This is a genomic window from Pedobacter aquatilis (assembly GCF_032678425.1).
Taxonomy (GTDB): Bacteria; Bacteroidota; Bacteroidia; order Sphingobacteriales; family Sphingobacteriaceae; genus Pedobacter; species Pedobacter aquatilis_B.
Window position 1 is genome coordinate 461,373 of the sequence record NZ_JAVTSG010000001.1, and the last position, 57,671, is coordinate 519,043.

Here is a 57,671-nt window from a genome sequence, read left to right on the forward strand (position 1 = left end):
GTAGTAACGAAATATATGTCGGAAATAAACTTTGTTAGCTCAGCCAGATTAGGTGACATTATTGAAATGGGCATCACCGCAACAAATTTTGGTACAACTTCTATCAGCATGTGTTGCGAGGTGAGAAACAAAATTACCCGTAAAAGTATTTTAACAATTGATAAGATTGTTTTTGTAAATATTAACGATTATGGCGAACCTACACCGCATGGAAAAACAAAAATAAAATACATAGAAGAGCAATTTGCTCAGGAGGATGAAGGGAAAAATTAGTTCATCTTTATTGCTTCTTCCAGTTTTTCACCATCCAAATCAAAAGCGTCGACAATAAGTTTAGCTTTTGTATAAAAAGGGTCGCGTTCTTTTAGTTTTTCTTCAATGAAAACCAAAAGTTGCTCATCGTTCAAATCTTTTATCAATGGCCTTTTTTGGCGGTTATGCAATCTTGAAACTAAAGCTGCTGGCGACATTTGGAGATAAATGGTTAAACCGTGATTGTTCATCCATTCCATATTATCAAAGAAACATGGCAAACCGCCACCGGTTGCAACCACACAAGTTTCAGGATATTGATAAGCTTTTAGCGTTTCACTTTCATAATCTCTGAATCCGCTTTCGCCATAAGCCTCGAAATATTCGGCAATGGTTTTACCTGTTTGATTTACGATTTCAGCATCCAAATCAATTACTGGGCAATCTAAACGGTGCGCAAGTTGCTTGGCTTTGGTACTTTTACCGCAGCCCATATATCCAATAAGGAAAATTATCATAAAAGATTTTTACGTTTAAAATAGATGTAATCTGTTACGGGAGGCGTAATCCCCTCCTTTTTGAACATCGAAACAATTTGTCCACGATGATAAGTCGAATGGTTTAGCATTTGCATAAACATTTCGGCAACCGTATTTTGATATTCATTTCCACGAGAATCGTGATAAGTTATTTTATCCGATAAATCATGTTTGGCTAAACTCGCTTCAATTTTTTCAAAGTTATCTGATGAAATACTTTCAAAGTCGTTTTTTGAGTGAACTTGCCATATTTCATATTGCAGTGGCAATCCTTCAACACGATTTACCCAAATGTGTTGTGCATTTAAAACATGACTAAACAAACGTTCAGCATCGGGCATGTTTTTATCAGCTGCACTAAACACATCTAATATTTCGCGATCTGCTCTTTGGGTGTATCGAATAAATTCTTCAATCATAACTTATGCCAGTTTAACTCTTGGGTCGACATAGGCGTACAAAATATCTACCAAAATATTAATTACTACAAATACAAAAGCGATAAATAATATAGAACCCATTACAACCGGGAAATCTGACATTTCCAATGCGCTTACTGTTGTTCTACCTAAGCCATTGTAGCCAAAAATATATTCTACAAAAAATGAACCTGCAAGTAATGAAGCAAACCAACCGGATATTGCTGTTATAACCGGGTTCATGGCATTTTTAAGCGCATGTTTGTAAATTATCGTGTTTCTGCTTAAACCCTTCGCCTTAGCAGTACGAATATAATCCTGTGCTAAAACATCGAGCATCGCACTTCTGGTAAGCTGAACAATAATTGCCAAAGGCCTTAAGCCTAAGGTTATCATCGGTAACCATAAATTTCGTAAAGTTAAAATTTCGCCGTTAAAAGGATCATAACTGTATAAACTCCCGCTCATTTTTAGTCCGGTGTAATTGCTTAAAAGGAAACCGAATAACCAGGCGATTATAATCCCTGCGAAAAAAGAGGGTGCTGAAATTCCTAAAATTGCAAAGGCATTTGCAGATTTATCAATCCACGAATCTTTATAAACAGCCGATAAAACACCTAAGAACACACCAATTATTGTAGCGAAAATCATCGCTGTTAAAGCTAAAATGAATGTATTCGGAACGGTTTCCGTAAGTATATCCGTTACATCTCTTTTAGTTTGATAAGAACTGCGTAGGTATGGCCATTTCAGAACCAAAGCATTTTTATCAAAATTTATTATCTTTTTATAATGATATTTATTTTGGGTAATGCTGTCGTTTTCCAGAACACTTATTGGAGATAAATCGTTAACATACAAAACAAATTGCATAGGTTTTGAGCGATCTAAACCAAACTCTTTCCTTACAGCCTCTAGCGATTGAACATCTGCCCTTTGGCCCATCGTCATTCTGGCTGGGTCGCCGGGCAAAATATTAAACAATACGAAAACCACCAATACTACACCAGCCATAACCAGCAAGCCATAAAGCAGTTTTTTAATTGTATAAGCGAACATTTTATTTGCTGAAATATTTGTTACTTAAATCATCAAAGCTTGGCATATTATGAAAATGCCACTTATTTACAACCACACCATTTTTAAGCAAAATGATACCCGGATTTGCTCTAACCATACTTTTCAGTGGTACAGCGTCAGCATAGAATACTTCAGAAAATAAGTTGTTTTTCTTGATGAAAACTTCAGCATCCCGGGCGGCGTTTGAGGTTAATAAAACACTCCTAATGTTGTACTGCTGTGTTGCATTTAAAGCCAAAGCATTCAAACTTCCAATCGCCCGGCTATTCGCATCATTTAAATTATAAGCGACAAAAACCAAGCTGTAGTAAGGATTTTCGATTAACTCTTTGGTGTAATCTGTACCCGAAGCATCGGTAATAATTAAGTCTTTGATTTTAGGTTCAAATCCCTTCTTTACAAGCTTTTTAGTTGGCTCGCCAACTATTTCCCAGTTATTATCTTTCCAGATTTCGGTTTTAAGATATTGCTTATCGCTCATATCTTGCTCAGCCTTTGTTTTCTTATTTTTAAGGTGATACATGATTTCATATTCATCGGGTTTTTCACCTTCAGGAATAACCATTAAAGATGGAATATGAGCACCAACCTTATAAGGCAGAAAATCAATAATTGGGAGAAAATTATAAGTGAATACTCCAAATAACAACGAAGCTAATACGATGAGTGTAGATATATTTCGCTGTCTTTTTTCTTTTGTAATAAGTGGTTTGATAAAATCCTTTTTGAGGAAAATATAGACGATAAAGATTAGTAAAATGATATCCTTACTGAAAGATTGCCAAGGCGTAAGCGGAATGGCATCGCCAAAACAGCCGCAACTGGTAACTACTTTAAATGCCGCGGAAACAAATGTAAGCAGTGTAAAGAAAATGATTAGCAATAGAAGACCCCAGGCTACTTTTTTGCCGTAAAAACCCAGTAAAAGCAAGGCACCTAGAACAATTTCCAAAGTACAAAGTAGAATGGCTATTCCGGTTGCTATCGGACTTAAAAAATCCAAGTGAAATACCTCGAAATACTCTTGCAATTTATAACCAAAACCAAGCGGATCGTTTGCCTTAATTAAACCTGAAAAGATAAATAGTACGCCAACAAAAATTCTGGAAATGGTTAAAAGCGAGTTCTTCATTATTTTACACCTAATTTTATTAAAGCAAAAACTGAGTAGTTTAGCATATCCTGGTAATTTGCATTTACACCTTCGGATACTTGTGTTTGACCTTCGTTATCTTCTATCTGTTTAACCCGGAATATTTTTTGCAGGATTAAATCAGTTAAAGAACTGATGCGCATATCTCTCCAAGCCTCACCATAATCGTGGTTTTTGGCGAACATCAAATCTTTGGTTTCTTTGACCTTAGCATCAAAAAGCACCTGCACATCCTCAACCGGAATTTCTAAAAGGTCATTTTCGTTCAAGTCTAACTGCATCATTGCAATTACGCAATAGTTAATAATTCCAATGTATTCGGGTGTTATTCCCTCGCCTACTTTACTAACTTTTTTCTCTTCTAAAGTCCTGATGCGTTGCGCCTTAATAAAAATCTGATCGGTAATTGAACTTAACCTCAGTATGCGCCAGGCTGTTCCGTAATCGGTTGTTTTTTTTAAGAATAAAGTTCTGCAAACTGCGATTACGTCATCAAATTCAGAAGCGGTATTTGTTTGTGCCAAAGCCAATATTTATTTAGTTTTAATGTATTTTTGTATCGAAAAAACGAAAGCTAAAGATACATTTTTAAAGCGAAACCCAAATCCCGAAAGGGTTTAATATGGCAGAAAAAAACTTTTTTGAAGCAAAGCAAAGTCTAAATATCCGCGGTAAAATATTTGATTTAAGCACACCAAAGGTGATGGGTATATTGAATATTACGCCCGATTCTTTTTACAACGAAAGTAGAACAAGCTCGATTGATGATGCCCTTAGAAAAACAGAACAGTTTTTAAATGAAGGCGCAAGCTTTATTGATATTGGGGGTTATTCATCCAGACCAGGCGCTTTAGATATTTCTACCGATGAGGAACTGTCGAGGTTAACTCCGATTGTGGAAGCCATAAACAAACATTTCCCTGAAGGTATAATTTCAATTGATACTTTCAGAGCAAAAGTTGCCAGCGAAACCATTGCCGCCGGTGCGCACATTATCAACGATATTTCGGCTGGTGATATGGATGCCGAAATGTTTAATACTATCGCACGTTTGCAAGTTCCTTACATTTTCATGCACATGCAGGGTACACCGCAAAACATGCAACAAAATCCTCATTACGATAATGTAACATTAGATATCATCGATTACCTAGCTAAAAAAGTTGCGCAATTAAAAGCTTTGCATGTTAATGATATCATTCTCGACCCGGGTTTTGGTTTTGGAAAAACAATTGAACATAATTACGAACTTTTAAATCGCTTGGAAGATTTTAAAATCTTCAAGCTGCCTGTTTTAGTTGGTTTTTCGAGAAAAGGAATGATTTATAAAGTATTGGAAAATTCTGCTAGCGAGGCATTAAATGGCACAACAGTTTTAAATACAATTGCTTTACAAAAAGGTGCGAAAATTTTAAGGGTTCACGATGTTAAGGAAGCAGTGGAATGTGTTAAGTTGGTTAATTGTCTAAATTGATTACCTGTATCCTGTCGTCATTTCGAGGCACGAAGCAATCTTTCAATGGAGATTGCTTCGTGCCTCGAAATGACGTTCTGCTTATCATAACATTGCATATTTTATAATAGCTATCCAAACAATTCCAACAATTAACCAATTTTCACATTCTAAACAATTAACCATTATTAAACATTTACTATCTTGCCATAGATGAAAAGCTTTGATTTCGATTTCCTTAAAATATCTCCAACTGATGTGGTAGACATTGTGCTTGTTGCACTATTGATTTACTACGTTTACACACTGATTCGTAATACACTTGCCGTAAATTTACTGGTTGGAATGTTCGTAATAACCGTTTTCTATTGGATAGTTAAGGGTTTACACATGGAATTGCTTACCACAATTATCGAAAAATTTATGAGCGTGGGCATTATTGCGCTTATTGTAATTTTTCATCCGGAGATAAGAAGATTTCTTTTATTGATTGGAAAAAATGCATTTCTTCAAAAAAACAAGGCATGGTGGGGCTACCTATTCGGCAGAAAAGAAATCGAAAGAAACAATTTAACTCGCATTAAACCTATTATTGATGCCTGTAAAACCATGAAAAAAACCAGGACAGGCGCATTAATTGTATTTGTTAAGTTTTATGATGAACAATTTTTCGCCAATAGTTGTGAAGTAGTCGATGCTAAAATATCAAAACGCCTGTTGGAAAGTATTTTTCAAAAAAATAGCCCGTTACATGATGGCGCCGTAGTTATCTCGGAGAATAAAATAAAAAGTGCAAGTTGTATTCTACCTTTAACAGATAACGATCAGCTTCCTTCGCAATTTGGTTTAAGACACAGAGCCGGAATTGGCGTTTCTGAAACAACCGATGCAGTTGCCGTAATTATTTCTGAAGAAACAGGTGAGATTTCATACGCTAAACAAGGTAGGGTTAGGATGAATGTTTCTTTTGGAGAGTTGGAGAAGTTACTCAATAAAGATTTTTAATAAGAGCAAAGATTAAAGAATAAAATTGAAAGACGGAAAACTCTCTGACATAAAAAAGCAAAGATTAAAACACACGGTCTTTAATCTTTGCTCATTATTCTTTAGACTAAAAATCTAGCAATATTGCTCGAAAGCGCCAATCAGGTTATCAGCAATCATTTGTGCTGGTCTGCCCTCAATTTGATGACGCTCAATCATATGCACTAATTTACCATCTTTAAATAATGCCATTGCTGGTGATGATGGAGGAAAAGGCATCATGTAGTTTCTAGCTTGGTCTACCGCTTCTTTTTCCATTCCTGCAAAAACAGTAACCAATTTATCAGGGTGTTTTTCGTGTGCTGCTGCTGCTCTTGCCGCCGGACGAGCATTTGCTGCCGCGCAACCACAAACAGAGTTTACCACAACTAAAACAGTGCCTTCGCCTTTAATCGCTGCATCAACCTCTTGTGCGTTCTTTAATTCTTCAAAACCAACGTTGGTTAATTCCTTACGCATTGGCTCAACTAAATATTCTGGATACATTTATCTTATGTTTTGATTTACAATTGAATGTACAAAAATAAAAAAATCGAATGGCATACACCATCCGATTTATATTTTTAAGGTAAAATTAAAAGCAGAAAACTATTGCAATCCTTTTAATATTTCTTGTAATTTCTGAGGATCGTTCATCATTCCAAAGCCAAAAATAATGATGATTGCTGCATAATATAATAATGATATAATATTAAGGATTAAACCTATAATAGCACAAACCCTACCTGCATTTAGGTTTTTAAAAGAGCTTTGGGTGTACATCGTAGGATTTAGTGCGTATAATGCCTTATCCTTTTTACTCAGTACCAAAGCAATTATAGCCGGGATTAATCCTAATATCCCATAACAGCAGCAGAATGCAATCGATAAAATCCCCAATACCAAAACTACGGTTGCATTTGGTAAATTTTGATACCCCATTCCTCCTCCAAACTGCCCGAATGGTGGTTGTTGCTGAAATGGCGGTGGCGTAACTGGTGGTGTATTAATTGGTTCGAAAGATTGATTTTCGGGTTGGTTTTGTTCTTCAGACATAGTAGAGTTAACTTATAAGTTGATGATTATATATTTTGTAAATGTAATTGATTACAATAATTACCGCAATAGCAATAAATGTACTTTTAATGATTAATGCACCGAACTTAAAATCAAATTTTAAATGTAAAATCGTAAACAAGCCAATAAAAACCATAAAAATAGTTGGAGGATATAACTTGAACGACTCTATTAAATTTCCGTGTAAAAGTGCAATTCCAGAACGTTGTAAACCGCAACCCGGGCAATCAAAACCAAACTGTGCCTTGAATGGGCAAGTAAATAAATGATGGCTTAACCAATCAAGAAATCCACTATGTTGTTGCGCCATCTAGCTGATTTTGGGTTAATTGTTCATCTTTCCAAATTTTGTATTGCTCTAAATCTTTTACAACTTGCTTGTAAACCAGATTTAAAACAAATACATCATCAATAAAACCTAAAACCGGAATAAAATCTGGAACAATATCAACTGGCGATAAAAAATAAATAATCCCTCCTAGTATTGCGATGATTGAACGCTTAGGGATTTCGGTATAATTTCCAGCCACGTAATCTTTAGCGATTGCAAAAAGCAAAATTAACTTTGCCCAAACACCTTCCAAATCGCCTCTATTGGTAACGGCCTTACCTAAAGCATCGTTAATGGTTTGTTTCGCTTTGCGTTTATCTTTTAATAAAACGCCTGCTTTGCTTTCCGATTTTTTAAAGAAATCCAGTATTTTCTGTCTGTCCAATTGCATAGCTTAGTTTTTTAAACTTAACGATAAAAGAGAAACTTTATTGAGATTTCATCATCTCCAAAATATCATCAACATACTTCCGCTCATTAGCAAGGCGAGGTACCTTATGTTGCCCACCCAGTTTATTTTTAGCTTTAAGCCAGTTGTAGAAAGTATTTGCCGGGGCATTGTGAACTTTTGGACGGCAAAGCGCCATATCTTTAAAACGCTTGGCATCGTAATCAGAATTTACCTCACGAAGTGTATTATCCATTACATCAATAAACTTTTCGATATCATTCGGTTGCTTATCAAATTCGATAATCCATTCATGGCCACCTGCTTTTTCTCCCTCAAAATAAATCGGACCAGCGGTGTAATCTTTAATTTCTGCACCAGTAACTGCACAAGCTTTTGTAAGCGCTTGCTCAGCATTATCAATAATTACTTCCTCGCCAAAAGCATTAATAAAATGTTTGGTTCGTCCGGTAATTTTGATGCGATAAGGTTCTAATGATGTAAATTGAATCGTATCACCAATCATATATCGCCACAAACCACCATTTGTAGAGATTACAATCGCATAATTCTTATTCAGCTCAACATCTCCCAGTAAAAGTGCCTTTGGGTTTTCTTCTCCAATGTTTTCCATTGGGATAAATTCATAAAAAATCCCATAATCCAACATCAAAAGCATCTCTTCAGAATTATCTTGGTCTTGAATACCAAAAAAACCTTCGGATGCATTATAGGTTTCCAGGTAATACATGTCCGGAGATGGAATTAGCTGCTTGAATTGCTCGCGGTAAGGCGCAAAATTAACGGCTCCGTGAACGTAAAGCTCTAAATTTGGCCAAACTTCTAAAAGATGTTTTTTACCGGTTAGTTCCAGCACTTTTTTTGCTAAAACGATGGTCCAGGTTGGTACACCCGAAATACTGGTTACATTTTCATGAATAGTAGCTTCTGCCATCCTATCCATCTTAATTTCGTAATTATCCATCAAGGCGATGGACATATCAGGCGTGCGGTAAAACTCTGCCCAAATGGGTAAGTTTTTAATCAGCACAGCTGATAAATCACCATAAAAACAATCTTCATTTAATTGATTAACCTGATGGCTGCCGCCTAAAACCAAACCTTTTCCTGTAAACATTTGGTTATCCGGACGGTTGTTGCAGTAGATAGATAGCATATCTTTACCGCCTTTGAAATGGCATTCTTCTAAGCTTTCTTCTGATACGGGGATGAATTTACTCCTATCGCTGGTTGTACCAGAAGATTTTGCAAACCATTTAATATCTGATGGCCATAAAATATTTTGTTCGCCATTAAGCATACGCTCAATGTATGGCTTTAAGGTATCGTAATTTTGAATGGGTACACGTTCTTGAAACTGCTGAGGCGTTAAAATTGATTTATAATCGTAATGCCTGCCCCATTCCGTATTTTCTGCACTATCAATTAAAGTATGAAACCACTCTTGCTGAACATCGTGCGGGTATTTCATAAAAAGCTCAATCTGGTGGATTCGCTTTTTCATTAGCCAGGTAAAAATAGAGTTTACTATTGCCATGAGGTTTTATTAAACATCAAAATTCTTACGTTTTAAAACAAAGTTAGAACCAAGGTAAACTTTTCTAACCATTTCATTTTCTGCTAAAACTTCGGGTACCCCTTGTTCTAAAATTTTTCCTTCGAAAAGCAAATATGCCCTATCTGTTATTGAAAGCGTTTCCTGAACATTATGGTCGGTTATCAAAATACCAATATTTTTATGCTTAAGTTTTGCTACAATAGATTGAATTTCCTCAACCGCAATCGGGTCTACCCCGGCAAATGGTTCATCCAATAAAATAAAGCTTGGGTCGGCGGCTAAAGCCCTTGCAATTTCGGTACGTCTACGTTCCCCTCCTGATAATAAATCGCCTCTATTTTTACGCACTTTATGTAAACTGAATTCGTTAATTAACTCTTCCAGCTTATCTTTTTGTTCCGCTTTAGTTTTATCACTCATCTCTAAGATGGCCAAAATATTTTCTTCAACGGTAAGTTTTCTAAAAACCGAAGCTTCCTGAGCTAAATAACCAATACCTTTTTGCGCCCTGCGGTACATTGCATCTTCGGTAATGTCTTCTTCCTCCAAAAAAATTCTTCCTTCGTTTGGTTTAATTAAACCAACAATCATATAAAATGATGTTGTTTTTCCAGCTCCATTCGGACCTAAAAGACCAACAATTTCACCCTGACTTACTTCAAAGGAAACGTCATTTACAACGGTGCGTTGCTTATATTTTTTAACCAGATGCTCGGCTCTTAATTTCATTTATATTTATTTGATAAAAGAATAAAAAGCAAGGATGAAAGATTGCCTGAAGAAACGTTATGTTTCATTCGTTTATTCTTCTCCTCTACCTCTTAATCTTTGTTCTTTAATCCTTAACCTTAATACCTTTAATATTCAGTTGCAAACGCTTTTTATCACGCCACACGTTTTCTTCCAAAGTATAACAAACAGAAAAAGGAACTTTTGGTTGTAAAAGTTTTTCAAATTCTGCTAAGCCAAAGGCGATGCCTTCAAAAATAGTCGAATTTTGTTGCTTTATACTAACTTTTAGGTGATTTGCACCAACAACTGTTGGATACTGCGCCAGGTAAACATTATGGCTTACAAAAATTGGCGACATGTTTTCCGGTCCGAATGGACCCATTTGTGCCAAAACGCGATAAAACTTTCCATCAATTTGAGCCAGTTCAATTTCGGCGTCAATTCTTATCATTGGTGTAAGCAATTCTTCAGTTATACTGGCTGAAACGATTTCCTCAAATTTATCTGCAAAGGCATCAACATTACTTTCTTTCATGGTTAAGCCTGCTGCAAATTTATGCCCGCCGTATTGGTCTAACAAATCGGCACAGCCGCTTAGAGCTTCATATAAATCAAAACCAACAACCGAGCGACAAGAGCCTGCAACGTGCCCGTTTGATTTTGTAAGCACAATTGTTGGGCGATAATATTTTTCTGTTAAGCGAGAGGCTACGATGCCGATTACACCTTTATGCCAGTTTTCATTAAAAACAACTGTTGTTTTTTTGTTGATTAAAACTTCACTATCACCAATTAAGGCTAAAGCTTCTCGGGTAATATCCTGGTCGTAAGTTTTGCGCTCGGTATTTTTTAGGTTGATGAGCTCACTCTGCTCCAATGAATTTCCATCGGCCTGGCAAAGCAACATGGCAACCGCATGTTTTGCGTGGTCTATTCTTCCGGCGGCATTAATCCGCGGACCGAGCGTAAAAACAACATCGGTAAGGGTATAATTTTCGGTCTTACCGGAAACTTCCATCAAAGCTCTTAAACCCTCGCAAGGATTGGTGTTTAATTTCTGTAAACCATGATAACTCAAAACTCTATTTTCGCCCACTACAGGAACAATATCGGCAGCGATGCTTACCATCACTAAATCGAGGTATTGCAAATAAGTTTCTTGCGGTAATTCGTATTGTTGTGCGTAAGCCTGAGCAAGCTTGAAACCAATTCCGCAGCCTGCAAGTTCTTTAAAAGGATATTCGCAATCGTTTCTTTTTGGGTCTAAAACGGCTAAAGCTTTTGGTAATTCATCTCCCGGGAGGTGGTGATCGCAGATAATAAAATCGATACCTAAAGTATTGGCATAATCAATTTTATCTATGGATTTTATCCCACAATCCAGCGCAATAATTAATGTAAAATCGTTTTCGCTTGCATAATTTATTCCGGCGGTAGAAATGCCGTAGCCCTCTAAATATCTGTCAGGTATGTAATATTCGATATTGGATGTGAGTTGAGAGAAGAAACTATAAGCAAGCGCAACCGAGGTTGTTCCATCAACATCATAATCGCCATAAATCAGAATTTTTTCGTTATTATCAATCGCAACCTCTATCCTGGCCACGGCAACATCCATATCCTTCATTAAAAAAGGATTGTGGAGGTGTTCTAAATTTGGTCTAAAAAAATCCTTTGCTTCATCAAAATTGCAGATATTTCTTTGAACTAAAATTTGCGCCAACGAGCGGTCTATATTTAATTCTTCAGCAATTTTATTTATCGTATCATCATTACAATCTGATGCTTTTACCCATCTTTTTTCCATTTATTCTATTTCCGAACAGTAAATATACATTTTAATTGAATATCGTTGCATAACTTAAACATGTAGGTTAAAAGATTGAGGAAATAGATTCTTAACTTTGGACTACAATTAAAAAAATACATTTTGCAAGTTCACACCCTATTTGAAGGCACCTATTCTGTAGATGCGACAAAAAAATTTATTCCGTTCGATTCGGCTATTCATAGTTTTAAAGATAGACCGGCATCGTTGTTTATAAACGTTCAACCTTTTTTGGTTGAGCTGAAAAATGATTTGATTTTGTTTGATACTGGTTTAGGTTTTAGTGATGATCATGGCGAATTAATTTTGCATAAAAACATTCGCAATGCAGGTTTCGACCCAACGGATGTAACTAAGGTTTTAATGTCGCACTTACATTACGACCACTCTGGCGGTATGATTCACAAAATTGGTGATAAAACTGAAGTAAGTTTTCCCGATGCAGAGTATATCATTAACCGTGGCGAGTGGGAAACGGCTTTTAGCAGCACCTCTACATCTTATCATACCGATATTTTTGAGTTTTTACAACGCAATGCACAACTGAAATTTATTGAGGGCGACGGCAATTTGGATGAAACCATTGCCTTTGAATTTACCGGAGCGCATTGTCCTAATCACCAGGTTTTCTTATTAACAGAGGGTAACCAAAAAGTTTTTTTTGGGGGCGATGTTTTGCCCGAACCGGGCGAATTAATTAAGAACTTTATTGCTAAATACGATTTCGATGGTCGCAAGGCGATGGAATTACGCAAAGAGTTTGGGAAAAGAGCCGCAGCCGAAAACTGGGAATGTTTGTTTTACCACAGCAAAGAACAGGCTACCGGATTTATTGATGAGGTTGAGGGTGGGTTTAAGATAAGGTAGTGAAAAGTTGAAAGTGAAAAGTAAAAAGTTCAAGGCTCACGGTTTAAATTGAAATGTAATTGTCCATAAATTTGTTGCCTTTATCCGTTGGCTGAAGCCAACGGCAATGAAATGCAAAGCGAAAAGATAATGCTCAAAGACTAAACCTAGATAGAATAGCTTGTGAGTTCATTGCCGTCAGTTTCAACTGACGGAAAATAAATAAATAAAGCGAGCAAGGCTTTAACCAACTTTGCAATTTGCAATCTTTGTTTCTTGCAGTGTTATTGGTTTTTAAACCCGACAGCAGCGAAAATACTTTTGATTGCTGCTACATTAATAATTTGTCATGCTGAGGCACGAAGCATCTGCAACCGATGAAAAAGATGCTTCGTGCCTCAGCATGGCAGAAGTTTACAAAAGATTATAGCGAATGGCGGGAACAGACTTTAATAGTCTCAAAAAAACTGCTTTCCAAAATCTTTAAGAATTATGTCTCAAGTCTTTTGCGTAATAAGATTGCTTCGTACCTCGCAATGACGACACAAAAAAAGCGCTCTAATAGAGCGCCTTTAATTTTTTCCGAGACATGGAAATTATTTTTTAGCTACCAATTTAACGGCTAATTCAAACTCATCGTTAATTGCTTTGTCGCCAATGCTATCGAAGAATGATTTCGAACCATATTTAATGTCATATTTAGTTCTATCAACTACAATTTTACCAGCTAAAGCAGATACAGTACCATCAGCATTTACAGTTACAGTTGCAGGGAAACTTAATGGTTTAGTAATACCTTTAATGGTTAAGTTACCTGTTACAGTTGTACCAGCAACTTTAGTAATTACGAAAGTAGCTGTAGGGAATTTAGCTGTTCCGAAGAAATCATCAGCTTTTAAGTGACCTTCTAATTTAGCACTACCATCAGCATCTTTAATCGAGTTCATATCGATAGTAAAAGTACCACCAGTTACTTTTTTACCATCAACGTTTAACGTTCCTGATTGTAAAGCGATAGTTCCGTTGTGAGAACCTGTAACTTTTTTACCAACCCAAGTAATGGTCGATTTTGCTGCATCTACAGTGTAAGTTACTGGTTTGATAGTTGTAAAAGCTGACAATGCAACAACTGCAACTAATAAAAAGATTGAAGAGATTTTTAATTTCATTTTCTGGTTTTTAAAATTTGATACAAATATAGACTTAACTTAAACCGATTATTATTGATGTATGTTAAGTTTTCAAAATTAATCGGAATTATTTAAAATCATTCTATTGACTTAAAAATATTGTTGAGGTTTAATCGAATGAATTTTAAAATGATTTGGAAAAACATTCTACTGGTTCTTCGGGAACTAAAGCCCTGCTATCCATTACAATCTTTTAAAAACTTCTGTCAGTTGAGGCACGAAGCATCTGCCTCCGATGACACAGATGCTTCGTGCCTCAGCATGACAGTAGATTCAAGGTTACTGCAATTTTAAAAGGATTTCCATTTCTATCAGGTTTAAATTACTAAGTTTTGTCCCTTAAACGTTTTCATCCTGAGCGTAGTCGAAGGACAAATGTTTTTAAGTCTTCTTACTACCCTCAGATCTTGTATTAGCTCTACCAGAGTCTAGACTTATTTAAAAGATTTCTCCACTACGGTCGAAATGACGGAATGCTCTAATTTAATTTGCTACACCGCCTAGCTGGTATTTCAGTATATTAGTGCCTTCAAATTCAATTAACAATGAACCACAACGCAAAATCAATCCGTCCGTTCATCGGTGCTAAAGATTTCGAAATATCGAGAAACTTCTACCGAGATTTAGGTTTTGAAGAAGTTAGTTTAGGCGACCAAATGTCGGTTTTTAAAAGCGGCAACATGGCTTTTTATTTGCAAAATGCCTACGTTAAAGACTGGATAGAAAACACCATGATTTTTATGGAAGTTGATGATTTAAATCGTTTCCACGGTGAATTATTAGCTTTAGATTTACCTGCAAAATATAAGGTTAAACTATCAACAATTAAACACGAAGATTGGGGAAGCGAATGCTTTCTACATGACCCGGCAGGAAATTTATGGCATTTTGGAATTTTTAGGTAAAAATATTTTTTCTATTACAATCGTCTTTTCGACTGTAGCGCAGCGAAATGGAGAAATCTTTTGCCATAGGTTTTCATTATAAAGATTTTTCGGCTTTGCTCGAAATGAAGAGCAAAAAAAATCTGCAAGCTTTATGAAAATGAATTCATAAAACTCGCAGATAATTGGTTTTCGAGGGACACAGCCAATGTATTAAAATATCAATTTCTGAGATTAACTTTAACGGTCTGCTCATCAGCTTTTACCTCAACAAAAGCTTCTAAAAAATCGGAATATCCTCTGTCATACGTGGTTTGTTTGTAATAATCGATATTCCCATACGCGGTGTTGCTACTGCCCGCATACTCCTTTCCTTTATAGGTAAGCGAATAGTCTAAACTTGTCCACAGATAATATTTTCCTGGTTTCATTTTCGGAAAGGTAAATTCACCATCTGAATTGGTTATAGCCTCTAAACGCATCCTCGCAGCCCTATCGACCAAAAAAACATATTTATTCTTTTTAGGGTTGTTTAGATTCTTATCTTTCCAAAGCCTATAATAATCTTCAAAATATGCTGTTACAGGGAATAGACGGATAGTTACCTTTGCAGCAAAAATTTTTCTTGGGGGATTATTTGCACCATAAGTACTTCTAGGACGGGTAAAAGCTACCCCAACTATAGTATTAGTTCCCTCGGCTAATGCGGCTCTAGTTTGCACAGAATCGAATTTAACAGATGAATAAGTTATAATTTCGGTAGCTTTTCTTTTAATAGCTTCCTTTTCCGCCTTTTCTGGCTCAACGTATTGGGCATTCGAAGCGTAAAAGCTTATCATCAACACCAACACAAAAATCAGTTTTTTCATTATTCAATATTTGGTTTACACCATAGCTATTGCAAACTGAATACCAATGGGAATATGCTGTTTTCTTGAGCGAACGAATTGGTATAAATAAAAAATCTGCAAGCTTTATGAAAATGAATTCATAAGGCTTGCAGATGATTGGTTTGCGAGGACATAAACCAATGCATTAAAATCGTCATTTCGACTGAAACGCAGTGAAATGGAGAAATCTTTGAAAATCGCTTTCTGATTACAAAGATTTCTCGGCTGCACTCGAAATGACGAGAAAAAAAAATCTGCAAGTTTTTTGAAAATGAATTCAAAAACTTGCAGATAATTTTATATAATCATATTGCTTCGTCGGCTGAAAAAGCCTTCTCGCAATTACGGATTGGTGTTGGGCTTGGCGATAGAAAGGAAAAACCATATTCCATCACACCCTTTCCATCTTACATCCTTAAGGCACTATTTCTTCTAAATAACTCTCTACCGGTGGACAAGCACAAATTAACGACCTATCGCCATGGCTATCGTTAACACGACCAACTGATGGCCAAAATTTACGTTCTAACACATATGGAAGCGGGAATGCAGCAGTTTGACGGCTGTAGCTATGCGCCCATTCGTTCGCAGTAATTACTGAAACTGTATGTGGTGCATTTTTTAAAGGGTTATCAGCTTTATCTAAAGTTCCGTTTTCTACCTCGGTAATTTCGTTTTTAATGGCGATTAATGCATCACAGAAACGGTCTAATTCGTGTTTAGGTTCAGATTCTGTAGGCTCAACCATTAAAGTACCCGCAACCGGGAACGAAACCGTTGGTGCGTGGAAACCATAATCCATTAAACGTTTTGCAATATCAGTTACTTCAATCCCGAAAGCTTTGAATGAACGGCAATCTAAAATCATCTCGTGTGCACAACGACCCTGAGCGCCTGAATAAAGCACCGGATAGTGTTGCTCTAAACGAGCTTTCATATAATTCGCGTTTAAAATCGCGTATTTGGTTGCGTTGGTTAAACCATCAGCACCCATCATAGCAATATAAGCATGAGAAATAATCAAAATTGAAGCCGAACCCCAAGGTGCAGAAGAAACCGCAGAAATTGATTTTCCTTTGTCGATATCAACCACAGCGTGACCAGGAAGATAAGGAACCAAGTGTTTTGCAACACCAATCGGACCCATACCAGGACCACCACCACCGTGAGGGATACAGAAAGTTTTGTGCAAGTTTAAGTGGCAAACATCGGCACCGATATTAGCCGGGCTTGTTAAACCAACCTGAGCATTCATGTTTGCACCATCCATGTAAACTTGTCCGCCATTAGCGTGAATAGTTTCACAAATTTCGATGATGCTCTCTTCGAAAACACCATGCGTTGATGGGTATGTAACCATCAAACATGACAAGTTATCTTTATGTAATTCTGCTTTTGCTTTTAAATCTTCAACATCGATGTTACCATTTTCTAAAGATTTAACCACAACAATTTTCATATCGGCCATTGCCGCAGAAGCAGGGTTTGTACCGTGCGCAGAAGCAGGAATTAAAGCTACGTTACGGTGGAAATCGCCTCTATCCTGGTGATAAGCACGGATAACCATTAAACCAGCATATTCGCCTTGCGCACCGGCATTTGGCTGTAAACTCATGGCTGCAAAGCCGGTGATTTCACTTAACCATTTATCCAATTCGTTAAAAACTGAATAGTAGCCTAAAACCTGGTCGGCCGGAGCAAATGGGTGTACACGACCGAAGTGAGACCAGGTAACCGGAATCATTTCTGCCGTAGCGTTTAATTTCATGGTACAACTTCCCAAAGCAATCATCGAGTGGCAAAGCGATAAATCTTTTGCTTCTAACGATTTAATATAACGCAACATCTCATGCTCTGAATGGTGCGAGTTAAAAATTGGGTGTGTTAAATATTCAGATGTACGTTGTAAGGCTGATGGAATAACGGTTTGAACATTTTCTGCAACTTCTACCTGGTCGGCAGCTATGGCTTTAACTTTAGCAAAGATTTTAGCAATTAAAGCAACATCTTCAAAAGTTGTAGTTTCATCAATTGAAATGGTTGCAACGTTACCAACGTAATTCAAGTTGATTTCGTTATCTAAACAACCAGAGTGGATTCCACCTTTTAAATCGCCTAAATCAAAACGAATGGTATCAAAATAAGCTGAATTTAATTGCTCATAACCTAAGCTTTTTAAGGTAGAAGCTAGGCTTATTGCCAAACCGTGTGTACGTTCTGCAATTGCTTTTAAGCCTTTCGGACCGTGATATGCAGCATAAAAACCAGCCATAATAGCCAATAATGCTTGCGCTGTACAAATGTTCGAAGTCGCCTTATCTCTACGGATGTGTTGCTCGCGGGTTTGCAAAGCCATACGTAAAGCGTAATCGCCATGGCTATCGATGGTTACGCCAATAATACGCCCTGGGATTGAACGTTTATATTCATCCTTAGTTGCAAAAAAAGCTGCATGTGGCCCACCAAAACCCATCGGAATACCGAAACGTTGTGTAGTACCCACTACAATATCTGCACCCCATTCGCCTGGAGGCGTTAATAAGGTTAAGCTTAAAATATCAGCTGCAACCGTTAATTTAATATTTTGATTGTGCAGCTCAGAAGCAAAGTTTTTGTAATCGAAAACCTCACCATTACCTGCCGGATATTGAACAATTGCGCCGAAGAAATCTTCAGTTGCAACGAAATCTAAATGATTGCCAATAACCAATTCAATACCGTAAGGATTTGCACGGGTTTTTAAAATATCTATCGTTTGTGCAAAAACCAATTCCGACACAAAATATTTTTTCGCCGCCTGATTTTTACGTGTACTATATTGCATAAACATAGCTTCAGCCGCAGCTGTACCTTCATCCAAAAGAGATGCATTGGCAATTTCCATTCCGGTTAAATCGATAACCATCGTTTGGAAATTTAACAAAGCCTGCAAACGGCCTTGCGCAATTTCTGCCTGGTAAGGTGTATATTGTGTGTACCATCCCGGGTTTTCAAAAACGTTACGTAAAATAACACCTGGCGTAATGGTATCATAATAACCCTGACCGATAAAACTTTTGAAAACTTTATTTAACAACGAAGTTTGTTTTAAAGCGCCAAGATATTCAGTTTCTGATTTCGCAGCCGGCAAATTTAAAGGTTGCTTTAACCTAATTGCTGTCGGTACGGTTTGCTCAATCAACTCATCAATAGAATTAACGCCAACAGCTTGCAACATCTCTGCTGTATCTGCCTCATTTGGCGCAATATGACGGTTTTGAAAATCTTCCTTGTAATGGATATTTAAGCTCATGCGGTATGAATAATAATTTGCGTGCAAATGTAGCAAAAACGATGGTCTATTTTGCTATATCTCAGTGTAAAAAAGGTGTCTTATTTACGTTTAAAAGCGACTAAAATAGTAGATTTTGCAACTAGCTATAAGGATAAACCTTTGCATCATTTTATGCAGATAAGTGATTATTTGGAAAGCAATGCTTTTGCTAAAATTAAAGTTTGTTCCCGCCATTCGCTACAATCTTTTAAAACATCTTCTGTCCTGCTGAGGTACGAAGCATCTCTTTCATAGGTCGCAGATGCATCGCACCTCAGCAGGACAGCATATTCCGAGTAATTGCTTTTTAAAAGTATTTTCGCTACTGTCGGGTTTAGGAAATTAAACCTGTGCTAAAATGCCAGTTTAAACCCCTCCAAAGTTTTATATCTTTGAAACATTAATCCAACATGAATTATGGGTGTTAATTTTATTAATAAACATGAACGTTTGGCTAAGCCAAAGCATAAAATCTTCGTTCTACCCATTACCGGCCTAACAAATTTTTGGGGAAGCACAGTCATAGCCAACTCACTAACTTTAAAACAAAAATTTTCAGCCGGCGTTTTTTGTTTCTTTTTGACGTCAAAAAGAAAAGAGCCCGTCCGGCCAGGACATAAAACATGCTTAATTAATACGAGAATACAGTTTTAATACCACAAACGATTTTTTACACCCATAACTCACGTTAATCTTTTAAACTTACATGCCACACTCAAAAAATAATGTTGCGCTTTTAGTTCATGCCTGCGACCGTTATGAATTTTTATATAAAGGCTTTGATTACACATTTTCCAAAAACTGGAATTTTGAAATTCCCTGCAGCTATTATTTTGCAACAGAAGTGAAAGATGTGACAATTAAAGGCTTTACGAATATAAAATCTGGTAAAGGCGAATGGGCAGATAGACTAGCCACATTGTTAAGAAGTATTGATGAAGAATATGTGCTGTATTTTCAAGAAGATATGTGGCTAAGCAAACCATTAAGTGCCAGCTTCTTTACCGAATTATTTCAAATTGCATCTGCTAATAATTGGCAGCAAGTTAAACTCCACAGCTCTGATGTTTACAAAACAAGAGAAACTGAAGATTTTATTGAGGGTTTTAATATTGCAGAGGTTGACAATAAAGCATCGAACTTTTTAATGTCGCACCAAATAACACTTTGGAAGAAAGATTTTCTATTGGCTCAACTCTACAAAAAAGAACATCCATGGAGAAATGAAAGAAAAGGGACTAAACGGTTAAAAAAACTCAATCCACTTATTCATCATATAGATTATTTTGCCGAAAACGGCGCAAACGCCATCAATGTAAATAAGGACGATGTAAAAAGAAGTGAGTATTATGCCGTTTCTTTTAACAGCACATTAAACTTCAATGCCGTTCAATTTATAAATGAATTAAAATCTGGAAGTAAAGAAGAACAAAGCTATGCCGTTGAGTTGCAAAACCATTACGACAATGACTTAACACATGACGGTAAACCTAAACCTAAGAAAGTAGATTTGTTTAAAAAGTTTAAAACCTGGTTTTTAAGCAGGAAGAAATAAGAACCTTATTTTTGCACTTTCCAACCCTCATCCTTACTTAACTTAAGCTTATAAGTTTTGGTTATAAAACTGCTATTTTCACTTGCATTTTTATCAAATGGTGCAAAATCTGTATTTACTTTTTTAAGCGAAACCGTAACCTTTGCCGTACTCGAATTTACCTGAGAAAAATCAACTGGCTTTTCATCAGAAAGCACATATTCAACAACTTTAACAGTAGCTTTATCTTCATCTTGTTTAAGCACCAACGGACTTGCTTTCTCTGTTAAAGAAATTTGGTAAACAAAGCTGCTATCTTTTGAAAGAAACTTCTTGTTGGCTTCTTTTAAACTAAGTGTAACCATGCCTGCCGATTCTAAAGTTTTATATTTCACTAAATCTTCTTTATCGCTTTTGCTGCTGAATTTAATCTCGCCAAAATTGAATCGAGTGGTTTTATATTCTGGATTGGCTGTTAAATAGTCGGTTATCACCGCTCCTGCTTCTTCCTGGTTAATAGTAGTTTTGGTTTTGCATCCGGCGAAGCCTATAATAAGAAAAGATAAAATATAAAGGATATGTTTTTTCATGTTTCTGAATTTGCTTTTTAAAGGTATTTATTTTTGAGGTAACCGCAAAGATTATTGCGCATTCACTTGTCCGTCATTGCGAGGCACGAAGCAATCTCTTTTACGATAAGATTGCTTCGTGCCTCGCAATGACGCGGTTCGATTAAACTGTCTATTCTTTTTTCTTTCTCAAATAACTCAAATTTGGTAAAACCATCGCCGATAAAATCACGACAACACCTATCCATCGTAAAAACGAAACTTGTTCTTGCAATACAAAACCGGCCATCATTACGGCAACGGGCAATTCTGCTGCGCTTAAAATAGAGCTTAATGCCGTACCAATTCTTGGTACACCTTCAGCATAAAATAAAGGGGGAATAACGGTTCCGAAAATCGAAATAATTAATCCCCATTTCAATAAGCTTCCATTTAGTGCTCCGTTAATTAAAAACACAGGTGGGAATAGTATGAATATTAAAATGCAAGCGCCCGTAATCATCAACGCACTTTTCCTAAGTGGCGGGTATTCGTTTCCGATTCTTCCACTCAATAATAGGAAACCTGCGTAAGAAATTGCCGCCAATAAACCAAAGCCAATTCCAGTAAGATTTAAATTTCCGATGCTGGTTTCTACCATTCCACTTGCCAAAACCGTTCCGCCCAAAACCAATAGAATCGCTAAAAACTGTAATCCGGTAGGCTTCTTTTTGAAAATGAGAAGTTCGAGTAGAATACTCATCCAGATAAATTGCATCAATAAAATTATCGCAACCGAGTTTGGGACAAGTTTTACACATTGGTAGTAAAAAACACTCACTAGGCCAGTACAAGTTCCTGCCAAAACCATTTTCCACCAAGGGGTTTTAAGTTCTATTTCTTTAGCTTTATATGTTGATGTTCGGCTCTGAAAGAAGAACAAAACCCATAAAATCACCGCACCAAAAAAAGCCTGAGCACCAGTTACATCGCCCAAGGTATAACCCTCGTGGTACGCCAATTTTACAAAAGTAGATAAGATGCCAAAACTACAGGCACCAAAAAAGACAAGGAGAATTCCTTTTAGCATGTTATTTTACCAATAACGTCATTGCGAGGCACGAAGCAATCTTTTAAAATGAGATTGCTTCGTGCCTCGCAATGACGACTTTATTATTTTCAGTTTATTATACCAATTGTTGCAAATATTTTTGAATTGTGGTTTCTAAGCCTAAATAAAGCGCATCGCTAATTAAGGCATGGCCAATAGATACCTCCAATAAACCCGGAATGCTTTGAGCGAAATAATGTAGATTGTGCAAATCCAAATCATGCCCTGCATTAATACCTAGACCTAATTTAGTGGCTTGATGAGCTGCAGCAATATAATTTACAATTGCTTTTTCTCTATCAGCGAAGTAGTTGTGGGCATAAGCTTCGGTGTATAATTCAATTCTATCTGTTCCGGTTTCTACAGCACCCTCAACCATTTCTACAACTGGATCAACAAAAATTGAAACACGAATGCCTTCCTTTTGAAAGACAGCAACCATTTCTTTCAAATAGTCTTTATGTTTTATAGTGTCCCAACCATGGTTTGAAGTAATTTGACCTTCTGCATCTGGCACTAAAGTTACCTGAGCTGGTTTGTTGGCTAAAACCAAATCGACAAATTTATCTTCGCGGCAATTACCTTCTATATTAAATTCTGTTGCAATAACGGCTTTCAAATCATAAACATCCTGATAACGAATATGGCGTTCATCCGGCCGTGGATGCACGGTAATTCCCTGCGCTCCGAAACGCTCACAATCTAACGCAACTTTAACTAAATCAGGATTGTTACCTCCACGGCTGTTGCGTAGTGTAGCAATTTTATTGATGTTAACCGATAACTTTGTCATGCTGTAAAGATAATGCTTTGCCTTTGTTTATCTTAAACCTTAAATAAATTTGACTTTTTTTTGCTCATATTTGTTCAAATCGTCATGAATTTAAAGGATACAACATTATACAAAATTTTAATTGCGGTACTCGTAATTGTAAGCAGCTTTGCACTATTTAGTGGCGTTATGGAACCCGATGGCGCTCTTTACGCATCAATGTCGAAAAACATCATCATTTTTCAGGATTGGTTTAATCTTTACGGACGTGGAGCAGATTGGTTAGATAAACCACATTTAACTTTCTGGATAGCAGCAGCATCTTTTAAACTTTTTGGCATCTCTGCATTTGCTTATAAATTACCTAATTTTTTATTCGGATTGCTTGGTGCTTGGTATTTGTACAAGCTGGCTAAAGATATCTACAATAAAAAAACAGGATTAATTAGTGCTGTAATTTTTCTCAGCGCTTTGCATATTGCAACTTCAACTTTTGATGTTAGGGCAGAAATTTACATTACAACTTTTACCCTGGCTTCAATTTACCATTACTACAAAGCACATCAAGGTTCGTTCTGGCAAATTATTGCAGGTTCGTTTTTTGCGGCTTGCGCCATATTAATAAAAGGAATTTTTGTTTTGATTCCAGTTTTCGCGGGATTTATTATCTACTGGTTATTTACAAAGCAATACAAACAGTTATGGCAACCAAAATGGTGGATAGCAATTGTTTTAATTTTTGTTTTTATCACTCCAGAGCTTTATTCACTTTACACACAGTTTGACTTACATCCCGAGAAAGTTGTATTTGATAGAACTGGCGTATCCGGATTAAAATTTTTCTTTTGGGATAGCCAGTTTGGGCGCTTTTTTAATAATGGACCGATAAAAGGAAAAGGTGATGTTTCTTTCTTTTTACATACAACGCTTTGGGCATTTTTGCCTTGGTCGGTATTGTTTTACGCTGGCATTGTAAATCTTTTTAAAAAGAAGAACAGACAAAATTTAGCACCAGAAAGTATTATTATCTGGGCGAGTGCAGCAGTTACATTTCTGATATTTTCATTGTCGAAATTTCAACTACCACATTATATATTGATTATTTTCCCGCAGTTTGCCATTATAACAGCTTTGTATTTACAGAAACTTGAAACCAAAGGATTAAAAAGCTTCTTAGTTGTTCAAAATGTAATTTATGTTTTAGTTGTAATTCTTCTTTCTGCTTTAGCATATTTCTATGGCTTCGATAATTATGTATTAGCGATTGCCATTTTGGCCGCTATATTTATCGCGGCATTTTTATATTTCAAAGGATTTAAAGTTGAAACCATAGTTGGCAGAAGTGTATTTCTTTCCATCGGATTAATGATATATCTATTTGTATTTTTTTATCCCGCTCTTTTAAAATATCAATCTGGAAGCGAAGCCGGTGTATGGTTAAAGAAAAATTATCCGTCAGCTAAACCTGCAGTTTTAAATTATATTGATGCTTTTTCTTTCGATTTTTATGCGCCTGGTGAGGTGAAATATTTATGGAATTATGATGATTTGAATAAATACAAAAACACAAAAGATTTAGTTTTGTATGTTTCGGAAGTAGAATTACCAAAATTAAAAATGGAGTTTAATGTTAAAGTATTGAATTCTTTTGAATACTTTCATATTTCAAAATTGACGCCCAAATTTTTAAACAAAAAAACAAGAAGCCAGGTTTTAGAACACTTTTATTTGGTTAAAGTAAATTAGTATGGATTTAATTTTCCGCATTGTAAAATTTGGGTTGACTGGCCTTTTGGGTATGGCGATTGATTTTGGTGCAACCTGGTTGTGTAAGGAAAAGTTAAAAATCAATAAATACATTGCTAACGCGATTGGATTTACACTAGCGGTAACTAACAATTATTTAATTAACAGAATCTGGACTTTCCAAAGCACAAATGCCCATTGGGGAGCAGAATTTTTTAAGTTTTTAGCAGTAAGCTTATTTGGGTTGGGCTTAAATACTGTAATCATTTACTTTTTTCACCAACGTAGAAACGGCATTAACTTTTACTTGGCTAAGTTCTTTGCAATTGTTTTAGTATTTATTTGGAATTTTTTAGCGAATATGCTTTTCACGTTTAGGTAACGTTTTTGCCAATAAAGTAGAATACCACAAGCCAAACCAAGCCTTTAATTAAGAAAAATAGGAAACCGATTAGTCCTACTCTTTTAAACCATAATTTTACTTTCTCTTTATTCATGGTGATGATGGTAAAGATAAAGGATTTAGGCTAAATTAGAAAGATTTTAAATAAGGAAATATGAATTTATCTAAAGTATTTCAATCATCATTCCTCCTAATTCTTTTTTGCTCAACAACCCTATTTGCGCAAAAGTTCAATTCAATTAAACGTTACAAAGTGAGCTTTTCTATAGCAAGTAATAATGATGAAAAATTAATTGCCAGTAGAAGTTTTGTAAGCAACAACCAAAAGTATTTGCTTTTAATTAACCCACAAAACTTTAACACCAAAATTGATTTGGCGAGTAACTATTCGTTGAGTGCTATAGCGTATTCGAACGTCCTGGCAATTTTCAAAAACTCACCCTATGTCAAATCTTTATTATCAGCAGCATCAAAAGATAACCAATTGCAAAATGCCGGAATAGACCACTCCATACCAAACGAAATGGGAATTACTTTAACGATTGACCTTTGCCCTTCGCACAAGCCGCTGGATAGGGTAATATTTCAATCTGTTTTTGATGAATTTAAAAAAATAGAGCAGCCTGCACCACTGGCAATTTCTGTATCTGGCAAATGGATGCTAAAGCATGTAGATGATTTAAATTGGCTTAAAACTTTGGTTGATAAGAAGGAACTGGATATTACCTGGATAAATCATTCCTATAACCACGAAGTTAACAGCCTACCCTTGGCTGAGAACTTTCTACTTTCGGCAGGTACAAATTTGGATGTTGAAGTTTTGGAAAACGAAAAGCTCATGCTTGAAAATGGTTTAGTACCATCGGTGTTTTTTCGATTTCCGGGCTTGGTTTCTGATAAAAATATTGCTGATAAAATTGAAGCTTACGGATTAATACCAATTGGAAGTGATGCCTGGCTGGCGAAGGGTCAACAAGCCAATTCGGGGAGCATTGTATTGATTCATGGCAATGGCAATGAAGAAATTGGAGTAAAGGATTTTATCCAACTGCTAAAGACGAAACAAGCTGATGTTAAAAATAAACAGTGGCTTTTATTTGATTTAAGACAGGGATTAGAAAAAGAGTTTGAATAATTTCCATTTACCGCAAAGAACTCAGAGAGAGGCGCAAAGAAAAATTAAGTAAAGTACCAGCTTGAGCCATTATACAAAATGTAGGGTAAGTGCATAATAACCGTATACTTAAAAAATAAGCTTTGTGTTGCTTTGCGAAAAACTCTGCGCCCTTTGCGGTTAATTACTTCTTATTTGGCAATAGTTTTATTTCTTTTGCATTGAAGCGATTATTTACGATTTCGCCGGTAACTTCAGCTTTGTTGATTGCATTACAAAAACCATGTTCTCCGTGTGCATCTCCGAAATCATCAATGTTTTTTCCATCAACAAAATAGGCTTTACCATCAATTCGGACAGCTAAATCACAATCTTTACCTTTCATTTTAAACTGACATTCGCCACAAGCAATTTCTACAGTTTGTTTAGTGATTACTTTTTTAGGTGATGTTTGGGCATTTGTATTCAGCGCAAATGCTGTAACGAACAAAGCAAAGAATAAATTTTTCATGGTGGTTTATTTTTTATAAATGTAGGTTTTTTGGGTACAAAAGAACTTCAAAACTTTGTAAAATAAACCTGATGGAAACGAACACGGAGTGCAACGAAGTAAAGTGTACAGCAGGGCTGAAATTGCCGAAGAATTACTAAACGTACGTTTTCAAAATAATTTTCGCCACGGAAACACAAAAAGCACGGAAGATTTTATCTTTCTACAAGCTCAGGACAAAAGACTACAAAACAACAAAGGGACATGCAATTTGCACATCCCTTTCTAGCATCTCATCAATGAGATTGCTTCGTTCCTCGCAATGACGAGAAGTTATTAGTAACGATATTCGTCTGATTTGAACGGACCTTCTACCGGAACGCCGATATAATCAGCTTGGTGCTGGTCTAAAACGTCTAATTCTACACCGATTTTTTCTAAGTGTAAACGAGCAACTTTCTCGTCTAAATACTTAGGTAAAACGTAAACTTTGTTTTCGTATTTATCTGTGTTAGTCCAAAGCTCTAATTGTGCTAAAGTTTGGTTAGTAAATGAGTTACTCATTACAAAACTTGGGTGACCAGTTGCGCAACCTAAGTTTACCAAACGACCTTCGGCCAATAAAATGATGTCTTTACCTTCGATTGTGTATTTATCTACCTGAGGTTTGATTTCTACCTTAGATGAACCGTAATTGCTGTTTAACCAGGCAACATCGATTTCGTTATCGAAGTGACCGATGTTACAAACGATAGCTTTATCTTTCATGGTTAAGAAATGCTCGCCACGAACGATATCGCGGTTACCAGTTGTAGTTACAATAATATCAGCTTCCTTAACTGCAGTAGCGAATTTTTTAACTTCATAACCTTCCATTGCAGCTTGTAAAGCACAAATTGGGTCAATTTCAGTAACAATTACACGTACACCTTGTGAGCTTAAAGATTCTGCAGAACCTTTACCCACATCGCCATAACCGCAAACAACAGCAACTTTACCAGCCATCATTACGTCAGTTGCACGACGAATCGCATCAACTAATGATTCGCGACATCCGTATTTGTTATCAAATTTAGATTTTGTTACAGAATCGTTAACGTTAATTGCAGGTAAGTGCAATGTTCCGTTTTTCATACGCTCGTATAAACGGTGTACACCAGTAGTTGTTTCTTCTGATAAACCTTTAATTGCAGCAATTAATTCAGGGTATTTATCGAATACCATGTTGGTTAAATCGCCACCATCATCTAAAATCATGTTTAATGGTTGTTGCTCCGGACCAAAGTGTAAAGTTTGCTCGATGCACCAGTCAAATTCCTCTTCGTTTAAGCCTTTCCAAGCATAAACCTGAATACCAGCAGCAGCAATTGCAGCAGCAGCATGATCTTGAGTGGAGAAAATGTTACATGATGACCAGGTAACTTCTGCACCTAAAGCCACTAAAGTTTCGATTAATACAGCCGTTTGGATAGTCATATGCAGACAACCTGCAATACGAGCACCTTTTAACGGTTGTGTTGGACCGAATTCTTTACGTAAACTCATTAAACCTGGCATTTCTGCTTCGGCTAATTCAATTTCTTTACGGCCCCATTCTGCCAGTGAAATGTCCTTAACTTTGTAAGGAAGGTATGTTGTCTCTACTGATGACATAATTTATTGTTTTTAAATGTGATGCAAATTTACGGCATAGCTTTGTGAAAGCCAAATAAATACATTTTTAGAAAGTTATATAATTGTAAAGTAGCTAATTGTTATAAAAAATGATACTACATGAAGGGCAAAAAAAAGATTTATTTCTCTCAGCCGGATTTTTTTGATTTCTTAATATGTAAGAACTTATAATGCTAACTGCAATCAAAAAGCCTAATAAAATTACTAGCATTTTTCTGGCATCGTTTGATTGGTTATTCATAACTCTAAAATACAACAATAAGACCTGCCATTAAAGGTAAAATTACCCCTTTTTATTATGCTGATTTTACTAACAAAATACCTTAAATATAATATTGAATAACCGTATTATATTTCTTAAATTGATGTAACCAAATTAATCAATTATGAAAACCGTAAAACATTTACTTGACACAAAGCAAGTTAGAATTATTTCTGTAAGTCCGAACAGCTCTGTTTTGGATGCGCTAAAAGTTATGACTGATAAAAATATCAGCGCTGTACTCGTTATGGAAAATGAAAATTTAGTAGGAATTTTTACCGAACGAGACTATGCCAGGAAGATTATTCTACATGGAAAGGCATCAAAAGATACTAGTATTGATGAAGCGATGACACCAAATCCAATTACGATTTCATTAAATGACTCTATTGATAAATGCATGGAAATTATGACCGAAAAGCACATTCGCCATTTACCCATTGTGGTGAATAACGAAGTTAAAGGCATGATTTCAATCGGTGACTTGGTAAAGTTTATCATTGCCGACCAAAAACAAACCATTTCACAATTGGAAAGTTATATTAGTGGGTAATCTTATCAACCAGCTTTAGCGACTACTTTTTCTTCTGATTTTGTGGAACTATTCATTTCGAGTTTCCCATTGTACTGGGCTCCGAGTTCTATTTCTATGGTTTCAGTTTTAATGTCGCCATTTACTTTTCCTGTGCTTTTTATTTCGAGCATTTTGGTTTTCACATTTCCATTCACCGTACCATATATAATGGCCGATTCTGTGTTTACATCACCTTTTATCGCACCTTTTTCGCCTAGAATTACACCACCTTCTATATTTACGTTACCAGTAACAAAACCATCTATTCTGATTACAGCTTTACCTTTTATTTCTCCGGTGATGCTGAAACCCACACCAATAATGGTTGAAATTTCTTGCTGGTTAAGATCTTGTATGTGCTTAGTTTTTTTGAACATATTATTCTAAAGTTAAAAAAGAACGTGGGTTAACAACCTTGCCATTTTTATGAACCTCATAATGAAGGTGCGGACCAGTTGAACGACCTGTAGAGCCGACTTTACCAATTTCATTACCGGCAGTAATTTCATCACCAACCTTAACTAATATTTTTGAAAGATGTCCGTAATAGGTTTCAAAACCATTGCCATGCTTAATTACAATACAGTTTCCATAACCACCTCTTCTTGCTGCAAAAACTACTTTACCATTAGCCGTACTTTTAACCAAAGCACCGTAGTTTGCCTGAATATCTAATCCTTTATGGCTTTCCACATTTTCGCCGGTAAATGGATTTTCGCGATGTCCGTAACCTGAAGTTATTTTCCCTAAATACGGATAACCTATAGGTGTGTATCCAACATTATAAGCTACTTTACTAAGATAATCATCATAAAAAGCCGTTATTTCTTCGTTTGACAGCACTTCATTGCTTTCCTCACCACCTACATTTTTCGCCAAAACGGGCTTAATGCCTCTGGCTCTTAAATATTTATTAATGGTTAATAGTTTTTTATCTATTGATTCGTAATGTTTTTTTAAAGTTGAGGTGTCGATAACGGAAAGTTTTTTCTCATTTTCAAGCAAAGCTTTGTTTAACTTATGATTTGTCAGAAGTATGGCAGATTGACTTTGAACCAGAAATGCGACGCCGGCGATTAGCAACAGAAATACGCTTACTATGCCGAATATGATTTTTTTCCAATGTTCAACATAAGATGTTGGAACCTGAATGGGCTTACTCGAATTTTGATCTTTATTAACAAAAATTACGGTAGTTTTATTCCGTTTTTTTGGCATGATAATTCACTTTGTTTGTTCGGGATTTGACAAATATATAATTTTCAGCCACATAGAAAAACATTAAGCTAAAGCTTTAACACTTTAATAATATTGCGAAAACTAATATATGAACTTGCAAAACGAAGAAATTTAGAAATTCGTATATAAAAAAACACGGGTGGTTTTAACCATCCGTGTTTTTTTTATCTTTAAGAAAGGCAAGATTATACAATTATTTCCATCGCCATTCGCCAGCGATTGTTAATGGCTCTTTTAAATTTTGAGATTCTAAAAAAGTTTTCAATTCTTCTTCGCCTTGAACCCCAACCGGAATTTTTGGTGTATTAGCTAAAGCATAGGTTAACATTGCGCTGTAACGAACCGTGTTTTTTAAACCTTGTTCATCAACTAATTTAAAACTGTCGCCATCTGAGTGATAAAAAGGGCCAGAATTATTTGGCAATCTACCACCTGCTCCACCACCTGTTGGGATGCCTTCTAGCATAAATGGCTGATGGTCGCTATGTAAACCTGCACCAGCGTTAAATAAGTTTTTAAAGCCTGTATCTATTTTAACAATATCTGCTCCCCAAGCCGTAAATAATTCTTTCATTTCTGCTCTTGATGTAGAAAAACCTTTCGGATCATTCGTCATATCATAATTAAGCATAAACTTAACTTGGTTTAAATTTTTATCCTTTTTAGCTTGTTCTATATAGGCTTTAGAACCTAATAAACCTTGCTCCTCGCCCATAAATAATACAAATTCTACAGTACGTTTGGTTTTTAGATTTAGCTTCTTGAAAGTTCTGGCCATATCCATAATCGCGAAAGAGCCGATGCCATTATCGATTGCCCCGGTTGCTAAATCCCAGCTATCTAAATGTCCACCCACAACAATTTTATCTTTCGGCAGCTCAGTTCCTTTAAAAGTAGCAACCACGTTTCTGGCTTTAATTAATCCGGAGAAATTTGTCATTTCGATATGGGCAACCTGAGGTTGTGTTTTCAGCTTTTCCTTTAACGCCAAGCCATCTTCTAAACCAATACAAACCGCAGGAATAGTAATTAATTTGCCAGTTACAGATGCCGTACCGGTTAATAAAACACCATTTTTAACTGTATTGATAATAATTACACCTGCTGCACCATATTTTGTTGCTATGGCTGTTTTTTCTGAACGATGCAAAGATTTTGTGCCTGCCGGAGAACCCGGCAAAACACCTAAATAAATCAAAGCAATTTTACCTTTAAACTTATCAGGATATGCTTTGTAGTCTACCTCTAAGCCATTTCCGGCATCTACTATATCTCCGTTAATGTTTGCAGCAACAGGCGAATGTGCAAGGGTAACAGCCTTAACCTTTGCCAAAGCATTTTTATCTGCACCAATTTCTACATTGATGGTTTTTCTGCTCCAGCTTTCCACTTCAAAAGGTTGGAATTTAACATCGCAACCATACGACTTTAGTAAATCGTAAGCATATTGTTCTGCTTTGGCACCATTTGGTGAACCAGTTAAACGATGTCCGATGGTTTCTGTTTCGTATTTTAAAGTTTGATATGCTTTTGAATTTTGCTGTACTTCGGCATTTATTTTGGTAAATACTTCGCCAAATTTATCCTGCGCATTTGCAAAGGATGCAGCACAAATTAGGGCAGCAGAAAAAAGATATTTCATAAAAGTTTGGTTTTTGATGGGCTTAAAGTACAAATTTTAAGTGCAAAACTTTGGCTGTAACGTTTATTTTGCGCTATGCAACCAAAGCCATAAGCACAAACTTTAGTTTTTAAACCTGATTGAAGTGAAAATACTTTTTGTTAAACCTGTAAGGTTTTCAAAACCTTACAGGTTTGAAAAAGATTGAAACGGAAAGCAGGACGAACGATAAAATGGAATGCTGTATTTGCTTTTCAAAATTTTTACCATCTAAGAAATTTGAGAACATCTAAGGCTATTTGCTATAATATTTTACGTGTCTTTGATCGCTAAAATATAAACAATTTTAAGCTTTAAGCTTAAATGAACTTACATATCTTAGATGGTAAAAACCCTTTATTTATGCGGTACTTTCTTCGGGAAAACTAACGAAGCAACAACACTGATAACCAAAATACTGAGAATAATAATTAGCGAGTGTTCGGTAGTGAAACCCCATTTTTCCAAGTAAATATGCCCCAACATTTTTATACCGATAAAAGCCAATAGAAACGCCAAACCCGTTTTTAAGTAATGGAATTTGTGAATAATGTTAACCAAAAGGAAGAACATAGAACGTAAGCCCATTATGGCAAAAATGTTCGAAAAGAATACAATGTATGGGTCTTTAGTTACTGCAAAAATCGCCGGAATTGAATCTACAGCGAAAAGTAAGTCGGTAAATTCTACGATTAGTAAAACCAAAAACAATGGCGTAACCATACGTTTATGGTTTATTTTAACAAAGAACTTTTTGCCTTCATACTTTGGATGAATTGCAAAAATTTTCGAAGCCCATTTAACTACCGGGTGGTTTTGAGTATCGATTTTATCATCATCTTCCTTGCTGAAAAACATTTTTATACCGGTAAAAACCAGGAATGCACCGAATAAATATAGTATCCAACCGAACTTTGCAATTAAAGCTGCACCAACAAAAATGAAGATGAAACGCATAATTATAGCGCCCAAAATGCCCCAGAATAGCACACGATGGTAATATTTTTCTTCAACTGCGAAGGCAGAGAAAATTAAAACAATAACAAAAATATTATCAACAGATAAAGCGTATTCTATAACATAACCCGTTAAAAACTCTAAACCGAGGTTTTGCCTGTAAAGCGCTAAACTTTGAGGGAAATCATCTGTTACAACTTTGATGTGGTGCTGGTGCTTTGCAACGATATATTGCAAGCGATTAATATCTTCAATGCCGTGTAACTGATGTCCTTCAGTAATTAATAAAAAGTAAAAACCAAGCGCCAAGCCAATCATTATCAAGCTCATTATACCAGCCTGTTTTAAACTAACAACATGATCTTTTTTACTAAAAAGGCCCAAATCAAGCGCTAGAATTAGCACAATGAACAAAAGGAAACCCAAACTGAAAAGTAATTCGTTACTCATTATTTTTTACGTTCTGTAGTATATAAAACGAGTTGTTCGAGTCCTGTTCTCGCTTCCCCAGCTTCAAATTGGTGTAGTATATCAAAAGCTTCTTTCTGGTATTCGAGCATTTTCTGGTTGGCGTAATAAACACCTTCCTTCGCATTTACAAAATCTATAATTTCCTGAATTTTAGCCGCATCATCCTGATGATTTTTCACCAGATTTATAATGCGTTTTCTTTCAGATTTTTCAGCTTTATTTAGCGCATAAATCAAAGGCAAAGTAACTTTCTTCTCCTTAATATCTATGCCCAAAGGTTTACCAACATCATCTGTACCGAAATCAAAAGTGTCATCCTTAATCTGAAAAGCTATTCCAACCTTTTCTCCAAATAAACGCATCTTTTCGATTGTGGCATCATCTGCACCCGAAGAAGCTGCACCCGCAGCACAACAAGATGCAATTAATGAGGCTGTTTTCTGGCGGATAACATCGAAATACAAATCTTCCGAGATATCCATCCTCCGCACCTTTTCTACCTGCAACAATTCGCCCTCACTCATTTGTTTAACCGCTTCCGATACAATTTGTAACAATCGATGTTCGTTATTGTTCACAGAAAGCAATAAACCTTTTGCCAAAAGATAATCGCCTACTAAAACCGCAATTTTATTTTTCCATAAAGCATTTATTGAGAAAAAACCGCGTCGTTCGTATGCATTATCCACCACATCATCGTGTACCAGCGTTGCAGTATGTAAAAGCTCAACTAAAGCTGCACCGCGATGTGTAGATTCAGTAATTCCGCCACAAAGTTTTGCAGCAAAAAAAACAAACATCGGGCGCATTTGCTTCCCTTTTTGCTTTACAATATAATGTGTAATCCTATCCAGCAATGGTGCATCGCTGTGCATAGATTCTTTAAAGGTTTTTTCAAACGCTTTAATATCGGCTGCTATAGGTGTTTTTATCTGTTCGATTCCCGGCATTAAGTCGAAAAAATTTTGACTGCAAACTTAAACTAAAATTCCAATAAAAAGGTAATCTATAATGCTAATAATAAGGTTTTGGAAAACAAAGGAACTACAAATTACAATCTTCAGTCCCGCCATCGCCAATAGTCCTCGCCTCATGCTTCGACTTGCGGGCTATTTGGCTTTGTCGGGTTTATTAACTAAGTTCTCTGCAAGTAAATTTCCCTCAAAGTTTTATAACCATCTTCAGATAAAATATTTGACATTATCTATTTCAAACTTTACATTTAAGGCAACATTATTATTTCTTCATTGCGAGATTGCTTTGCAAAAATTGAAGTATTACATTTAAAGAAATCATTAAATAAGCCTCTAAAAATATCAATGAAAAAACGCTATAAAATTTTGTTGGGCCTTTCGGCAATATTAGTTGCAGGTTACTTTATGGGTCCGAAACCCAAAAAACCGCTTTATAGCATTTCACCGATAAATGTTCCTGATTTAAAAGACCTTGACAATTATGTTAAAACGATTGAAAGTAAGCATAAAATAAAACCTGGAAACGAGGCTGAAATTGTTTGGGCAGATTCAAGCCATCAGCAAACAGAATATGCAATTGTTTACCTTCATGGTTTTTCTGCGTCGAAAACAGAAGGCAATCCGGTTCACTTAAATCTTGCCAAAAAATTAAAGGCAAATTTATATTTGTCACGTCTTGCAGATCATGGCATTGATACCATTGCACCGCTACAACATTTTACAGCCGATGGGTTATGGAATACCAGCAAACAGGCGCTTGCCATTGGTAAAAAGCTTGGTAAAAAAGTAATCCTAATTGGTACATCAACAGGCGGAACCGCAGCTTTAAAACTTGCTGCAACCTACCCTGGAATTAACAGTTTAATTTTGCTATCGCCAAATGTAGCTATTAACGATAGAAATGCCTGGATGCTGAACGATCCCTGGGGTTTACAAATTGCCAGAAAGGTTTTAGGTAGCGATGAACGCGTGGTAGATGGGCGAACAGCAGAATACAAAAAATACTGGCACACCAATTACCGTATTGAATCTTTGGTACAATTACAAGAATTTGTAGAAACCACTATGCTAAAAAATGTTTTTGAAAAAGTAAAGCAACCTGTTTTAATGGTTTATTATTATAAAAATGAATTGGAACAAGACCCTGTTGTTCGGGTTGATGCGATGCTAGAAATGTTTGATGAACTTGGAACAGTTCCTGAATTAAAGCGTAAGGTTGCAATTCCAAATGCAGGTAATCATGTATTGGGAAGCTATTTAACATCTAAGGATTTGCCAGGTGTGGAGGGAGCGATTGATGATTTTACTAAAGAGGTTTTGAAAGTTAAGTAATATTCTAAAACAGTCGTCATTGCGAGGCAGGAAGCAATCTAATCAGAGGTGCTTATCAAAAATGGATTGCTTCGTACCTCGCAATGACGAAATAGGTGAACCTACATTACAATATTCCTCACAATCATTTCCGCGTGTACACGAGAATTTTCGATGAAAAGCTTATGCGTATCCATTCCACCACAAACTACTCCTGCAAGATAAAGCCCTTTAACATTCGTTTCCATTGTATCTTCATTATAAGCCGGGCATAAACTTTCCGGTAAATCAATTCCAAATTTACGAAGCATCGTAAAATCCGGTTGATAACCCGTCATTGCGATTACAAAATCGTTTGGAATGGTTTTTATGCCTTCAGCAGTTTTAATATCTACTTCGCCTTCTCTAATTTCAAGCAGTTCAGAATTAAAAATTGCTGTAATTTCGCCTTCCTTTATTCTATTTTCAATATCCGGACGAACCCAATATTTTACGTGCGGACCAAGTTCATCACCTCTAATAATTATGGTAACCTTTGCACCTTTTCTGTACGTTTCTAGTGCCGCATCTACCCCAGAATTATTTGCACCAACAACCACTACATTTTGAAAAGCATATAAATGTGGATCTTTATAATAATGTGTAACTTTTGGCAAATCCTCACCAGGAACGTTCAACATTAAAGGCACATCATAAAAACCAGTGGCTACAATAACATTCTTAGCGGTGTAATCTGCTTTCGATGTATTGATTTTGAATAATTCATCATCACCTTTCTCAACTTTCTTTACTCTTTCAAACAAATTAATATTCAAATTGAATTTTTCAGCTACGCGGCGATAATACTCTACCGCTTCGTTTCTATTAGGTTTTGGACTAATCGTTACAAATGGTACCCCACCAATTTCCAGTTTCTGAGAAGTAGAAAAGAAAGTCATAAAGACTGGATAATTGAATAGACTATTCACCAATGCACCCTTTTCTATAATCAAATAACTCAGATTGGCTTTTTTGGCTTCAATAGCGCAAGCCATACCAATCGGACCAGCGCCAATAATTATAATATCGTAATGATTTTGGTTTCTTGACATGATTTTATACGTACTGTTGAATTAGTCCTTTAGCTAAGCCTAATCGCTAAATCTTCGTTCTACTTTAGTTCCGGCCTAACAAATTTTTCGGAAAGAAATGTCAAAGCCAACGCACTACCTTTAAAAGAAAAATTTTAAGCCGGCAATTTTGTTTCTTTTGTTGTCAAAAGAAAAAAGCCCGTCCGGCTAGGACATAAAGATTCTTTCTTAACTCGCAATTAAACATTCAGGGCTTAAACCTTCATTGCTTTACTTGGGCAGGCAAAATCCGTTCTTTTTAATCCTGTATTTTTAATTGCACCATAACCGCCAGCAACATCAATTACATTTTCTACCCCACGGGATTTTAAAATCGATGCCGCTATCATTGAACGATAACCGCCTGCACAGTGAATGTAATAAGTAGATTCAGCATCAATTTCGCTCATCCAATCATCAATAAAATCTAAAGGACGGCTTAACGTAAATTCCAAATGCTCAGATTCATATTCGCCAGGCTTGCGTACATCCAAAGCTGTAATTTCATTTTGATTGAAAGCTTCTTCAAACGCATCGGCAGAAATTGATTCAATATTATCAATCTCCTTATCTGTAGAAATCCAATTTTCAAATCCGTTTTCCAGATAACCAATTGTATTATCATAGCCAACACGAGTTAAACGGGTGATGGTTTCCTGCGCTTTGCCTTCATCAGTAACTAATAAAATTGGTTGTTGCAAATCATTAATTAATGCCCCAACCCAAGGCGCAAACTGACCATTTAAACCAATATTAATAGCATTTGGAATAAATCCCTTTGCAAAAACTTGTGGGTCACGAGTATCTAAAATTAATGCGCCAGTTTGGTTTGCCAAATCCTCAAAAGCCTGTGGTGTTAATGGATTAAGTCCTTTCTCAAAAACTTCATCAATGCTATCTACAGCACCCTTATTAATTGCAGCATTCTTGGCAAAATATTGCGGTGGAGGCATAATTCCATCCGTAACTTCTGAAATAAATTGTTCTTTAGTTTCGGCTTTTAAAGCGTAATTAACTGCCTTTTGGTGACCTAAAGTGTCAAAAGTTTCCTTACTCATACTTTTACCGCAAGCCGAGCCCGCACCATGAGCCGGATAAACAATTACATCATCAGCCAAAGGCTTAATTTTATCATTTAACGAATCATAAAGCATTCCTGCTAAATCTTCCATTGTTAAATTACCTTTTTGTGCTAAATCCGGGCGACCAACATCGCCTATAAAAAGTGTATCGCCACTAAAAATGCAATGGTCTTTCCCGTTTTCATCCGTTAAAAGATAAGTTGTAGATTCAAGCGTATGTCCTGGTGTGTGTAATGCCGTAATGGTTAGGTTTCCAATTTTAAATTGTTCACCATCTTTAGCAATGTGCGCTTTAAATTCAGTTTTTGCTGTCGGACCATAAACGATTTCAGCACCAGATTTTTCAGCCAAATCTACATGTCCAGAAACGAAATCTGCATGAAAATGAGTTTCAAAAATATACTTTATGGTTGCCTCGGCTTTTTCTGCCTTTTTCAAATATGTCGAAACTTCTCTCAAAGGATCAATTATCGCGGCTTCGCCATTACTTTCTATGTAATAAGCGGCCTCCGCTAAGCAACCAGTATAAATCTGTTCTATCTTCATATTAATAAGTATAAAGTTGAAAGTGTAAATTATACAGACAATTCTTTTAATCTACACCTTTATCCTTTGCAAGCAAAAATAAAGCTAATTACGCAAATCTGAAGTGATTTACATCATAATTGCAGAAGTTTTACTTTAAAGCATCCTTTTTTAAAGGCAAAAAAAAAGACCACCTTTCGATGATCTTTTCACAAATATTTAGCTAATGATTATTTAACTTGTTCTTCAGCTCTTGCAATGTAAGCATCAATTAACTGTGCTTCTTGGCTTTCAGGATACTGAGATTTAATTTTGTTATAAGCTTCAGCAGCACCTTTAAAATCTTTAAGATTTTCGTTTACTAAACCTAATTTCTTTAAAAACATTGGCGAAGTAAATTTGCTTGCTTTATCAGCCGCTTTTTTATAATATGTCGATGCTTGTTTGTAATCTTTTAACTCACTGTATGCATCGCCCAACAAACCTAAAGCTAATGGATCTGCAACCGGACTACCAGTAGCACTATATTTACTTAAAGCATCAATAGCTTGTTTGTATTCGCCTTTACGCAAATAAATACCACCTAAGTATAAGTTAGCTAAATTAGCCGATTTTGTATTATCGTAATCTTTAGCAACTTGCTCTAAACCCGGATAACCGCCTTCGCCTTTAATTGCTTTGTTAGATAAAGAATCTACGCCGATTAGTTGCTCAGCTTTAAACATTTTACTTGCAGCTTCTTCAGCACGATCTTTTAAGTAAACGTTTTGGTACCAAAAATAAACACCAATTAAAACAACTACAGCACCAGCTATAAATAGCAGGCTTTTATTGTTTTCCTGTAAAAAAGAACCTTTTCTAATAGGTTGAGTTGTCTGATTATCTGTTGTAGACATGTTTGTTTAAAAAATTTAAGATTGCAAAAATACGTTTTTCAATCAAAGTATCAACCTTTATTTTTAAGTATTTGATTAAACTTTAGTTATTTAGAAGCTAGAAATACCTTAACTCGTATTTCCATTATCGTAACAAACTAATTAAAGTGTTAAACCAGGTTTTATTATCGCTAAAAATGCCTCTGTAGTTAATAACGAGGTAAACGGTTTGACTTTCGGAATTGCTTATAAAAGATTTAATGCGAATGGGTTGCCAAAATGCGCCAAAGTTTTTTACGGATGTTGCCGGATATAAATCATCGAACCCCATATAAACTTCTTCAATGTGTGAAAGTGGAAGTTCCAAATGTTCATCGCCTGTAATGAAAAGCCCATTTGATGCAAGTAAAATATTACCGTTATGACTGTGAATTGGTTTTATAAAGGAAAATATTCCGGCAATATTTTTCAACCAACCATATCTTTTATTATCATTTAGTTCGTAATCGTATGACCAGAGAACATTGCCTTCTAACATTTTTTGTGCTACCATCATAATTATATTAAGATGAATGTAGGCTTTAATTTTTAACATTAACCATTTGAAGGGTAAAAATTAGGTAAATTGCGACAGATTTATGTGGTTAAAGAATATTACCCTTCTTAATTTTAAAAATTATAGCGATGCCGGAATCAGCTTTTCTGAAACCGTGAACGTATTTACTGGCAATAATGGCTCGGGCAAAACAAATATGTTAGATGCCATTCATTATTTGTGTTTATGCAAAAGTTATTTCAACCCAATTGATGGACAACAAATCAAAACCGGTGCTGATATTTTTATGATTCAAGGTGATTTTGACCGCAACGACAGAAATGAAAAAATTAGCTGTGGCGTAAAAAGAAGCCAGAAAAAGCAGTTCAAAAGAAATAAAAAAGAATACGATAAACTTGCAGATCATATTGGTTTGTTCCCCGTTGTAATGGTTTCGCCTTACGATGTAAACCTGATTATGGAAGGCAGTGAAGAACGCCGCAAGTTTATTGACAATGTAATTTCGCAAACTGATTCGCATTATTTAGACCAGCTAATTGCATACAACCGCATTTTAGCCAACCGCAATGCGATGCTAAAACAAATTGCCATCACTAAAAGGTATGACCCTACTCTACTCGAAATTATGGACGAGCAATTGGTTTTGGCCGGCAATAAAATCTTCGCCACGCGAAAAGCCTTTATGGATGATTTTATCCCGCTATTTAACCAGTACTACATTTACCTAACGGATAACAATGAGCTGGTTGATTTAAATTATCAATCTCAGTTAATTGAAACACAATTTGACGAATTGCTGAAAAAATCAGTTGAAAAAGACAGGGTTTTAGAGCGCACTACAACTGGTATACATAAAGATGAGCTGGTGTTTAGCATACACGAAATGCCACTCAAAAAATTCGGTTCGCAAGGTCAGCAAAAATCATTTTTAATTGCCTTGAAACTTGCTCAATATGCATACCTGGCAAAAAATAAGGGCTTTAAACCTTTGCTTTTATTGGATGATATTTTCGACAAATTAGATGATAACCGCGTTCAGAAATTAATGCAGATGGTTTCGCATCACGATTTCGGTCAAATTTTTATTACCGATACCGGCATAGAAAGGGTAAAATCTATTTTTAAAAAGATAGAAGTTGATGTAACTTTGTTTGAAGTAGAAAACGGACAAATTCAAAATGCGTAAACCTAACGATGTTACCTTAAAAGATGCCATCAGCAAAATGCTTGATGTGTACAGAATACGCCGTAAATTTGACGAAACCTCTATCGTTGCAATTTGGCCAGATATAATGGGGACTGCAATTGCAAACCGAACCAAGCAAATCTACATCCACGATAAGAAACTATTCATCAGGATAGAATCATCAGTAATAAAAAATGAATTGGTTTTGGTTAGAGCAGGAATTATCCAAAAACTAAATGACCACGCAGGCAGTATTGTAATAAATGAAATTGTGTTTCTGTAGAGATAATTTATCACCCTAATATAAACACAAAAAGGCCGGCAATTACAATTGCCAGCCTTTTTGCGAATTAAAGTCTTTGATCTGTTTTAACTTATCCCTTACCACCGAATACTTTTGAAAGAATCCAGATAACCAGGGCAACGACAATTACTACAATTATAATTCCCGACCAAACGCCGGCTTTAAAAATACCTTGAGCCAATTCGCAACTGCTTAAGGTGGTGCATAAAAATGCAATAAGTACTAAAGGCAATGTTCTTTTCATCTTGATGTTAATTTGGTATATCTAACATCAAACACGCAAGAAAGTTTTATTTAAAGCCTATTTGCCGTTAACTTTTAACAATTCTACCTCAAAAATTAAAGTGCTGTAAGGTGGAATATCCGAACCTGCACCACGCTCACCATAAGCTAAGTTGTAGGGTATAAAGAATTTATATTTTGAACCTGCTGGCATCAACTGTAAACCTTCTGTCCAACCTGGAATAACTCTATTTAATGGGAAGCTAATTGGCTCACCTCTATCGTAAGAGCTGTCGAATTGTTTTCCACTTAATAAGGTTCCTTTGTAATGAACCAATACAGAATCAGTAGCCGATGGCTTAACACCATTACCAGGCGTTAATACTTCGTATTGTAAACCACTGGCCGTAGCCTGTACGCCAGCACGTTTTTTGTTTTCTTCTAAAAACGTTTGTCCTTCTTTTATCATAGGTGCAAATTTAATTTTATTCGCTTCGATTTCAGCTTTATTTTTAACCAAGGATGCCTTGTTAATTGCATCGCTAATACATTGTTGCGATTGTTCTAATGTTAAAAGACCTTTATTCCCTGCAAAAGCATCTTTCAAACCTTTTAATAATACATCGTAATTTAAGGTAGATAAACCAGTAGTTTTCAAACTTGCGCCGATAGACGCACCAAAAGCATAACTTGTAGAATCTAACGATGATTTTAATGCAACTGCTGCAACTGGCTTAGCAGCAGTTTTAGTTGTTGTAGCAGCCTTTTTAGCTACAGGTTTTTTAGTTTGTGCAAATGATGTGATAGCGATACCAGAAACTAATACCGTTAAGAAAATGTTTTTCATTTATTTTATAATGATTTAATTGGCGAAAGATACAAAACTTATAAAACATAAAAACCCCGAAATATTTCGGGGTTTTTATGTTTTATGTTTCAAAATTGCTTAGAAACGCTCGTCTGCTTTGAAGAAGAAGTTACCTTCAATTTCAGCGTTCTCGTCAGAATCTGAACCGTGAACCGCGTTAGCATCGATTGATTTAGCATACTTTTGACGGATTGTACCTTCTGCAGCTTCAGCTGGATTGGTTGCACCGATTAATTTTCTGAAATCTTCAATTGCATTGTCTTTTTCTAAAATAGCTGCAACAATTGGACCTGAAGACATGAAACCTACTAAATCCTTATAGAAAGGACGTTCAGCGTGTACAGCATAAAACTGACCAGCAGTTTCTTCAGTTAGTTTAGTATATTTTAATGCAATGATTTTAAAACCTGCATTTGTAATGTCATTTAAAATAGATCCGATATGGCCGTTTGCAACTGCATCTGGCTTAATCATTGTAAAAGTTCTGTTAGTGCTCATTGTGCTTTGATATCAATTTTTGTGCAAAAGTACATTATTATTGATGAAAGAAAAAGCCCAGATGCAATCTCTTTCATCAAACAAAGAGCATGTTAAACAAATCTGTTATAGCATTGTTCGTAAAAATTATAAAGATGTATTATACAAAAGCAATTAAACCATTAAATAACAGTTTAACTAATACTAAATTTAATTAGCTTTGCAGCGCAAAAACTATGCTTACATTAACAGAATTAAAATCCCTTCTGGCTTCGCCACAGAAAATTGTTATCACTACACATCATAAACCTGATGGTGATGCAATGGGCTCGTCGTTAGGTTTATATGGCTACCTTATTCAAAAAGGGCATCACGTAAAAGTGATTACCCCAACTGATTATCCAACGTTTTTACATTGGATGCCTAATAATGCTGATGTTGTAATTTTTACCGAGGAAAGAGAAAAAGCAGCAAAACTTGTTGAAGAAGCCGCGTTAATATTCTGCCTTGATTTTAATACCTTAAGCAGAATTAACGAACTTGGCGAATTAGTAAGGGCTGCCGAAGCTAAAAAAGTGATGATTGACCATCACCTTGAACCCGAAGATTTTGACGATTACCGCCACTGGGATATTAACGCTTGCGCAGCCGCACAATTGGTTTATGATTTTATTGTAAATCAGCTTAATGATAGCGATGGCATTAATAAAGATGTAGCAACTTGTTTGTACACAGGCATCATGACCGATTCGGCATCTTTCCGCTTTCCATTAGCCACTTCAAATGTTTATCGCATTGCGGCAAATTTAATTGATTTAGGTGCCGAACACTGGAAAATACACCAACTGGTATATGATAATGCCAGCGAAGACCGTTTAAGATTTTTAGGCTACTGCTTATCAAACAAAATGGAGGTTTTTCGCGAATTTAATACGGCAATTATCACCGTTACTAAAGAGGAACTTGCAAAATACCACAGTGCGACTGGTGATACCGAAGGGGTGGTTAATTATGCCTTATCTATTAATGGAATTAGATTGGCGGCATTAATTATCGAAAGACCAGATAAAGTTAAATTATCTTTACGTTCTACCGGAGATTTCCCTGCAAACGAAATATGTAAGAAATATTTTAACGGTGGCGGACATAGAAATGCCGCAGGTGGAGCTTCAGATAAATCGCTGACAGAAGTTATCGAAGAATTTAAATCAATTTTACCAGATTATAAAAGTCAGTTAATCGCTTAAATTTAAAACAGAAATATAAATAATATTGAAATTACGCAACTAGTTTCATGACCAAAAAACAATTCAAATAATATAATGAAAAAAGGAATTATTATTCTATTTGCAGCAACAATGGGTTTAGCTGCATGTAACAATTACAAAAAAGGCGAAGGCGATTTGCAATACAAAATCTTAAAAGATGAAGGCAAAGAAAAAATTAAAGAAGGCGATTTTGTAAAATTAAACGGTATTCAAACTGTAGAAGGTAATACTGACGCAGATTCTACCTTGGTTAATACTTACGATAACGAGCGCCCTGCGTTTTTCCCAATCAACAAATCGATGTTCAAAGGCGATTTAGTTGCGGCTTTAAAGATGTTAGGCGAAGGCGATAGCGCATCTTTCAAATTAAATTTAGATTCGATGGCTAAATATTCTGGCCAACCTAAACCAGCTGGTTTAAAATCTAACTACGCAACTTTTACAGTTAAAATCGAAAAAGTATTACACAAAGCAACTAACGAAGCTGATTCTACTTTCGAGAAAAAGAAAAGAGATTTCTTTGAAGCAGAATACAAAGCTTTAATCGACAAAAATAAAGCTAACGAGCCGGCAAAAATCAAAAAATACATTGACGAGAATAAATTAGAAGTTAAAACAACTGCTTCAGGTTTAAACTACATCATCGAGAAACCAGGCAACGCAGAAAGAGCTGCATTAACTGATACTGCAATCGTTGATTACACTGGTCAATTCACTAGCAAAAAAGGCGACGGTAAGATTAATGTTTTTGATACATCTAACGAAAAAATTGCTAAAGATGCTGGCATCCACTCTCCAATGGCACAATATACTGCTCGTCCGTTGGTGTTAAACCAATTGGCACCAGGTTTTGTAGAAGGTGTTCAATTAATTGGCGTTGGTGGTAAAATCAAAATCATCATCCCTTCAAAATTAGGTTACGGCGAAAATGGTGGTGGTCCAATCAATCCATTTACACCGCTAGTTTTCGATATCGAAATCAAAGCAATTAAAAAAGGTCCGGCTGGTGCACCAGTTGCAGCACAACCACAAGCTGCTTCGGTACAATAATTAAAATAAAAATATTTTCTAAAGCCTCAGGATTTATAATTCTGAGGCTTTTGTTTTTAGGTGAAACCTAGTTACATCAAACTTACGAAGTCTAATAAGCATCTTCAATTGCAGACTTCGTAAGTTTCCAGTACCGCAGTTTAAATTCTAGAGCTTTTGTTTTTTTTTGAAGCACAGGGTTATTCGTTCTTCGGCGAAACCTGTCCCGCCAATGCTGCAATCTTTTGGCGAAACTTACGAAGTCTAACAAGCATCTTCGAGCTAAGACTTCGTAAGTTTAAAGAGCCAAAAGTATTTCCGCGTATGTCGGGGCTATTTTACAACGGTTGCTTCAATGTTAAATTAGGTACAAAGATTTCCCCGCTGCGGTCGAAATGACGGTAAATCATAAGTGGAAACCTTGAGGGGAACTCCCCTCCCTTTTTTAAGGAGGGGTTGGGGTGGTTTGCTCCTCTTATGAGAAAAGCCGTTGTTTTTAAACCTGATAGAAACGAGCACGAAGTGTAACGAAGTAAAGTGGATAGCAGGGCTACAAACCGCCAAATGTACCGGAGCATTCATTTCCAAAAAACCTTTTAAACATCAGCACTTAAAAAACATTAATTTCTTCAGCAATTTACCTTTCGAAGCATTATCCTTACCTTCGCACTATGATTTTTACCGATACCCACACCCATTTATATTACGAGCAGGATGCAGAAAAACAGGCCCAATTAATGGAACGCTGCTTTGAAAATAATGTGAACCGTTTGTTTTTGCCGAATGTGGATGTGGCTTCAATTAAGATGATTGATGATTTGGTAGAAAAATACCCTGAAAACTGTTTCGCAATGGCAGGCTTGCATCCTTGTGATGTTAAAGATGATTACGAGGCCCAACTCGAAAAAATTTACAGCAGTATCGATGGCAGAAAAATTTATGCAATCGGCGAAATTGGTATCGATTTGTATTGGGATAAAAGTACATTAAGCATTCAGCAAGATGCTTTCAGGAAGCAAATTAATTGGGCTAAAGACTTGGGCTTGCCAATCGTAATTCATTGCCGAGAAGCTTTTGATGAGGTTTTTGAAGTTTTAGAAGCTGAAAAAGATGATAAACTGAGGGGGATTTTCCACTGCTTTACCGGAAACGAGCAGCAAGCCAACCAAGCGATAAACCTAAACTTTTACTTAGGAATTGGCGGCGTTGTAACGTATAAAAAAGCTGGCTTAGATTTGGTTTTAGCAAATGTTCCTTTAGATAAATTAGTGCTTGAAACCGATTCGCCTTACCTTGCTCCCGTTCCGTTTAGAGGCAAACCGAATGAAAGCAGTTATTTGATTTATGTGGCACAAAAACTTTCAGATATTTATCAGGTTTCAATTGAGGAAATTGCAAATATTACTACTGAAAACTCTAAAAAGATTTTTGGGGTGTAAATCTAATTTACTTCTCGTCATTGCGAGGCACAAAGCAATCTGCATTTACTATACAAACATGCAATTCCGCTTAACTAAGCCTTAGTACAAAACCTACGTTCTACTTAAATCGGCCTAACAAATTTTTCGGGAAGCACAGTGTAAGCCAATTTAATGCCTTTAATAGAAAAACGGCGAAGCCCTCATGAATGCCAATGAAAACAATAATACAAATGAATAATTTTCAGGCGACACCTTTTTTTCTTTTTGTGTAAAAAGAAAAAAGCCCGTCCGGCCAGGACAATTATAGTTCCAAAAGCAGCTAGCTTAAATGCAAAACCAACATCATTTTATAATTGATGTATGAATTACAAATCTTTTGCGTTCTTTTGCGCTGAGCAACCTATTACCAACCAAATGACAAAAATATTGATAATTTATACCGGTGGCACCATCGGTATGGTAAACGATCCGGATAATGGAATGTTAATTCCTTTCGATTTCGACCAGATAAAAAATAACGTTCCTGAACTTAACCGTTTAAATTATCAATTAGATGTCCATTCTTTCGACCCGGTTTTGGATTCATCAAATATGGACCCCGAAATTTGGAAAACCTTAGCCGAACTGGTTTATAAAAATTACGATTTATACGATGGTTTTGTAATCCTACACGGCTCTGATACAATGGCTTTTACCGCTTCGGCATTAAGTTTTATGCTGGAAAACCTGAGTAAACCTGTGGTTTTAACCGGTTCGCAATTACCTATCGGACAAATTCGTACAGATGCAAAAGAGAACTTAATTACGGCTTTGGAAATTGCCGCGACAAAAGAAAAAGGCAAAGCGCTTGTGCCCGAAGTTTGCATTTATTTCGATGCCCAGTTATTCAGAGGCAACCGTTCTATCAAATATAACATCGAAAAATTTGAAGCTTTCCGTTCGCCCAATTATTCATTATTGGCAGAGGCTGGTGTACATTTACAATTTCACACCAACTATATTTTAGATGCTCCGGAAGAGCGTTTGAACTTACGCACCAACTTTAATCCGAATATTGGTGTGCTTAAACTTTACCCTGGTATTACGCCGCAAGCCGTTCAGGCCATTACCGAATCGAAAGTAGATGCCATAATTTTGGAAACTTTTGGCTCGGGTAATACGACAACGGCAACATGGTTTTTAGATAGCTTGAAACAAGCAATAGACAGCGGAAAAATCATTGTAGACATTTCGCAATGCAAAAAAGGTTCTGTCCAGTTAGGGCGTTACGAAACCAGTAGAGATTTACAACAAATGGGTATTTTAAGTGGTTTCGATTTAACTTTTGAAGCTACGGTAACCAAACTGATGTTTGTAATGGGCTTAGGTTTACCAATCGAAGACAGCAAGAAACTAATGGAAAAATCGTTGCGTGGCGAGATGACAAACGACTAAACTATTGCATCATCGCTTTGCGTTTTCAGTAGAATACCTTTATTTTAGTTGCATATCTTCTTATCCTTAAAAAAGAAATTTATGCCCGATAAAATCATCATTGGTGTAACAGATTGTAGTAAATTCGAAATCTATCGCGATTGGGTTTTAAGTTACGATGAACGTGTTGAAGTGATTCAACTTGGCTATAAACTTAATAATTTCGACGACATTAAAAATTGCGTCGGCATTGTATTAACCGGTGGTGAAGATGTTCATCCACGCTTTTACAATCAGCCAGAATATTATCCATATTGCTACGATGATGATATTGATGAACAGCGAGATGAATTTGAATTTAAGGTTTTAGCCTATACCGAAGAAAACCAGATTCCGGTTTTAGGTATTTGTAGAGGCATGCAGGTTGGTAATGTATTTTTTGGTGGCAATTTAATACCTGACATTCCGACCTGGGGGAAATTTGCACATTCTAAAATGCCCGACAAAAGCGATAGATACCACGAAATTTTAGTCAATCCATCTTCATGGTTAAGCCAAATTGTAAATACCGATAAGGGTTTAGTAAATAGCAATCACCATCAAAGTACAGATAGGATGGCAAAGGGTTTTGTAGTGAGCGCCATTACAGCCGATGGAGTTGCCGAAGCAATGGAACGTTTGCATCCCGAAGGAAAATCTTTTCTGCTTTTTGTACAATGGCACCCAGAAAGGCTAAAAGACAAACAAAGTCCGTTTAGCAAGAATTTGCACAATGCTTTTATTAATGCGATTTTAAGGTAAGTTAATTTAACCGCAAAGCGCACGGAGATGAAACGCAAAGAACACAAAGCTGGTTGTTTAACGGCATAATCTTCTTTTTCTTTGCGATAAACTTTGCGTTCTCTGCGGTTAAAATAATTTCAAGTATTTACATGCATTGGTAGTAAAGAACAGATCTGCGTGATAATACCTCACCCCAAAACCAGTTCCAATTCTTTTTTATTAAATTGCCGATTAATAATTTTCGATTCATCTATACTAATATTAAATGAGAAAGCTATTCCTGATTATTTCTTGCTGCATTTTTACAGCGAATGTATACGCACAAACCATCGTAAATGAAACTGAAATTGGCGATGGTGATGCCATTGCAGTGCAAACACCAATTGCAATAATTCCTGAACCGGTTTCTGTAATGAAGAAGACCGGAATGTTTACTTTGCCCGAAAATGTAACCATTCATGCGGTAAAAAGTGGCGAATTAAAACAATCAATTGCCTTTCTAACAGATAGAATCACAACATCAACAGGCAAATTTGTAAGTACGGCAAACAATGCCGCGCATCCAACCATAAAATTAATTTTGAATGCTCAGGCAGATGCTCAACTTGGAAATGAAGGTTACAAACTGAACATCAATCCGACACAAATTGTAGTTACCGCAAATAAACCTGCCGGGATTTTTTGGGGTGTACAATCCTTAATTCAATTATTTCCTACACAAATCGAAAGCAAAGAATTAGTTAAAAATGTAAAATGGCAAGCACCGTGTGTTGATGTAATCGACTACCCAAAATTGGGCTGGAGAGGCTTAATGTTTGATGTTGCCCGTCATTTCTTTACTAAAGATGAAGTTAAACGCTTCATCGATGATATGGTTCGTTACAAGTTTAACTTATTACACTGGCATTTAACAGATGATGAAGGCTGGAGAATTGAAATAAAGGGTTTACCTAAACTTACCGAAGTTGGTGCCTGGAGTGTAAAAAAGGTAGGTACTTTTGGCGATTTTATTCCGCCTACGGCTGATGAACCACGTACCTATGGCGGTTTTTATACACAAGATGACATTAAGGAAATTGTACAATATGCACAAGAGCGTTTTGTAAATATTATGCCCGAAATTGATGTTCCCGGACATAGTTTAGCTGCCATCGCTTCTTACCCTGAATTATCTTGCACGCCTGATGCTGTAAATTACAAAGTACGTTCTGGCGAAAAAATTATGGACTGGAGTCGCGGTGCACCACCATTGGCTTTGGTTGATAATACGCTTTGTCCGGCAAATGAGAAGGTTTATGTTTTCTTAGATACCGTAATTACTCAAGTTGCAAAACTTTTCCCTTTCGAATATATACACATGGGTGGCGATGAAGCACCGCATAATTTCTGGGAGAAAAACGACCAGGTTAAACAATTAATGCAACGCGAAGGCTTAAAAACCATTCCACAAGTACAGGCTTATTTTGAAAAACGAGTAGAACAAATTGTGGTTTCGAAAGGTAAAAAGTTTATGGGTTGGGATGAAATTTTAGAGGGTGGTGTTTCGCCAACGGCTTCTGTTATGAGTTGGAGAGGCTTAAAATATGGAATTCAGGCTTCAAAAGATAAACATAATGTGGTGATGAGTCCGACGGATTTTGCATACCTCGATTACATGCAGGCCGATGTAATTACCGAACCGAAGGTTTATGCCTCACTCCGTTTAAATAAAACTTACCAGTTCAATCCTATTCCGGCAGGTGCCGATCCAAAATACATTATTGGCGGTCAGGCGAATTTATGGACGGAACAAATTTTCAATTTCCGTCAGGTACAGTATATGCTTTGGCCAAGAGCTTTTGCGATTGCTGAATCAGTTTGGAGTCCGATTGAGAAGAAAAACTGGGTTAATTTTGTAGATAGAACTGAACAACATTTTCAGCGTTTAGATTTAGCAGAAACCAAATATTCTGCTGCAATTTACGACCCGGCAATTAGTGTTAAGAGAACGGCAGATAAGCAATTAATGATTGAATTAACACCAGAAATTGATGGTTTGGACATTTATTACAGCTTTGATAACTCTACACCCGATCGTTTTTATCCTAAGTATACATCGGCTATTACACCTCCAAAAGATGCAAGTATGCTACGCATCATTTCTTATAAAGGTAAAAATCCTGTTGGCAGATTAATTAGCTTACCAATTGCCGATTTACAGAAGAGAAGTAGATAATGGGTAAAGAAATCGAAAGAAAATTTCTGATTAATTTGATAGAATGGGATAAATTAGAAAAACCTGCCGGAAAACATCTGAGGCAAGGCTACATTTTAACCGACCCAAATAAAACCATTCGGGTAAGAATTTCTAATGATAAGGCTTGGTTAACCATCAAGGGTATATCAATTGGGGCAACACGACTGGAATATGAATATGAAATTCCAACAGAGGAAGCCAAAGAATTATTGGATAATTTCTCAGAAGCTGAATTGGAGAAAATCAGATATGAGATCGCTTATAAAGAAAAGCTTTGGGAAATTGATGTTTTTTCAGGCAATAATAGCGGTTTAATTGTTGCCGAAATCGAGCTTGAAACGGAAGACGAAATTTTTGAATTACCCGATTGGGTTGCCGAAGAAGTTACACAGGAGCAAAAATACTTCAATTCAAACTTAACTAAATACCCTTTTAAGGATTGGAAATAAACAACAAAGGTTCGCGATAATGCGAACCTTTGTTGTTTAGAGAATTGTTTTACTTCAACTATGTGCATAAATAAATCTTTCACATTTATTTCCTTTTAAACGCATTTCCTATATTCGCTTATTCAAAAATCATCCTTGTTTAATTTTTAATCAGTTATCCCGAAAAGACTGATTACAGACAGAAATTTTAAACAATTAACAAATACAAAAGGATGAAAACAACTAAATTTTTAATGAGTGCGGTTATCGCAACAACGCTGTTTTTGGTAAGTTGTAAACCGAAAGATGCAGATATTCAGGCTGCTGTACAAGCTAAAGAAGCGGCAGGAATTACAGTTTCCGTTTTAAAGGGCGATGTAACACTAACCGGAGAAGTTGCAGACGAAGCTGCAAAAGCCAAAGCCGAAGAAATTGCCAAAGCGGAAAAAGGTGTTAAATCAGTTATCAATAGTTTAACAGTTAAAACCATTGCGCCAGTTATTATTGCCGAAGACCCAATTTTAGCAAAAAATGTTACTGATGCTATTAAAGATTTCACTACAGTAAAAGCTGAAGTTAAAGATGGCGTGGTTAAACTTACGGGAGAAATTAACAGAGCTTCGTTAATGACGCTTTTACAACGCCTAAGCGCATTAAAACCTAAAAAAATCGACAATAAACTAACCATAAAATAACTTGAACAATGGGATTACAAGAAAAATATAAGGCATTAACGGATGCAGCAATTTCTGCTGGCATTGCAAACTTAGCCGTACGAGAGCAAGATGGAATTTTATACATTGACGGAACGGCAGCCAACGCGGTATCGAAAGATAATCTTTGGGAAATTTACAATCAAATCGACCCTAATTTTACTTCAGGCGACTTAGTTTTAAATGTTAACGTAGCAATTGATGTAGCCGTTACGAAAGCAAAAGTTATGACTAAAAGCAGCAATTTAAACATCCGCAAAGGCCCGGGAACCGACCAGCCAATTGTTGGTAAAGCTGCTCACGATGAAATTATTACACTGGTAAACCGTAGTAATGACTTATGGTGGTTAGTTCGCACTAAAGATGGAGAAGAAGGTTATTGTTACGCACAATACCTGGAACCTCAAGCTTAAATTTTTGAATCATTTACAAAAACGCAACCTTTAAAAAAGGCTGCGTTTTTTTTACATCATATAACTGAGTTTAATTAAATTAGAAGTTATAAAATTTTAAAATGGACAGTAAATTAAAAGATGGTGATAAATGCAAGGTAATCGTGGGAACGCACAAAGGTAAATTGGGTATTGTTAGCGATATAAACACTAGCAAAACGGGTCACATTACCATTACGGTAGAGCAAAACGACGGTGTTCGGTTTAAAACCCTAGGCAGAAACGTAAAAGTTTTGAGTTAAACTACTGTAATTTTCAAACTGAAACACATAAGTAACCATATGTTTATATATTTTAATCGAAAAATTACTAAATTCGGCTGCCGATAAGGCGAACCAAACATTATGAAAAACTCTTTATCAGAACAAAGTTTAGAATCGCTTACCAAACAGCGAAACTTATTAAAAGGTGCTGCAATTGGTCTGGGCATTGTATTCCTTTTAGCATTTGGCATAATTTTATATATAGCCATGCAGAAGAAAAACTTTGGATTAATTGCTGTGCTTCCGGCAAGTATGATTACTTTATTGCCAATTCTTATCCGTTTCGGTCAAATCAATACAGAAATAAAATCCAGACAAGTTAACTAGTGAATACTAACGCTCAATCCCTACATCACAATTGCTTAAACTGCAATCGAGAAGTAATTGAAAATTATTGCCAAAGTTGCGGTCAAAAAGCCAGCACCCACCGGTATTCTTTAAAACATTTTGTTGAACACGATTTTATACATGGCATTTGGCATGTTGATAAAGGTGTTTTATATACAATAAAAGAACTCTTTACCCGACCAGGGCACAGTGTTAGAGAATTTATTCAGGGTAAGAGGGCAAAGTTTTTTAGCTTCGTTACATTAATCGTGATTATTCTTGCTACTTCTGGCTTATTAGCGCCATATACACACATTCGCATAACCGATTTAATGCCTGAAAACATTAAGGAACAGATGAATTCTTTTGAGAAGTTCACCACAAAGAATCCAAAAATTGTTATCTTAATTTTGATACCGGTTTATTCGTTGTTCACTTCCTTGTGGTTCAGAAAAGCAAAACTAAACTACAGCGAACATTTGGTTTTAAACTCCTATAAAACTGCTGGCGAATTAATTATTGGCTTACTGTTTACCATATTAACAATATTCTACACCAATACCACCACGCTGTTTTATATTTATTACCTATTCATTGGCTTAGGCGGAATGGTTTATACGGTTTGGTTTTACAGCCAGTTTTTCGGTGGGTATGGTTATTCGAAAAAAGCAGCGATTTTAAGAGCGATAATGGTTCCAATATCCTACATATTCCTATCCGGAATTATTGGATTTGTATTGGGTGTTATTGGATCGATTAAAAAGTAAGGTGCTGCTGGAAAAGTTCGATTAACTTATTTTTTTGGCGAGCGGAATTGACTGATTCGTTAAAGTTCTTCTTAATTAGGCCCTGTCGCTTGTTTAATTTATTTTGTCCTAGCCGGACTGGCTTTTTCTTTTTTTTGGCAAAAAGAAACAAAAACCACCGGCTGAAAATTTTTGTATTCAAGTAACTGCTTTGGCTCTTTGTTGCATCCCCAAAAATTTATTTGGCCGGAAAAAAGTAGAACGTGGATGATGTACTTTGGCCTTACAATGAGCAAACAATAACCAAATTACTAATTAACAAATCTCAATGAACAATTACCAATCAACAATTGAGCAATTTATCAATTAAACAATTTGTCAATTAATCAATTCAAAAATTAACCAATTTATCAATAACCAATTAACCAAGACTCAATCAACAATTTATCAATTAATCAATTCAGCAATTTACCGAGAACCAATTCAACAATTAACCAATTTACAATTCCATCTCTTTCTTCAAAAACTTACCAGTCAAACTAATTGGATTTTGAATTAAACCTTCAGGTGTACCCTCGAATAAGATTCTACCGCCGCCTGCGCCGCCTTCTTCACCTAAATCTATTACCCAATCGGCAACTTTAACCACATCTAAATTGTGTTCGATTACTAAAATCGTATTGCCCTTATCTACCAATTCTTGCAGTACGCCTAAAAGCACATTAATATCTTCGAAGTGTAAACCAGTTGTTGGCTCATCTAGAATATAGAAGGTTTTACCTGTATCCTTTTTCGATAATTCTGTAGCGAGTTTAACCCTCTGTGCCTCACCTCCAGATAAAGTAACAGACGATTGACCTAAAGTGATGTAACCAAGACCAACGTCCTTTAAGGTTTTGATTTTACGGTAGATGTTTGGAATGTGCTCAAAATAAACGCAGGCATCTTCAATACTCATATCCAATACATCGCTGATTGATTTACCGCGGTAACGAACTTCCAGCGTTTCGCGATTATACCTTTTACCACCACATTCTTCGCAAGGCACCTGTACATCCGGTAAAAAGTTCATTTCAATAACCTTCATTCCGCCACCCTGACAAGTTTCGCAACGACCGCCCTTTACATTGAAAGAAAAACGACCAGGCTTATAACCACGAATTTTAGCTTCTGGCAATTGAACAAACAAGTTTCTGATATCAGAAAAAACACCAGTGTAAGTTGAAGGATTTGAACGAGGCGTTCTGCCAATCGGTGCCTGGTCTATCTCAATAACCTTATCAATTTCCTTTAAACCCGTTATTTTCTCGTAAGGTAAAGGTGTTTTCTTCGCCCTGAAAAAATGGTGATTTAATATCGGATATAAAGTTTCGGTAATTAAACTCGATTTACCACTACCCGAAACACCTGTTACCGCAATAAACTTACCCAAAGGAAAATCAACCGAAACATCCTTTAAATTATGTCCATGTGCTTTGATTATGGACAATTTATGTCCGTTACCTTTTCGCCTTACCTTCGGGATTTCTATACCCTTTTTACCGTTTAAGTATTGAGCCGTTAAGGTGTTTGACTTTAAAATCTGCTTTGCTGTACCCTCTGCAACTACTGTTCCGCCATGAATACCCGCACCCGGACCAACATCAATCACCCAATCGGCTTCCAATATCATATCCTTATCGTGCTCTACAACCAGAACGGTATTGCCTAAATCACGCAGATTTTTCAACGCATTAATTAAACGTTCGTTATCCCTTTGGTGCAAACCAATACTTGGCTCATCCAGAATATACATTACGTTCATCAACTGCGAACCGATTTGGGTAGCCAATCGAATACGTTGTGCCTCGCCACCCGAAAGTGTACGGGCAGTTCTATCTAATGTTAAATAAGTTAAACCAACATCGGTTAAGAAACCAATACGGGCCTTAATTTCTTTTAAAATTTCTTTGGCAATAATATTCTGACGCTCAGAAAGTCGTTCATCAACGTTTTCAAACCATTTGTAAAGGTTATTTATATCCATTGAAGATAAGTCGAAGATGTTCATACCATCAACCTTGAAATGCAAACTTTCTTTCTTTAACCTTGCGCCATTGCATTCAGGGCAGGTTTTAAGTTTCCGGAAAGCTTCCATATCATCAACCGCAGCCTCACTCCTTTTCTCGTTCTGTTCTTCGAGCATTTTTATGATACCATCGAAAGTGATATTATAATTCTGAACGTTCCACTTGTTGTACTCAACCTCAACCTTAATTAAATCATTCGCACCATTTAAAATGATGTTGATAACCTCATCGCTGAGTTTTTCGATTGGTGTAGATAAAGAGAAATTGTATTTTTTAGATAATGCTTTCAAAACCTGAAACATCCAGGTATCGCGGTATTCGCCAAGCGGAGCCAACCCTCCATTTAAAATACTCAACTTTGGATTCGGCATAACCGATTCCTTATCCACCACGAAAATATAACCTAAACCATCACAGCGCTCACACGCCCCATAAGGCGAGTTAAAAGAAAAGCTGTTTGGTTGTGGTTCATCGTAAGAAATGCCGGTTGTTGGACACATTAAAAACTTACTGAAATGCGCCACATTGTTATCCTTATCGCTGATTTTGATAACACCCTTACCCATTTTCATGGCAATTTGAAGCGAATCTAACAGGCGTTTTTTATCTTTTTCATCAATGATTAGTCTATCGATTACCACTTCAATATCGTGGATTTTATACCTATCCACCTGCATTTTAGCGGTGATGTCTTTGATTTCGCCATCTACCCGAACTTTGGTATAACCTTGCTTACGGATTTGCTCAAACAATTCTCGGTAATGCCCTTTTCTACCTTTAACCACAGGCGCAAGGATATTCACTGGCACACCATCAAACTTTTTATAAATATTTTGGAGAATCTGGTCTTCGCTCATGCGCTCCATTTTCTCACCGGTATTGTACGAGTAAGCATCTGCAACACGAGCATAAAGCAAACGCATAAAATCGTAAATCTCGGTAATGGTACCCACCGTAGAACGCGGGTTTTTACTGGTGGTTTTTTGTTCTATGGCAATAACCGGACTTAAGCCCGAAACCTTATCCACATCGGGGCGTTCCATGCCACCCATAAACTGGCGACTGTAAGCGCTAAAGGTTTCCATGTAACGGCGTTGTCCTTCGGCGTAAATGGTATCAAAAGCCAGCGAAGATTTACCGCTACCACTCAAACCGGTTATTACAACCATTTGATTGCGAGGGAAACTCACATCGATATTTTTTAAATTATGTACCCTTGCTCCGTAAACTTCTACATCTTTTTGCTCGCCAAGGTCGATAGATTTATTGCTCATATTTTTATAAAAAGTTGGGAAATTACAGACCTGAAAAATGGCTAAATTCCAATCGGCAAAATTGCTAAAAATTTTATCAAAATGAAAGTGTAAGTCAAACTGTATTAAGGATTAATTGTCATAATTATTTATACCCTTTTTAACAATGATGTTTACATTTTGAAAGGCTTTCTTCTATTAACATTAAGCGTAGATAAGGGTTTTGTATTTTTTTGTTTTTGGTTTCGC

Annotated in this window: 58 protein-coding genes (1 of these 58 only partly in view); 25 read left to right on the top strand and 33 right to left on the bottom strand. The window is 36.2% G+C overall.

Features of this window, described 5'->3' with window-relative positions; genetic code table 11:
* On the top strand, nucleotides 1–273 hold the 3' portion of the coding sequence (locus R2Q16_RS01790; protein ID WP_316734814.1) for an acyl-CoA thioesterase. Its footprint begins 135 nt before the window's first position; the window shows 273 of its 408 coding nt (coding positions 136–408); its start codon lies off the left edge, out of view; it ends in the stop codon at nucleotides 271–273.
* Here the strand turns inward: R2Q16_RS01790 and R2Q16_RS01795 are convergent.
* From R2Q16_RS01795 to R2Q16_RS01815, 5 genes are read right to left on the bottom strand one after another with little or no spacing between them, the layout of a single operon-like run.
* Entirely contained in the window at nucleotides 270–770 is a 501-nt protein-coding gene (locus tag R2Q16_RS01795) for a shikimate kinase (RefSeq protein WP_316734815.1), read from the bottom strand. The two genes, R2Q16_RS01790 and R2Q16_RS01795, sit on opposite strands and share 4 nt — an antisense overlap.
* A complete protein-coding gene (locus tag R2Q16_RS01800) occupies nucleotides 767–1,210 on the bottom strand; it encodes a DinB family protein (protein ID WP_316734816.1) in 444 nt (147 codons plus the stop codon). Before R2Q16_RS01800 ends, R2Q16_RS01795 begins: the two co-directional genes overlap by 4 nt.
* Nucleotides 1,211–1,213: 3 nt before the next feature.
* Nucleotides 1,214–2,269: an ABC transporter permease gene (locus R2Q16_RS01805; RefSeq protein WP_316734817.1), complete on the bottom strand. Its 1,056-nt coding sequence runs from the start codon at nucleotides 2,267–2,269 to the stop codon at nucleotides 1,214–1,216.
* Between the two features lies 1 nt (nucleotide 2,270).
* On the bottom strand, nucleotides 2,271–3,422 hold the full coding sequence (locus R2Q16_RS01810; protein ID WP_316734818.1) for a BT_3928 family protein: 1,152 nt from the start codon (nucleotides 3,420–3,422) through the stop codon (nucleotides 2,271–2,273).
* Nucleotides 3,422–3,973 carry a DUF1599 domain-containing protein gene (locus R2Q16_RS01815; RefSeq protein WP_316734819.1) on the bottom strand — a complete coding sequence of 184 codons (552 nt, stop codon included), beginning with the start codon at nucleotides 3,971–3,973 and terminating at the stop codon, nucleotides 3,422–3,424. The genes R2Q16_RS01810 and R2Q16_RS01815 overlap by 1 nt, the downstream gene beginning before the upstream one ends.
* A gap of 92 nt (nucleotides 3,974–4,065) precedes the next feature.
* Here R2Q16_RS01815 and folP point away from each other — a divergent pair, with 92 nt between their 5' ends.
* A complete protein-coding gene (folP, locus tag R2Q16_RS01820) occupies nucleotides 4,066–4,917 on the top strand; it encodes a dihydropteroate synthase (RefSeq protein ID WP_316734820.1) in 852 nt (283 codons plus the stop codon).
* Nucleotides 4,918–5,109: 192 nt separating this feature from the next.
* Nucleotides 5,110–5,901: a diadenylate cyclase CdaA gene (cdaA, locus tag R2Q16_RS01825; RefSeq protein WP_316734821.1), complete on the top strand. Its 792-nt coding sequence runs from the start codon at nucleotides 5,110–5,112 to the stop codon at nucleotides 5,899–5,901.
* Nucleotides 5,902–6,015: 114 nt separating this feature from the next.
* Here cdaA and R2Q16_RS01830 read toward each other — a convergent pair whose 3' ends face one another.
* The 7 genes from R2Q16_RS01830 to recJ all read right to left on the bottom strand — a co-directional run bounded on the left by R2Q16_RS01830 (nucleotide 6,016) and on the right by recJ (nucleotide 11,833).
* Nucleotides 6,016–6,426, bottom strand: a complete 411-nt coding sequence (locus R2Q16_RS01830; RefSeq protein ID WP_269428446.1) for a BrxA/BrxB family bacilliredoxin — start codon at nucleotides 6,424–6,426, stop codon at nucleotides 6,016–6,018.
* Nucleotides 6,427–6,528: 102 nt separating this feature from the next.
* Nucleotides 6,529–6,975: a CCC motif membrane protein gene (locus R2Q16_RS01835; protein ID WP_316734822.1), complete on the bottom strand. Its 447-nt coding sequence runs from the start codon at nucleotides 6,973–6,975 to the stop codon at nucleotides 6,529–6,531.
* Between the two features lie 7 nt (nucleotides 6,976–6,982).
* Nucleotides 6,983–7,306 (bottom strand): DUF2752 domain-containing protein, encoded by a 324-nt coding sequence (locus R2Q16_RS01840; RefSeq protein WP_316734823.1) that lies wholly within the window; start codon nucleotides 7,304–7,306, stop codon nucleotides 6,983–6,985.
* Nucleotides 7,290–7,718 carry a YkvA family protein gene (locus tag R2Q16_RS01845; RefSeq protein WP_316734824.1) on the bottom strand — a complete coding sequence of 143 codons (429 nt, stop codon included), beginning with the start codon at nucleotides 7,716–7,718 and terminating at the stop codon, nucleotides 7,290–7,292. Before R2Q16_RS01845 ends, R2Q16_RS01840 begins: the two co-directional genes overlap by 17 nt.
* Nucleotides 7,719–7,755: 37 nt before the next feature.
* Nucleotides 7,756–9,273 carry a GH3 auxin-responsive promoter family protein gene (locus R2Q16_RS01850; protein WP_316734825.1) on the bottom strand — a complete coding sequence of 506 codons (1,518 nt, stop codon included), beginning with the start codon at nucleotides 9,271–9,273 and terminating at the stop codon, nucleotides 7,756–7,758.
* Nucleotides 9,274–9,282: 9 nt separating this feature from the next.
* A complete protein-coding gene (lptB, locus tag R2Q16_RS01855; RefSeq protein WP_316734826.1) occupies nucleotides 9,283–10,023 on the bottom strand; it encodes an LPS export ABC transporter ATP-binding protein in 741 nt (246 codons plus the stop codon).
* A 106-nt stretch (nucleotides 10,024–10,129) separates the two neighbouring features.
* Nucleotides 10,130–11,833 (bottom strand): single-stranded-DNA-specific exonuclease RecJ, encoded by a 1,704-nt coding sequence (gene recJ, locus R2Q16_RS01860; protein ID WP_316734827.1) that lies wholly within the window; start codon nucleotides 11,831–11,833, stop codon nucleotides 10,130–10,132.
* A 123-nt stretch (nucleotides 11,834–11,956) separates the two neighbouring features.
* Here recJ and R2Q16_RS01865 point away from each other — a divergent pair, with 123 nt between their 5' ends.
* Nucleotides 11,957–12,721, top strand: coding sequence for an MBL fold metallo-hydrolase (locus R2Q16_RS01865; protein WP_316734828.1), 765 nt, complete (start codon nucleotides 11,957–11,959; stop codon nucleotides 12,719–12,721).
* A gap of 575 nt (nucleotides 12,722–13,296) precedes the next feature.
* On the opposite strand, the gene R2Q16_RS01870 is transcribed toward R2Q16_RS01865, so the two are convergent.
* Entirely contained in the window at nucleotides 13,297–13,869 is a 573-nt protein-coding gene (locus tag R2Q16_RS01870) for a YceI family protein (RefSeq protein ID WP_316734829.1), read from the bottom strand.
* A gap of 566 nt (nucleotides 13,870–14,435) precedes the next feature.
* Between R2Q16_RS01870 and R2Q16_RS01875 the strand changes: the two genes are divergently transcribed.
* Nucleotides 14,436–14,795, top strand: coding sequence for a glyoxalase (locus tag R2Q16_RS01875; protein ID WP_316734830.1), 360 nt, complete (start codon nucleotides 14,436–14,438; stop codon nucleotides 14,793–14,795).
* Between the two features lie 200 nt (nucleotides 14,796–14,995).
* Here the strand turns inward: R2Q16_RS01875 and R2Q16_RS01880 are convergent, their stop codons facing one another.
* Complete coding sequence (locus R2Q16_RS01880; RefSeq protein WP_316734831.1) at nucleotides 14,996–15,643, bottom strand: hypothetical protein; 648 nt, start codon at nucleotides 15,641–15,643, stop codon at nucleotides 14,996–14,998.
* Between the two features lie 436 nt (nucleotides 15,644–16,079).
* Nucleotides 16,080–18,956 carry an aminomethyl-transferring glycine dehydrogenase gene (gene gcvP / locus R2Q16_RS01885; protein WP_316734832.1) on the bottom strand — a complete coding sequence of 959 codons (2,877 nt, stop codon included), beginning with the start codon at nucleotides 18,954–18,956 and terminating at the stop codon, nucleotides 16,080–16,082.
* A gap of 727 nt (nucleotides 18,957–19,683) precedes the next feature.
* Here gcvP and R2Q16_RS01890 point away from each other — a divergent pair.
* Nucleotides 19,684–20,532 carry a hypothetical protein gene (locus tag R2Q16_RS01890; protein WP_316734833.1) on the top strand — a complete coding sequence of 283 codons (849 nt, stop codon included), beginning with the start codon at nucleotides 19,684–19,686 and terminating at the stop codon, nucleotides 20,530–20,532.
* Nucleotides 20,533–20,537: 5 nt separating this feature from the next.
* Here R2Q16_RS01890 and R2Q16_RS01895 read toward each other — a convergent pair whose 3' ends face one another.
* From R2Q16_RS01895 to R2Q16_RS01905, 3 genes are all read right to left on the bottom strand, one after another.
* The gene (locus tag R2Q16_RS01895; protein WP_316734834.1) at nucleotides 20,538–21,101 is read right to left on the bottom strand and encodes a hypothetical protein; all 564 of its coding nucleotides are present in this window, start codon (nucleotides 21,099–21,101) and stop codon (nucleotides 20,538–20,540) included.
* Between the two features lie 151 nt (nucleotides 21,102–21,252).
* Nucleotides 21,253–22,149 carry a DMT family transporter gene (locus tag R2Q16_RS01900; protein WP_316734835.1) on the bottom strand — a complete coding sequence of 299 codons (897 nt, stop codon included), beginning with the start codon at nucleotides 22,147–22,149 and terminating at the stop codon, nucleotides 21,253–21,255.
* 97 nt (nucleotides 22,150–22,246) lie between these two features.
* Nucleotides 22,247–22,963 (bottom strand): pyridoxine 5'-phosphate synthase, encoded by a 717-nt coding sequence (locus R2Q16_RS01905; protein WP_316734836.1) that lies wholly within the window; start codon nucleotides 22,961–22,963, stop codon nucleotides 22,247–22,249.
* An 84-nt stretch (nucleotides 22,964–23,047) separates the two neighbouring features.
* Here R2Q16_RS01905 and R2Q16_RS01910 point away from each other — a divergent pair, with 84 nt between their 5' ends.
* The 3 genes from R2Q16_RS01910 (at nucleotide 23,048) to R2Q16_RS01920 (ending at nucleotide 26,226) form a co-directional block, all read left to right on the top strand.
* Nucleotides 23,048–24,688 carry an ArnT family glycosyltransferase gene (locus R2Q16_RS01910; protein ID WP_316734837.1) on the top strand — a complete coding sequence of 547 codons (1,641 nt, stop codon included), beginning with the start codon at nucleotides 23,048–23,050 and terminating at the stop codon, nucleotides 24,686–24,688.
* A gap of 1 nt (nucleotide 24,689) precedes the next feature.
* The gene (locus R2Q16_RS01915) at nucleotides 24,690–25,070 is read left to right on the top strand and encodes a GtrA family protein (protein WP_316734838.1); all 381 of its coding nucleotides are present in this window, start codon (nucleotides 24,690–24,692) and stop codon (nucleotides 25,068–25,070) included.
* Nucleotides 25,071–25,245: 175 nt separating this feature from the next.
* Complete coding sequence (locus tag R2Q16_RS01920) at nucleotides 25,246–26,226, top strand: polysaccharide deacetylase (protein WP_316734839.1); 981 nt, start codon at nucleotides 25,246–25,248, stop codon at nucleotides 26,224–26,226.
* Nucleotides 26,227–26,389: 163 nt separating this feature from the next.
* Here R2Q16_RS01920 and R2Q16_RS01925 read toward each other — a convergent pair whose 3' ends face one another.
* Both R2Q16_RS01925 and ahcY read right to left on the bottom strand, forming a co-directional pair.
* Nucleotides 26,390–26,716 (bottom strand): DUF6370 family protein, encoded by a 327-nt coding sequence (locus tag R2Q16_RS01925; RefSeq protein WP_316734840.1) that lies wholly within the window; start codon nucleotides 26,714–26,716, stop codon nucleotides 26,390–26,392.
* Nucleotides 26,717–27,031: 315 nt separating this feature from the next.
* Nucleotides 27,032–28,348, bottom strand: coding sequence for an adenosylhomocysteinase (ahcY, locus tag R2Q16_RS01930; RefSeq protein WP_316734841.1), 1,317 nt, complete (start codon nucleotides 28,346–28,348; stop codon nucleotides 27,032–27,034).
* A 407-nt stretch (nucleotides 28,349–28,755) separates the two neighbouring features.
* Here ahcY and R2Q16_RS01935 point away from each other — a divergent pair, with 407 nt between their 5' ends.
* Nucleotides 28,756–29,184, top strand: coding sequence for a CBS domain-containing protein (locus R2Q16_RS01935; protein ID WP_316734842.1), 429 nt, complete (start codon nucleotides 28,756–28,758; stop codon nucleotides 29,182–29,184).
* Nucleotides 29,185–29,189: 5 nt separating this feature from the next.
* On the opposite strand, the gene R2Q16_RS01940 is transcribed toward R2Q16_RS01935, so the two are convergent.
* The 5 genes from R2Q16_RS01940 to R2Q16_RS01960 form a co-directional block, all read right to left on the bottom strand.
* The gene (locus R2Q16_RS01940) at nucleotides 29,190–29,582 is read right to left on the bottom strand and encodes a polymer-forming cytoskeletal protein (RefSeq protein ID WP_316734843.1); all 393 of its coding nucleotides are present in this window, start codon (nucleotides 29,580–29,582) and stop codon (nucleotides 29,190–29,192) included.
* Between the two features lies 1 nt (nucleotide 29,583).
* On the bottom strand, nucleotides 29,584–30,423 hold the full coding sequence (locus tag R2Q16_RS01945; protein ID WP_316734844.1) for a M23 family metallopeptidase: 840 nt from the start codon (nucleotides 30,421–30,423) through the stop codon (nucleotides 29,584–29,586).
* Nucleotides 30,424–30,637: 214 nt separating this feature from the next.
* The gene (locus tag R2Q16_RS01950) at nucleotides 30,638–32,086 is read right to left on the bottom strand and encodes a M20/M25/M40 family metallo-hydrolase (protein WP_316734845.1); all 1,449 of its coding nucleotides are present in this window, start codon (nucleotides 32,084–32,086) and stop codon (nucleotides 30,638–30,640) included.
* Nucleotides 32,087–32,461: 375 nt separating this feature from the next.
* The gene (locus R2Q16_RS01955; RefSeq protein ID WP_316734846.1) at nucleotides 32,462–33,511 is read right to left on the bottom strand and encodes a TerC/Alx family metal homeostasis membrane protein; all 1,050 of its coding nucleotides are present in this window, start codon (nucleotides 33,509–33,511) and stop codon (nucleotides 32,462–32,464) included.
* Nucleotides 33,511–34,482, bottom strand: coding sequence for a polyprenyl synthetase family protein (locus R2Q16_RS01960; protein ID WP_316734847.1), 972 nt, complete (start codon nucleotides 34,480–34,482; stop codon nucleotides 33,511–33,513). Before R2Q16_RS01960 ends, R2Q16_RS01955 begins: the two co-directional genes overlap by 1 nt.
* A 369-nt stretch (nucleotides 34,483–34,851) precedes the next feature.
* On the opposite strand from R2Q16_RS01960, the gene R2Q16_RS01965 reads away from it, so the two are divergent.
* Nucleotides 34,852–35,838, top strand: coding sequence for an alpha/beta hydrolase (locus tag R2Q16_RS01965; protein ID WP_316734848.1), 987 nt, complete (start codon nucleotides 34,852–34,854; stop codon nucleotides 35,836–35,838).
* Between the two features lie 101 nt (nucleotides 35,839–35,939).
* Here R2Q16_RS01965 and R2Q16_RS01970 read toward each other — a convergent pair whose 3' ends face one another.
* The 4 genes from R2Q16_RS01970 to R2Q16_RS01985 form a co-directional block, all read right to left on the bottom strand.
* Nucleotides 35,940–36,908, bottom strand: coding sequence for a YpdA family putative bacillithiol disulfide reductase (locus R2Q16_RS01970; RefSeq protein WP_316734849.1), 969 nt, complete (start codon nucleotides 36,906–36,908; stop codon nucleotides 35,940–35,942).
* A gap of 233 nt (nucleotides 36,909–37,141) precedes the next feature.
* Nucleotides 37,142–38,554, bottom strand: coding sequence for an MBL fold metallo-hydrolase (locus R2Q16_RS01975; RefSeq protein ID WP_316734850.1), 1,413 nt, complete (start codon nucleotides 38,552–38,554; stop codon nucleotides 37,142–37,144).
* A 209-nt stretch (nucleotides 38,555–38,763) separates the two neighbouring features.
* Nucleotides 38,764–39,429, bottom strand: a complete 666-nt coding sequence (locus tag R2Q16_RS01980; RefSeq protein ID WP_290239024.1) for a tetratricopeptide repeat protein — start codon at nucleotides 39,427–39,429, stop codon at nucleotides 38,764–38,766.
* 124 nt (nucleotides 39,430–39,553) lie between these two features.
* Nucleotides 39,554–40,003, bottom strand: coding sequence for a hypothetical protein (locus R2Q16_RS01985; RefSeq protein ID WP_316734851.1), 450 nt, complete (start codon nucleotides 40,001–40,003; stop codon nucleotides 39,554–39,556).
* Between the two features lie 43 nt (nucleotides 40,004–40,046).
* Here R2Q16_RS01985 and recF point away from each other — a divergent pair, with 43 nt between their 5' ends.
* Both recF and R2Q16_RS01995 read left to right on the top strand, forming a co-directional pair.
* Nucleotides 40,047–41,150, top strand: coding sequence for a DNA replication/repair protein RecF (recF, locus tag R2Q16_RS01990; RefSeq protein WP_316734852.1), 1,104 nt, complete (start codon nucleotides 40,047–40,049; stop codon nucleotides 41,148–41,150).
* Nucleotides 41,143–41,433, top strand: a complete 291-nt coding sequence (locus R2Q16_RS01995; protein ID WP_316734853.1) for a DUF721 domain-containing protein — start codon at nucleotides 41,143–41,145, stop codon at nucleotides 41,431–41,433. The genes recF and R2Q16_RS01995 overlap by 8 nt, the downstream gene beginning before the upstream one ends.
* A gap of 91 nt (nucleotides 41,434–41,524) precedes the next feature.
* On the opposite strand, the gene R2Q16_RS02000 is transcribed toward R2Q16_RS01995, so the two are convergent.
* The 3 genes from R2Q16_RS02000 to R2Q16_RS02010 form a co-directional block, all read right to left on the bottom strand.
* On the bottom strand, nucleotides 41,525–41,698 hold the full coding sequence (locus R2Q16_RS02000) for a hypothetical protein (RefSeq protein WP_316734854.1): 174 nt from the start codon (nucleotides 41,696–41,698) through the stop codon (nucleotides 41,525–41,527).
* Between the two features lie 57 nt (nucleotides 41,699–41,755).
* A complete protein-coding gene (locus R2Q16_RS02005) occupies nucleotides 41,756–42,523 on the bottom strand; it encodes an FKBP-type peptidyl-prolyl cis-trans isomerase (RefSeq protein ID WP_316734855.1) in 768 nt (255 codons plus the stop codon).
* A gap of 99 nt (nucleotides 42,524–42,622) precedes the next feature.
* On the bottom strand, nucleotides 42,623–43,042 hold the full coding sequence (locus R2Q16_RS02010) for a nucleoside-diphosphate kinase (protein WP_188416819.1): 420 nt from the start codon (nucleotides 43,040–43,042) through the stop codon (nucleotides 42,623–42,625).
* Between the two features lie 215 nt (nucleotides 43,043–43,257).
* On the opposite strand from R2Q16_RS02010, the gene R2Q16_RS02015 reads away from it, so the two are divergent.
* From R2Q16_RS02015 to R2Q16_RS02070, 12 genes are all read left to right on the top strand, one after another.
* Entirely contained in the window at nucleotides 43,258–44,268 is a 1,011-nt protein-coding gene (locus tag R2Q16_RS02015) for a DHH family phosphoesterase (protein WP_316734856.1), read from the top strand.
* A gap of 75 nt (nucleotides 44,269–44,343) precedes the next feature.
* The gene (locus R2Q16_RS02020; RefSeq protein WP_316734857.1) at nucleotides 44,344–45,339 is read left to right on the top strand and encodes an FKBP-type peptidyl-prolyl cis-trans isomerase; all 996 of its coding nucleotides are present in this window, start codon (nucleotides 44,344–44,346) and stop codon (nucleotides 45,337–45,339) included.
* 650 nt (nucleotides 45,340–45,989) lie between these two features.
* Nucleotides 45,990–46,757, top strand: coding sequence for a TatD family hydrolase (locus R2Q16_RS02025; RefSeq protein ID WP_316734858.1), 768 nt, complete (start codon nucleotides 45,990–45,992; stop codon nucleotides 46,755–46,757).
* Nucleotides 46,758–47,153: 396 nt separating this feature from the next.
* Nucleotides 47,154–48,173: a type I asparaginase gene (locus tag R2Q16_RS02030; RefSeq protein ID WP_316734859.1), complete on the top strand. Its 1,020-nt coding sequence runs from the start codon at nucleotides 47,154–47,156 to the stop codon at nucleotides 48,171–48,173.
* Nucleotides 48,174–48,254: 81 nt separating this feature from the next.
* Complete coding sequence (locus R2Q16_RS02035; RefSeq protein ID WP_316734860.1) at nucleotides 48,255–48,953, top strand: gamma-glutamyl-gamma-aminobutyrate hydrolase family protein; 699 nt, start codon at nucleotides 48,255–48,257, stop codon at nucleotides 48,951–48,953.
* A gap of 247 nt (nucleotides 48,954–49,200) precedes the next feature.
* Nucleotides 49,201–51,150: a beta-N-acetylhexosaminidase gene (locus R2Q16_RS02040; protein WP_316734861.1), complete on the top strand. Its 1,950-nt coding sequence runs from the start codon at nucleotides 49,201–49,203 to the stop codon at nucleotides 51,148–51,150.
* Entirely contained in the window at nucleotides 51,150–51,620 is a 471-nt protein-coding gene (locus R2Q16_RS02045) for a CYTH domain-containing protein (RefSeq protein WP_316734862.1), read from the top strand. Before R2Q16_RS02040 ends, R2Q16_RS02045 begins: the two co-directional genes overlap by 1 nt.
* Nucleotides 51,621–51,832: 212 nt before the next feature.
* Nucleotides 51,833–52,294: a BON domain-containing protein gene (locus tag R2Q16_RS02050; protein ID WP_316734863.1), complete on the top strand. Its 462-nt coding sequence runs from the start codon at nucleotides 51,833–51,835 to the stop codon at nucleotides 52,292–52,294.
* An 8-nt stretch (nucleotides 52,295–52,302) separates the two neighbouring features.
* A complete protein-coding gene (locus R2Q16_RS02055) occupies nucleotides 52,303–52,725 on the top strand; it encodes an SH3 domain-containing protein (protein ID WP_316734864.1) in 423 nt (140 codons plus the stop codon).
* Nucleotides 52,726–52,826: 101 nt separating this feature from the next.
* Nucleotides 52,827–53,006, top strand: coding sequence for a KOW motif-containing protein (locus R2Q16_RS02060; RefSeq protein WP_316734865.1), 180 nt, complete (start codon nucleotides 52,827–52,829; stop codon nucleotides 53,004–53,006).
* A 102-nt stretch (nucleotides 53,007–53,108) separates the two neighbouring features.
* Nucleotides 53,109–53,354 carry a hypothetical protein gene (locus R2Q16_RS02065; protein WP_316734866.1) on the top strand — a complete coding sequence of 82 codons (246 nt, stop codon included), beginning with the start codon at nucleotides 53,109–53,111 and terminating at the stop codon, nucleotides 53,352–53,354.
* Nucleotides 53,354–54,121 (top strand): DUF3667 domain-containing protein, encoded by a 768-nt coding sequence (locus R2Q16_RS02070; protein WP_316734867.1) that lies wholly within the window; start codon nucleotides 53,354–53,356, stop codon nucleotides 54,119–54,121. The genes R2Q16_RS02065 and R2Q16_RS02070 overlap by 1 nt, the downstream gene beginning before the upstream one ends.
* Nucleotides 54,122–54,599: 478 nt before the next feature.
* Here R2Q16_RS02070 and uvrA read toward each other — a convergent pair whose 3' ends face one another.
* Complete coding sequence (gene uvrA, locus R2Q16_RS02075; RefSeq protein WP_316734868.1) at nucleotides 54,600–57,443, bottom strand: excinuclease ABC subunit UvrA; 2,844 nt, start codon at nucleotides 57,441–57,443, stop codon at nucleotides 54,600–54,602.
* Between the last annotated feature and the right edge of the window lie 228 nt (nucleotides 57,444–57,671).

Bases quoted from the DNA above. Each gene is read 5' to 3' on its own strand.
- R2Q16_RS01795 (WP_316734815.1), bottom strand. From the start codon at position 770: ATGATAATTTTCCTTATTGGATATATGGGCTGCGGTAAAAGTACCAAA.
- R2Q16_RS01800 (WP_316734816.1), bottom strand. From the start codon at position 1,210: ATGATTGAAGAATTTATTCGATACACCCAAAGAGCAGATCGCGAAATA.
- R2Q16_RS01805 (WP_316734817.1), bottom strand. From the start codon at position 2,269: ATGTTCGCTTATACAATTAAAAAACTGCTTTATGGCTTGCTGGTTATG.
- R2Q16_RS01810 (WP_316734818.1), bottom strand. From the start codon at position 3,422: ATGAAGAACTCGCTTTTAACCATTTCCAGAATTTTTGTTGGCGTACTA.
- folP (WP_316734820.1), top strand. From the start codon at position 4,066: ATGGCAGAAAAAAACTTTTTTGAAGCAAAGCAAAGTCTAAATATCCGC.
- cdaA (WP_316734821.1), top strand. From the start codon at position 5,110: ATGAAAAGCTTTGATTTCGATTTCCTTAAAATATCTCCAACTGATGTG.
- R2Q16_RS01830 (WP_269428446.1), bottom strand. From the start codon at position 6,426: ATGTATCCAGAATATTTAGTTGAGCCAATGCGTAAGGAATTAACCAAC.
- R2Q16_RS01835 (WP_316734822.1), bottom strand. From the start codon at position 6,975: ATGTCTGAAGAACAAAACCAACCCGAAAATCAATCTTTCGAACCAATT.
- R2Q16_RS01840 (WP_316734823.1), bottom strand. From the start codon at position 7,306: ATGGCGCAACAACATAGTGGATTTCTTGATTGGTTAAGCCATCATTTA.
- R2Q16_RS01845 (WP_316734824.1), bottom strand. From the start codon at position 7,718: ATGCAATTGGACAGACAGAAAATACTGGATTTCTTTAAAAAATCGGAA.
- R2Q16_RS01850 (WP_316734825.1), bottom strand. From the start codon at position 9,273: ATGGCAATAGTAAACTCTATTTTTACCTGGCTAATGAAAAAGCGAATC.
- lptB (WP_316734826.1), bottom strand. From the start codon at position 10,023: ATGAAATTAAGAGCCGAGCATCTGGTTAAAAAATATAAGCAACGCACC.
- recJ (WP_316734827.1), bottom strand. From the start codon at position 11,833: ATGGAAAAAAGATGGGTAAAAGCATCAGATTGTAATGATGATACGATA.
- R2Q16_RS01870 (WP_316734829.1), bottom strand. From the start codon at position 13,869: ATGAAATTAAAAATCTCTTCAATCTTTTTATTAGTTGCAGTTGTTGCA.
- R2Q16_RS01875 (WP_316734830.1), top strand. From the start codon at position 14,436: ATGAACCACAACGCAAAATCAATCCGTCCGTTCATCGGTGCTAAAGAT.
- R2Q16_RS01880 (WP_316734831.1), bottom strand. From the start codon at position 15,643: ATGAAAAAACTGATTTTTGTGTTGGTGTTGATGATAAGCTTTTACGCT.
- gcvP (WP_316734832.1), bottom strand. From the start codon at position 18,956: ATGAGCTTAAATATCCATTACAAGGAAGATTTTCAAAACCGTCATATT.
- R2Q16_RS01890 (WP_316734833.1), top strand. From the start codon at position 19,684: ATGCCACACTCAAAAAATAATGTTGCGCTTTTAGTTCATGCCTGCGAC.
- R2Q16_RS01895 (WP_316734834.1), bottom strand. From the start codon at position 21,101: ATGAAAAAACATATCCTTTATATTTTATCTTTTCTTATTATAGGCTTC.
- R2Q16_RS01900 (WP_316734835.1), bottom strand. From the start codon at position 22,149: ATGCTAAAAGGAATTCTCCTTGTCTTTTTTGGTGCCTGTAGTTTTGGC.
- R2Q16_RS01905 (WP_316734836.1), bottom strand. From the start codon at position 22,963: ATGACAAAGTTATCGGTTAACATCAATAAAATTGCTACACTACGCAAC.
- R2Q16_RS01910 (WP_316734837.1), top strand. From the start codon at position 23,048: ATGAATTTAAAGGATACAACATTATACAAAATTTTAATTGCGGTACTC.
- R2Q16_RS01915 (WP_316734838.1), top strand. From the start codon at position 24,690: ATGGATTTAATTTTCCGCATTGTAAAATTTGGGTTGACTGGCCTTTTG.
- R2Q16_RS01920 (WP_316734839.1), top strand. From the start codon at position 25,246: ATGAATTTATCTAAAGTATTTCAATCATCATTCCTCCTAATTCTTTTT.
- R2Q16_RS01925 (WP_316734840.1), bottom strand. From the start codon at position 26,716: ATGAAAAATTTATTCTTTGCTTTGTTCGTTACAGCATTTGCGCTGAAT.
- ahcY (WP_316734841.1), bottom strand. From the start codon at position 28,348: ATGTCATCAGTAGAGACAACATACCTTCCTTACAAAGTTAAGGACATT.
- R2Q16_RS01935 (WP_316734842.1), top strand. From the start codon at position 28,756: ATGAAAACCGTAAAACATTTACTTGACACAAAGCAAGTTAGAATTATT.
- R2Q16_RS01940 (WP_316734843.1), bottom strand. From the start codon at position 29,582: ATGTTCAAAAAAACTAAGCACATACAAGATCTTAACCAGCAAGAAATT.
- R2Q16_RS01945 (WP_316734844.1), bottom strand. From the start codon at position 30,423: ATGCCAAAAAAACGGAATAAAACTACCGTAATTTTTGTTAATAAAGAT.
- R2Q16_RS01950 (WP_316734845.1), bottom strand. From the start codon at position 32,086: ATGAAATATCTTTTTTCTGCTGCCCTAATTTGTGCTGCATCCTTTGCA.
- R2Q16_RS01955 (WP_316734846.1), bottom strand. From the start codon at position 33,511: ATGAGTAACGAATTACTTTTCAGTTTGGGTTTCCTTTTGTTCATTGTG.
- R2Q16_RS01960 (WP_316734847.1), bottom strand. From the start codon at position 34,482: ATGCCGGGAATCGAACAGATAAAAACACCTATAGCAGCCGATATTAAA.
- R2Q16_RS01965 (WP_316734848.1), top strand. From the start codon at position 34,852: ATGAAAAAACGCTATAAAATTTTGTTGGGCCTTTCGGCAATATTAGTT.
- R2Q16_RS01970 (WP_316734849.1), bottom strand. From the start codon at position 36,908: ATGTCAAGAAACCAAAATCATTACGATATTATAATTATTGGCGCTGGT.
- R2Q16_RS01975 (WP_316734850.1), bottom strand. From the start codon at position 38,554: ATGAAGATAGAACAGATTTATACTGGTTGCTTAGCGGAGGCCGCTTAT.
- R2Q16_RS01980 (WP_290239024.1), bottom strand. From the start codon at position 39,429: ATGTCTACAACAGATAATCAGACAACTCAACCTATTAGAAAAGGTTCT.
- R2Q16_RS01985 (WP_316734851.1), bottom strand. From the start codon at position 40,003: ATGTTAAAAATTAAAGCCTACATTCATCTTAATATAATTATGATGGTA.
- recF (WP_316734852.1), top strand. From the start codon at position 40,047: ATGTGGTTAAAGAATATTACCCTTCTTAATTTTAAAAATTATAGCGAT.
- R2Q16_RS01995 (WP_316734853.1), top strand. From the start codon at position 41,143: ATGCGTAAACCTAACGATGTTACCTTAAAAGATGCCATCAGCAAAATG.
- R2Q16_RS02000 (WP_316734854.1), bottom strand. From the start codon at position 41,698: ATGAAAAGAACATTGCCTTTAGTACTTATTGCATTTTTATGCACCACC.
- R2Q16_RS02005 (WP_316734855.1), bottom strand. From the start codon at position 42,523: ATGAAAAACATTTTCTTAACGGTATTAGTTTCTGGTATCGCTATCACA.
- R2Q16_RS02010 (WP_188416819.1), bottom strand. From the start codon at position 43,042: ATGAGCACTAACAGAACTTTTACAATGATTAAGCCAGATGCAGTTGCA.
- R2Q16_RS02015 (WP_316734856.1), top strand. From the start codon at position 43,258: ATGCTTACATTAACAGAATTAAAATCCCTTCTGGCTTCGCCACAGAAA.
- R2Q16_RS02020 (WP_316734857.1), top strand. From the start codon at position 44,344: ATGAAAAAAGGAATTATTATTCTATTTGCAGCAACAATGGGTTTAGCT.
- R2Q16_RS02025 (WP_316734858.1), top strand. From the start codon at position 45,990: ATGATTTTTACCGATACCCACACCCATTTATATTACGAGCAGGATGCA.
- R2Q16_RS02030 (WP_316734859.1), top strand. From the start codon at position 47,154: ATGACAAAAATATTGATAATTTATACCGGTGGCACCATCGGTATGGTA.
- R2Q16_RS02035 (WP_316734860.1), top strand. From the start codon at position 48,255: ATGCCCGATAAAATCATCATTGGTGTAACAGATTGTAGTAAATTCGAA.
- R2Q16_RS02040 (WP_316734861.1), top strand. From the start codon at position 49,201: ATGAGAAAGCTATTCCTGATTATTTCTTGCTGCATTTTTACAGCGAAT.
- R2Q16_RS02045 (WP_316734862.1), top strand. From the start codon at position 51,150: ATGGGTAAAGAAATCGAAAGAAAATTTCTGATTAATTTGATAGAATGG.
- R2Q16_RS02050 (WP_316734863.1), top strand. From the start codon at position 51,833: ATGAAAACAACTAAATTTTTAATGAGTGCGGTTATCGCAACAACGCTG.
- R2Q16_RS02055 (WP_316734864.1), top strand. From the start codon at position 52,303: ATGGGATTACAAGAAAAATATAAGGCATTAACGGATGCAGCAATTTCT.
- R2Q16_RS02060 (WP_316734865.1), top strand. From the start codon at position 52,827: ATGGACAGTAAATTAAAAGATGGTGATAAATGCAAGGTAATCGTGGGA.
- R2Q16_RS02065 (WP_316734866.1), top strand. From the start codon at position 53,109: ATGAAAAACTCTTTATCAGAACAAAGTTTAGAATCGCTTACCAAACAG.
- uvrA (WP_316734868.1), bottom strand. From the start codon at position 57,443: ATGAGCAATAAATCTATCGACCTTGGCGAGCAAAAAGATGTAGAAGTT.